This window comes from Alloyangia mangrovi (assembly GCF_002300555.2).
Taxonomy (GTDB): domain Bacteria; phylum Pseudomonadota; class Alphaproteobacteria; order Rhodobacterales; family Rhodobacteraceae; genus Salipiger; species Salipiger mangrovi.
In genome coordinates this window covers 1-55,476 of record NZ_NTHN02000026.1, presented here as the reverse complement: position 1 = coordinate 55,476, position 55,476 = coordinate 1, and the positions used below count along the sequence as shown (strand labels likewise).

General features: G+C 67.7%; 51 protein-coding genes and 4 pseudogenes (1 of these 55 only partly in view). 29 read left to right on the top strand and 26 right to left on the bottom strand.

Features of this window, described 5'->3' with window-relative positions; translation table 11 throughout:
* Together CLG85_RS14895 and CLG85_RS14890 are read right to left on the bottom strand one after the other, a co-directional pair.
* On the bottom strand, positions 1-741 hold the 5' portion of the coding sequence (locus tag CLG85_RS14895; RefSeq protein ID WP_224846274.1) for an ABC transporter permease. 204 nt of this gene lie to the left of the window's left edge; only the first 741 of its 945 coding nucleotides appear in the window; the start codon lies at positions 739-741; its stop codon lies beyond the left edge, outside the window.
* Between the two features lie 40 nt (positions 742-781).
* Positions 782-1,225 carry an NUDIX domain-containing protein gene (locus tag CLG85_RS14890; RefSeq protein WP_095884406.1) on the bottom strand — a complete coding sequence of 148 codons (444 nt, stop codon included), beginning with the start codon at positions 1,223-1,225 and terminating at the stop codon, positions 782-784.
* Between the two features lie 111 nt (positions 1,226-1,336).
* Between CLG85_RS14890 and CLG85_RS14885 the strand changes: the two genes are divergently transcribed.
* Positions 1,337-2,476, top strand: a complete 1,140-nt coding sequence (locus CLG85_RS14885; protein ID WP_260349477.1) for an alpha-D-ribose 1-methylphosphonate 5-triphosphate diphosphatase — start codon at positions 1,337-1,339, stop codon at positions 2,474-2,476.
* 28 nt (positions 2,477-2,504) lie between these two features.
* Here CLG85_RS14885 and CLG85_RS14880 read toward each other — a convergent pair whose 3' ends face one another.
* Together CLG85_RS14880 and purE are read right to left on the bottom strand one after the other, a co-directional pair.
* A complete protein-coding gene (locus CLG85_RS14880; RefSeq protein ID WP_095882329.1) occupies positions 2,505-3,578 on the bottom strand; it encodes a 5-(carboxyamino)imidazole ribonucleotide synthase in 1,074 nt (357 codons plus the stop codon).
* Positions 3,579-3,724: 146 nt separating this feature from the next.
* Positions 3,725-4,216: a 5-(carboxyamino)imidazole ribonucleotide mutase gene (purE, locus tag CLG85_RS14875; protein WP_095882330.1), complete on the bottom strand. Its 492-nt coding sequence runs from the start codon at positions 4,214-4,216 to the stop codon at positions 3,725-3,727.
* Positions 4,217-4,426: 210 nt separating this feature from the next.
* On the opposite strand from purE, the gene CLG85_RS14870 reads away from it, so the two are divergent.
* The gene (locus tag CLG85_RS14870) at positions 4,427-5,356 is read left to right on the top strand and encodes an L-lactate dehydrogenase (RefSeq protein WP_095882331.1); all 930 of its coding nucleotides are present in this window, start codon (positions 4,427-4,429) and stop codon (positions 5,354-5,356) included.
* 51 nt (positions 5,357-5,407) lie between these two features.
* Here CLG85_RS14870 and CLG85_RS14865 read toward each other — a convergent pair whose 3' ends face one another.
* The 3 genes from CLG85_RS14865 to CLG85_RS14855 all read right to left on the bottom strand — a co-directional run bounded on the left by CLG85_RS14865 (position 5,408) and on the right by CLG85_RS14855 (position 8,482).
* Entirely contained in the window at positions 5,408-5,908 is a 501-nt protein-coding gene (locus tag CLG85_RS14865; RefSeq protein ID WP_095882332.1) for a type III secretion system chaperone family protein, read from the bottom strand.
* A gap of 442 nt (positions 5,909-6,350) precedes the next feature.
* Entirely contained in the window at positions 6,351-6,884 is a 534-nt protein-coding gene (locus CLG85_RS14860; protein ID WP_095882333.1) for a DUF3859 domain-containing protein, read from the bottom strand.
* On the bottom strand, positions 6,884-8,482 hold the full coding sequence (locus CLG85_RS14855; RefSeq protein WP_095882334.1) for a phosphoenolpyruvate carboxykinase: 1,599 nt from the start codon (positions 8,480-8,482) through the stop codon (positions 6,884-6,886). Before CLG85_RS14855 ends, CLG85_RS14860 begins: the two co-directional genes overlap by 1 nt.
* A 381-nt stretch (positions 8,483-8,863) precedes the next feature.
* Between CLG85_RS14855 and CLG85_RS14850 the strand changes: the two genes are divergently transcribed.
* The 8 genes and pseudogenes from CLG85_RS14850 to CLG85_RS14815 all read left to right on the top strand — a co-directional run bounded on the left by CLG85_RS14850 (position 8,864) and on the right by CLG85_RS14815 (position 14,295).
* A complete protein-coding gene (locus CLG85_RS14850) occupies positions 8,864-9,565 on the top strand; it encodes a response regulator transcription factor (protein WP_092426129.1) in 702 nt (233 codons plus the stop codon).
* Positions 9,566-9,568: 3 nt separating this feature from the next.
* Positions 9,569-11,284 carry a sensor histidine kinase gene (locus CLG85_RS14845; RefSeq protein ID WP_095882335.1) on the top strand — a complete coding sequence of 572 codons (1,716 nt, stop codon included), beginning with the start codon at positions 9,569-9,571 and terminating at the stop codon, positions 11,282-11,284.
* Between the two features lie 4 nt (positions 11,285-11,288).
* Positions 11,289-11,396, top strand: a pseudogene (locus CLG85_RS14840) (serine kinase); the annotation flags it as partial.
* A gap of 103 nt (positions 11,397-11,499) precedes the next feature.
* Positions 11,500-11,730 carry a hypothetical protein gene (locus CLG85_RS14835; RefSeq protein ID WP_260349491.1) on the top strand — a complete coding sequence of 77 codons (231 nt, stop codon included), beginning with the start codon at positions 11,500-11,502 and terminating at the stop codon, positions 11,728-11,730.
* A complete protein-coding gene (rapZ, locus tag CLG85_RS14830; RefSeq protein ID WP_095882337.1) occupies positions 11,723-12,646 on the top strand; it encodes an RNase adapter RapZ in 924 nt (307 codons plus the stop codon). The genes CLG85_RS14835 and rapZ overlap by 8 nt, the downstream gene beginning before the upstream one ends.
* A complete protein-coding gene (locus CLG85_RS14825; RefSeq protein WP_095882338.1) occupies positions 12,643-13,041 on the top strand; it encodes a PTS sugar transporter subunit IIA in 399 nt (132 codons plus the stop codon). Before rapZ ends, CLG85_RS14825 begins: the two co-directional genes overlap by 4 nt.
* A gap of 47 nt (positions 13,042-13,088) precedes the next feature.
* Entirely contained in the window at positions 13,089-13,370 is a 282-nt protein-coding gene (locus CLG85_RS14820; RefSeq protein WP_095882339.1) for an HPr family phosphocarrier protein, read from the top strand.
* A 16-nt stretch (positions 13,371-13,386) separates the two neighbouring features.
* Positions 13,387-14,295, top strand: a complete 909-nt coding sequence (locus CLG85_RS14815; RefSeq protein WP_375796927.1) for a lysophospholipid acyltransferase family protein — start codon at positions 13,387-13,389, stop codon at positions 14,293-14,295.
* An 82-nt stretch (positions 14,296-14,377) separates the two neighbouring features.
* Here the strand turns inward: CLG85_RS14815 and CLG85_RS14810 are convergent, their stop codons facing one another.
* Positions 14,378-15,253 (bottom strand): 3-hydroxybutyryl-CoA dehydrogenase, encoded by an 876-nt coding sequence (locus tag CLG85_RS14810; RefSeq protein WP_095883513.1) that lies wholly within the window; start codon positions 15,251-15,253, stop codon positions 14,378-14,380.
* Between the two features lie 161 nt (positions 15,254-15,414).
* On the opposite strand from CLG85_RS14810, the gene CLG85_RS14805 reads away from it, so the two are divergent.
* Positions 15,415-16,305, top strand: coding sequence for a DUF6473 family protein (locus CLG85_RS14805; RefSeq protein ID WP_095883512.1), 891 nt, complete (start codon positions 15,415-15,417; stop codon positions 16,303-16,305).
* A 69-nt stretch (positions 16,306-16,374) separates the two neighbouring features.
* Here the strand turns inward: CLG85_RS14805 and CLG85_RS14800 are convergent, their stop codons facing one another.
* Positions 16,375-17,061 carry a phasin family protein gene (locus CLG85_RS14800; RefSeq protein ID WP_260349474.1) on the bottom strand — a complete coding sequence of 229 codons (687 nt, stop codon included), beginning with the start codon at positions 17,059-17,061 and terminating at the stop codon, positions 16,375-16,377.
* A gap of 223 nt (positions 17,062-17,284) precedes the next feature.
* Complete coding sequence (locus tag CLG85_RS14795; RefSeq protein WP_095883510.1) at positions 17,285-17,902, bottom strand: glutathione S-transferase family protein; 618 nt, start codon at positions 17,900-17,902, stop codon at positions 17,285-17,287.
* 212 nt (positions 17,903-18,114) lie between these two features.
* Between CLG85_RS14795 and CLG85_RS14790 the strand changes: the two genes are divergently transcribed.
* Positions 18,115-19,245 (top strand): SRPBCC family protein, encoded by a 1,131-nt coding sequence (locus CLG85_RS14790; protein WP_095883509.1) that lies wholly within the window; start codon positions 18,115-18,117, stop codon positions 19,243-19,245.
* Positions 19,246-19,329: 84 nt separating this feature from the next.
* On the opposite strand, the gene CLG85_RS14785 is transcribed toward CLG85_RS14790, so the two are convergent.
* Both CLG85_RS14785 and CLG85_RS14780 read right to left on the bottom strand, forming a co-directional pair.
* On the bottom strand, positions 19,330-19,644 hold the full coding sequence (locus CLG85_RS14785) for a DUF1244 domain-containing protein (RefSeq protein WP_095883508.1): 315 nt from the start codon (positions 19,642-19,644) through the stop codon (positions 19,330-19,332).
* A gap of 13 nt (positions 19,645-19,657) precedes the next feature.
* Positions 19,658-20,395, bottom strand: coding sequence for an N-formylglutamate amidohydrolase (locus tag CLG85_RS14780; protein WP_095883514.1), 738 nt, complete (start codon positions 20,393-20,395; stop codon positions 19,658-19,660).
* A 230-nt stretch (positions 20,396-20,625) separates the two neighbouring features.
* Here CLG85_RS14780 and pyk point away from each other — a divergent pair, with 230 nt between their 5' ends.
* The 5 genes from pyk to CLG85_RS14755 all read left to right on the top strand — a co-directional run bounded on the left by pyk (position 20,626) and on the right by CLG85_RS14755 (position 24,515).
* Positions 20,626-22,071 (top strand): pyruvate kinase, encoded by a 1,446-nt coding sequence (pyk, locus tag CLG85_RS14775; RefSeq protein WP_095883507.1) that lies wholly within the window; start codon positions 20,626-20,628, stop codon positions 22,069-22,071.
* Between the two features lie 180 nt (positions 22,072-22,251).
* On the top strand, positions 22,252-22,452 hold the full coding sequence (gene rpmI / locus CLG85_RS14770) for a 50S ribosomal protein L35 (protein ID WP_092426082.1): 201 nt from the start codon (positions 22,252-22,254) through the stop codon (positions 22,450-22,452).
* A 17-nt stretch (positions 22,453-22,469) separates the two neighbouring features.
* Positions 22,470-22,835, top strand: a complete 366-nt coding sequence (gene rplT, locus CLG85_RS14765) for a 50S ribosomal protein L20 (protein WP_066102884.1) — start codon at positions 22,470-22,472, stop codon at positions 22,833-22,835.
* Positions 22,836-23,046: 211 nt separating this feature from the next.
* The gene (gene pheS / locus CLG85_RS14760; RefSeq protein ID WP_095883506.1) at positions 23,047-24,117 is read left to right on the top strand and encodes a phenylalanine--tRNA ligase subunit alpha; all 1,071 of its coding nucleotides are present in this window, start codon (positions 23,047-23,049) and stop codon (positions 24,115-24,117) included.
* A 110-nt stretch (positions 24,118-24,227) separates the two neighbouring features.
* The gene (locus CLG85_RS14755) at positions 24,228-24,515 is read left to right on the top strand and encodes a YrhK family protein (RefSeq protein WP_095883505.1); all 288 of its coding nucleotides are present in this window, start codon (positions 24,228-24,230) and stop codon (positions 24,513-24,515) included.
* Positions 24,516-24,519: 4 nt separating this feature from the next.
* Here the strand turns inward: CLG85_RS14755 and holA are convergent, their stop codons facing one another.
* Genes holA through leuS form a run of 3 tightly spaced genes read right to left on the bottom strand, consistent with a single transcriptional unit; the run spans position 24,520 to position 28,613 of the window.
* Positions 24,520-25,548: a DNA polymerase III subunit delta gene (gene holA / locus CLG85_RS14750; RefSeq protein ID WP_260349472.1), complete on the bottom strand. Its 1,029-nt coding sequence runs from the start codon at positions 25,546-25,548 to the stop codon at positions 24,520-24,522.
* A gap of 10 nt (positions 25,549-25,558) precedes the next feature.
* Complete coding sequence (gene lptE / locus CLG85_RS14745) at positions 25,559-26,056, bottom strand: LPS assembly lipoprotein LptE (RefSeq protein ID WP_095882766.1); 498 nt, start codon at positions 26,054-26,056, stop codon at positions 25,559-25,561.
* Entirely contained in the window at positions 26,043-28,613 is a 2,571-nt protein-coding gene (gene leuS / locus CLG85_RS14740) for a leucine--tRNA ligase (protein WP_095882765.1), read from the bottom strand. The genes lptE and leuS overlap by 14 nt, the downstream gene beginning before the upstream one ends.
* A gap of 208 nt (positions 28,614-28,821) precedes the next feature.
* Between leuS and CLG85_RS14735 the strand changes: the two genes are divergently transcribed.
* A complete protein-coding gene (locus tag CLG85_RS14735) occupies positions 28,822-30,081 on the top strand; it encodes a glycosyltransferase family 4 protein (protein ID WP_095882764.1) in 1,260 nt (419 codons plus the stop codon).
* A gap of 90 nt (positions 30,082-30,171) precedes the next feature.
* Here CLG85_RS14735 and CLG85_RS14730 read toward each other — a convergent pair whose 3' ends face one another.
* The gene (locus tag CLG85_RS14730) at positions 30,172-30,552 is read right to left on the bottom strand and encodes a DUF3576 domain-containing protein (protein ID WP_224846316.1); all 381 of its coding nucleotides are present in this window, start codon (positions 30,550-30,552) and stop codon (positions 30,172-30,174) included.
* A 419-nt stretch (positions 30,553-30,971) separates the two neighbouring features.
* Between CLG85_RS14730 and CLG85_RS14725 the strand changes: the two genes are divergently transcribed.
* The 7 genes and pseudogenes from CLG85_RS14725 (at position 30,972) to CLG85_RS14695 (ending at position 38,320) form a co-directional block, all read left to right on the top strand.
* Positions 30,972-31,955, top strand: a complete 984-nt coding sequence (locus CLG85_RS14725) for a porin (RefSeq protein ID WP_095882762.1) — start codon at positions 30,972-30,974, stop codon at positions 31,953-31,955.
* A 132-nt stretch (positions 31,956-32,087) separates the two neighbouring features.
* Entirely contained in the window at positions 32,088-33,560 is a 1,473-nt protein-coding gene (locus CLG85_RS14720; RefSeq protein WP_260349471.1) for a tetratricopeptide repeat-containing sulfotransferase family protein, read from the top strand.
* Complete coding sequence (locus CLG85_RS14715) at positions 33,551-34,204, top strand: YggS family pyridoxal phosphate-dependent enzyme (RefSeq protein WP_224846227.1); 654 nt, start codon at positions 33,551-33,553, stop codon at positions 34,202-34,204. The genes CLG85_RS14720 and CLG85_RS14715 overlap by 10 nt, the downstream gene beginning before the upstream one ends.
* A gap of 191 nt (positions 34,205-34,395) precedes the next feature.
* Positions 34,396-35,865, top strand: a complete 1,470-nt coding sequence (gene pdxR / locus CLG85_RS14710; RefSeq protein ID WP_095882609.1) for a MocR-like pyridoxine biosynthesis transcription factor PdxR — start codon at positions 34,396-34,398, stop codon at positions 35,863-35,865.
* An 11-nt stretch (positions 35,866-35,876) separates the two neighbouring features.
* Positions 35,877-36,809, top strand: a complete 933-nt coding sequence (locus CLG85_RS14705) for a bifunctional riboflavin kinase/FAD synthetase (protein WP_095882610.1) — start codon at positions 35,877-35,879, stop codon at positions 36,807-36,809.
* Positions 36,806-37,277: pseudogene (locus tag CLG85_RS14700) on the top strand (YcgN family cysteine cluster protein). Before CLG85_RS14705 ends, CLG85_RS14700 begins: the two are co-directional and overlap by 4 nt.
* On the top strand, positions 37,277-38,320 hold the full coding sequence (locus CLG85_RS14695; RefSeq protein WP_095882612.1) for a threonine aldolase family protein: 1,044 nt from the start codon (positions 37,277-37,279) through the stop codon (positions 38,318-38,320). Before CLG85_RS14700 ends, CLG85_RS14695 begins: the two are co-directional and overlap by 1 nt.
* A 60-nt stretch (positions 38,321-38,380) precedes the next feature.
* On the opposite strand, the gene hspQ is transcribed toward CLG85_RS14695, so the two are convergent.
* Positions 38,381-38,707, bottom strand: a complete 327-nt coding sequence (gene hspQ / locus CLG85_RS14690) for a heat shock protein HspQ (RefSeq protein ID WP_095882615.1) — start codon at positions 38,705-38,707, stop codon at positions 38,381-38,383.
* 223 nt (positions 38,708-38,930) lie between these two features.
* Here hspQ and CLG85_RS14685 point away from each other — a divergent pair.
* Positions 38,931-39,528 (top strand): annotated as a pseudogene (locus CLG85_RS14685) (transglycosylase SLT domain-containing protein).
* Between the two features lie 84 nt (positions 39,529-39,612).
* Here the strand turns inward: CLG85_RS14685 and CLG85_RS14680 are convergent.
* From CLG85_RS14680 to dapE, 4 genes and pseudogenes are all read right to left on the bottom strand, one after another.
* Positions 39,613-40,194, bottom strand: a complete 582-nt coding sequence (locus CLG85_RS14680; protein WP_095882614.1) for a LolA family protein — start codon at positions 40,192-40,194, stop codon at positions 39,613-39,615.
* Positions 40,195-40,489: 295 nt separating this feature from the next.
* Positions 40,490-43,882 carry a DNA translocase FtsK gene (locus tag CLG85_RS14675; RefSeq protein ID WP_260349469.1) on the bottom strand — a complete coding sequence of 1,131 codons (3,393 nt, stop codon included), beginning with the start codon at positions 43,880-43,882 and terminating at the stop codon, positions 40,490-40,492.
* Positions 43,883-43,903: 21 nt separating this feature from the next.
* Positions 43,904-45,085: an aminotransferase class I/II-fold pyridoxal phosphate-dependent enzyme gene (locus CLG85_RS14670; protein WP_095883762.1), complete on the bottom strand. Its 1,182-nt coding sequence runs from the start codon at positions 45,083-45,085 to the stop codon at positions 43,904-43,906.
* A gap of 291 nt (positions 45,086-45,376) precedes the next feature.
* Positions 45,377-46,529: pseudogene (dapE, locus tag CLG85_RS14665) on the bottom strand (succinyl-diaminopimelate desuccinylase).
* Positions 46,530-46,830: 301 nt separating this feature from the next.
* Between dapE and rnr the strand changes: the two are divergent.
* Complete coding sequence (gene rnr, locus CLG85_RS14660; protein ID WP_095883739.1) at positions 46,831-49,158, top strand: ribonuclease R; 2,328 nt, start codon at positions 46,831-46,833, stop codon at positions 49,156-49,158.
* On the opposite strand, the gene CLG85_RS14655 is transcribed toward rnr, so the two are convergent.
* Positions 49,130-49,840: a glutathione S-transferase family protein gene (locus tag CLG85_RS14655; RefSeq protein WP_095883740.1), complete on the bottom strand. Its 711-nt coding sequence runs from the start codon at positions 49,838-49,840 to the stop codon at positions 49,130-49,132. The two genes, rnr and CLG85_RS14655, sit on opposite strands and share 29 nt — an antisense overlap.
* A gap of 103 nt (positions 49,841-49,943) precedes the next feature.
* On the opposite strand from CLG85_RS14655, the gene CLG85_RS14650 reads away from it, so the two are divergent.
* Complete coding sequence (locus CLG85_RS14650; protein ID WP_260349466.1) at positions 49,944-50,651, top strand: helix-turn-helix transcriptional regulator; 708 nt, start codon at positions 49,944-49,946, stop codon at positions 50,649-50,651.
* Positions 50,652-50,769: 118 nt separating this feature from the next.
* Entirely contained in the window at positions 50,770-52,050 is a 1,281-nt protein-coding gene (locus CLG85_RS14645) for a lytic murein transglycosylase (protein WP_260349465.1), read from the top strand.
* 1 nt (position 52,051) lies between these two features.
* Here the strand turns inward: CLG85_RS14645 and CLG85_RS14640 are convergent, their stop codons facing one another.
* From CLG85_RS14640 to CLG85_RS14625, 4 genes are all read right to left on the bottom strand, one after another.
* Positions 52,052-52,492 (bottom strand): hypothetical protein, encoded by a 441-nt coding sequence (locus CLG85_RS14640; protein WP_224846202.1) that lies wholly within the window; start codon positions 52,490-52,492, stop codon positions 52,052-52,054.
* Complete coding sequence (locus CLG85_RS14635; RefSeq protein WP_095882761.1) at positions 52,489-52,971, bottom strand: RNA pyrophosphohydrolase; 483 nt, start codon at positions 52,969-52,971, stop codon at positions 52,489-52,491. The genes CLG85_RS14640 and CLG85_RS14635 overlap by 4 nt, the downstream gene beginning before the upstream one ends.
* A 169-nt stretch (positions 52,972-53,140) precedes the next feature.
* Complete coding sequence (locus tag CLG85_RS14630) at positions 53,141-54,505, bottom strand: S41 family peptidase (RefSeq protein WP_224846200.1); 1,365 nt, start codon at positions 54,503-54,505, stop codon at positions 53,141-53,143.
* A 7-nt stretch (positions 54,506-54,512) separates the two neighbouring features.
* The coding region (locus CLG85_RS14625) for a murein hydrolase activator EnvC family protein (protein ID WP_260349461.1) at positions 54,513-55,476 on the bottom strand (964 nt) is incomplete at its 5' end.

The window sequence follows — 55,476 nt, the reverse complement described above, 5'->3', positions numbered from 1 at the left end:
GGAGAACTGCAGCCCGAGGATGGTCAGCACCGGGATGAGTGCATTGCGAAGCCCGTGCCGCCAGAGCGCCTGCCGCCGCGAGAGCCCCTTGGCGCGCGCGGTGCGGATGAAATCCTCCGACAGGATGTCGATCAGCGAGCTGCGCATGACCCGGGCGAGGATCGCGGCCTGCGGCAGGGCCAGCGCCACCGCCGGAAGGGTGAGCGATTTCAGCGCCATGAGCGGGCTTTCCCAGCCAGGAAAGCCGCCGGCGCTGAACCAGCGCAGCTTCAGCGCGAAGAGCAGCACCAGCAGCATGGCGAACCAGAAGTTCGGGATGGCGATGCCGAGCTGCGTCGCCCCGATCACCGCCGCATCGCCTGCCTTGCCGCGGCGGGCGGCGGCGTAGATCCCTGCGGGCAGCGCGATCAGAGTCGAGAGCCCCAGCGCGTAGAGCGCCAGCGGCAGCGAGACGGTGATGCGGTCGGCCACCATTTGCGCCACCGGCGTGCGGTAGGTGTAGGAGGTGCCGAAATCACCCGACAGCATGCCGCCGAGCCAGCTCAGGTAGCGCTGCCACTTCGGCAGGTCGAGACCGAGCTCGTTGCGCAGCGCTGCCACCGTGTCGGGCTGCGCATTCAGCCCGAGCATGTAGCTGGCCGGATCGCCGGGGGCGACCTCGACCACCAGGAAGATGACCAGCGACGCCACCAGCAGGGAAAGCGCCAGCGAGGTCAGACGTTTGAGCGCGTAGCCTAGCATGGCGCCACGTTATGCGCAGGTCGGGGCGCGGTCCAGACGCTCAATGCTGGATCGGCTCGAGCGGGTCGTAGCCGAAGCCCCTGCCCCAGGCCACATGCGGCAGGCTGTCCGGCTTGAAGCGCAGCCCCTCCATCTCGGCGCGGGTGACGAAGCGGCGCTCGGTCACCACGCCCTCAGGGTCATGCCAGGCGGAGTCGATCTGCCCCGAGACGAGGCGGCAGCGGAAGAAGATCTCGACCTGGTGGAAGCCGCTGCCCGGATCGTGGAACTCGTTGACCAGGCAGGGCGGGCCGACCCTGACCTCGAGCCCGGTCTCCTCGCGCAGCTCGCGGGCGAGGTTGTCGGGCAACGAGGCCCCGGGCTCGACACCGCCGCCCGGCGCGCACCAGAGGTCGCTCTTGCCGCCAGGCCAGGCGTTGACCAGCAGCAGCCGGTCCTCGTGCAGCAGCACGGCGCGGGCAGCGAGGCGGGGAGATTTCGACATGGGTGACCCTTCGGGCGTGTCCTTTTGCCCCTTTCATAGGGCCGGGCGGGCGCGTATCTCAAGCGCCGACCCCGCCCTGCCCCTTCAGCGCCCGAAGAAAGGCCTCCACCCGTGCTCGACCTGACCCTTCTCAACGCCCCCGTCCTGCGCCCCGAGGGCTGGAGCGACGCGCCGCTTTCCATTGGTGGCGGCCTCCTCGGTGGCAGCGCGGGCAAGGTGGTGGACCTCTCGGGCTTCGAGATCCTGCCGGGCATCGTCGACGCCCATGGCGACGGCTTCGAGCGGCACATGGCCCCGCGCCGGGGCGCGCTGCGCGAGCGTGCGTCCGGGGTTCAGGCCTGCGCCGCCGAACTGGCGGCCTGCGGCATCACCACGGCGGCGCTGGCCCAGTTCTGGTCCTGGGAAGGCGGCATGCGCGGGCCGGAGTTCGCCGAAGAGGTCTTTGCCGCCGTCACCGAGGTCGCGCCCACGGTGCCCATCGACCTTCGCCTGCAGCTCCGGCTGGAGACGCATTTCCTGGACGGCTTCGCCGGGGCCGAAGAGGCGATTGCGCGCTGGGGTATCTCCTACGCGGTGTTCAACGACCACCTGCCGCACCGGCGCCTCGCCGAGGGGCGCAAGCCGCCCCGCCTCACCGGGCAGGCGCTGAAGAGCGGCCGCAGCCCCGAGGCGCATCTGGCGCTGATGATGGGGCTGCATGATCGCGGGGACGAGGTGCCGGCGGCGCTTGACGGGCTCTGCGCCCGGCTGGCGGCGCGCGGCGTGACCATGGGCAGCCATGACGACCGCACCGCCGAGGGCCGTGCCGAATGGCGGGCACGCGGCGTGCGCGTGTCGGAATTCCCCGAGACGGTCGCGGCGGCGCAGGCGGCGCGCGACGCCGGTGAGTTCATTGTGCTCGGCGCGCCCAACGTGGTGCGCGGCGCGAGCCACGCGGGCAATGTCTCGGCGCTGGAGCTCGTGGGGATGGGGCTCTGCGACGCGCTGGCCTCGGATTACCACTACCCTGCCCCGGCGCGCGCGGCTTGGCGCTGCGTGGAGCTTGGGATGCTCGACGAGATCGCGGCGTGGAAACTGGTCTCGGAAGGCCCGGCGCGGCTGCTGGGGCTTAGCGACCGGGGCCGCATCGAGGACGGGCTGCGCGCCGATCTGGTGATCCGCGAACAAGCGACCCGGCGCATCGTGGCGACGATTGCCGGGGGACGCGTGGCCTACATGAGCGGGGATGTGGCCGGGCGCTTCATCGCCTGAAGCGCCCCGGCCGATTTCTGTCTGGAGATCAGCCGCCGCGCACGATGCGGTTGACGTGGCCCATCTTGCGGCCCGCCTTGGCCTCGGCCTTGCCGTAGAGGTGCAGCGCGGTGTCGGCCTCGCGCAGCAGCTCGGGCACCCGGTCCATGTCGTCGCCGATCAGGTTCTCCATCTGCACGTCCGAATGCCGCGCGCCGTCGCCCAGCGGCAGCCCCGCCACGGCACGGATGTGCTGCTCGAACTGGTCGATGCTGCAGCCGTTCTGCGTCCAGTGGCCGGAGTTGTGCACCCGCGGTGCGATTTCGTTGACCACCAGCCCGTCGGGGCAGACGAAGAGCTCGACACCCATCACGCCGACGTAGTCGAGCGCGTTGAGGATACGGCCCGCCAGCAGGATCGCATCCTGCCGGTGCGCCGGGGTGAGGCGCGCGGGCACGGTGGTGGTGCGCAGGATGCCGTCGCGGTGGACGTTCTCGCCGGGATCGAAGCAGGCGACCTCGCCGTCCACGCCGCGCGCCGCGATCACCGAGACCTCGTGGCTGAACTCGACGAAACCTTCGAGGATCGCCGGGGCACCGTTCATCGCGTCGAACGCGTCGGCGGCGTCATCCTTCGACAGGATGCGGGCCTGACCCTTGCCGTCATAGCCGAAGCGGCGGGTCTTGAGGATGGCGGGCGCGCCGATCAGTTCGAGCGCGTTGTTCAGGTCCGCCTCGGTGTCGACGGCGGCAAAGGGCGCGGTGCGCAGACCGAGACCCGAGAGGAACTCCTTTTCGGTCATCCGGTCCTGGCTGACACGCAGAGCCTCGCGGCCCGGGCGGATCGGGCGCAGCGCCTGCAGCGTGTCGAGCGCCTCGGTGGGGATGTTCTCGAATTCGTAGGTCACCACGTCCACCGCTTCGGCAAACCGGGTCAGCGCCGCCTTGTCCTCGTAGGAGGCCGTGGTCACCGCGTGGGCGACATGGCCGGCGGGCGGCTCGGCACCCGGCTCGAAGATATGCGTGCGGTAGCCGAGGCGGCTGGCGGCCACCGAGAGCATCCGTCCCAGCTGTCCGCCGCCGAGAATGCCGATGGTTGCACCTTGGGGAAGAGCGTCAGACATGGGGGCCTCCGTTGCTGGGGTCGGGTTTGGCCGCTTTTCCTGCGGATTGGCGCGGCTTGCAACACCCCTTTGTGTGGCGCGGTGAAGGAGTGCGCCACCGAGGGCGCACCCGAGGCCTCTGCGCCCGCCGGAGGATCAGCCCCGGATCAGTCCCGGACCGGCTCGTCGGGGATCGAGTCCGACAGCGCCTGCCGCCAGTCGTCGAGCCGCTCGGCCAGCGCCGGCTCCTGCAGCGCGAGGATGCCCGCCGCCATCAGCCCGGCGTTGGCCGCGCCCGCCGCGCCGATCGCCATGGTCGCCACCGGAAAGCCGCGCGGCATCTGCAGGATCGAATAGAGGCTGTCGACGCCCGAGAGCGCCCGCGTCTGCACCGGCACGCCGATCACCGGCACCCGGGTCTTCGAGGCCATCATCCCCGGCAGGTGCGCCGCACCGCCCGCGCCCGCGATGATCACCTGCAGCCCGCGCCCGGCGGCTTCCTTGCCGTAGGTCCAAAGCCGGTCCGGTGTCCGGTGCGCCGAGACGATCTTGACCTCGTAGGCCACGCCCAGCTCGTCGAGCATCTGCGCCGCTTCCTGCATCGTGGGCCAGTCCGACTGGCTGCCCATGATGATGCCGACCTTCACCTGTTCCGTCATGTCCGGGCCTCTTTCGCCTGCTGGATCTGCCTTGTGGAGGCGGCACTATAGCCGCGTCGCCCCGGGTGTCCATGCCGTGCGGGCGTTTGCGCGCGGGCTGTGCTACGGGCGGAAAATCGCGTCTTTGCGGCGGCTTCCAGACCCTGCGCGTTTGGCCCCTCGCCCTACCCGTGCCATGGTACCGCCAACAGCGGCGGAAGGGAGAAGGCCATGAAGGTGGGAATCGTGGGTGCGGGCATGGTCGGCTCGGCGGCGGGCTATGCGCTGGCCTTGCGCGGCGGCGCGAACGAGATCGTCCTGGTGGACAAGAGCGCGGCGCTGGCCCGGGCCCAGGCCGAGGACATCGCCCACGCGGTGCCCTTCGCCCATCCCTGCCAGGTGCGCTCGGGTGGCTACGAGCGGCTCGAGGGCGCGGCGATCGTGATCCTTGCCGCAGGCGTGGCGCAGAAGCCCGGAGAGAGCCGCCTGAGCCTCCTGTCGCGCAACGCCGAGGTCTTCGCCCAGGTGATCGAGGGCGTGCAGAGAGCCGCCCCCAGCGCCATGCTGCTGGTTGCCTCGAACCCGGTCGACGTGATGACCGAGGTCGCGCTGCGCGCCTCGGGGCTGCCCGCCGGGCAGGTCATCGGCTCGGGCACCATCCTCGACACCGCGCGCTTCCGCTGGCTGCTGGGCGATCACCTCGGCATTGCCGCGCAATCGGTGCATGCCTACGTGCTCGGCGAGCACGGCGATTCAGAGGTGCTGGGCTGGAGCTCGGCCCGGGCCGGGGCGCTCACCGTGGGAGAGTTCGCCGAACAGGTCCATGCGCCGATCACCGGGGAGGTCCGCGCCCGCATCGACGAGGCGGTGCGCCGCGCCGCCTATCGCATCATCGAGGGCAAGGGGGCGACCTGGTACGGCATCGGCGCCGGGCTGGCGAGGATCGTGCAGGCGGTGCGCGACGATCAGCGGGCGGTGCTCTCGGTCTCGGTGGTTACGCCGCAGGTGCAGGGTGTCGCGGACGTGGCGCTCAGCCTGCCCCGCGTCGTCGGCGCAGGCGGGGTGCTGACGACGCTGGCCCCCGAACTCGATCCCTCCGAGGCGGCGGCGCTGCGCGCCTCGGCCGAGATGCTGAAGGAAACCGCGCTGGGTCTCCACTAGGGGGCGCAAGGGCCTCTCGCGGCCATCTCGCGCGCCCCTCGAAGGCGGCGGTCAGGCGCGGCCGTAGGCTTCCGCCATGGCGATCTGCAGGGCTTCCTCGGCACTCTTGCCGGCCCAGTTGATCAGCTGGAAGCAGGGGTAGTAGCGCTCGGAGGTCATCACCGCCGCGCCGATCATCGTGTCGATCTGCTCGGCGCTGGCCACCTGGCCTCCGGCGAGCACCAGCCCGTAACGGTAGACCATCAGCTTGGACTCCGCCCAGTAGCAGAAGGCGCCCGCCCAGCACTGATCGTTGACCGCGTTGAGACCGGCGTAGAGCTCGGGCAGCGAGTCCGTCGGCGGCTCCATCTCGAAGCTGCAGATCATCCGCAGCGTCTCGTCGTAGGGCGACCATGCGAGGGTGATCGAATAGGTGCGCCATTGCCCCTCGACCGCCATGGCAATCTGGTCTTCGCCGACGCGATCAAAATCCCAGTCGTTGGTCTCGGCAAGGGTCTCGACGATGTCGATGGGGTGCAGCTCTTCGCTCAGAAAGTCTTCGGACAGTGCCATGCGCCACCTCTTATGGTTGTAGCTTCGGGGCTTGGCAGTGCCCCGCTTGCTAGGTGCCTGCTCGTAGAGATGTTGGGGGTAAGCCCTCGTCTCTTACCATATATCGTGCCTGTGGCCTGCACCTCCTGTAAAGCGAAATGTTCGTGACGCACTCAATAAGTTGTGGAGCGATCTGTTATTTAATCAACATGCAGACTCACGGATTGTGGGCAACTCCGGGGAGTCCGGAGGGGGGCAGACTCAAGGTTCCGAGTCTTTTCAGCAGCCTGAGTCGCGCAGTGGACCTGTGGATGAAATCGGAGAAACGGGTGCGCAATCCGGGACAATTCCTGCCGGAAATCGGCTCCGGAATGCGACGCCTCAGAAGTGGAAACCCTCAAAACGCGACACCTTGCCCGCGAAATACCGCATAAGATGAATTGAGCGGGGCACGCCCCCAGCGTCAGGATACCGCCGCCGGGCCGTCACAGGCCGCAAGGACGGGCCGCGCGGCATCAGCTGGGACCACGGTGAAATGCTGCTCAAGCAGCCGCTCACCGCCCGCCTCCAGCGCCATGGTCCAGTCGCCCTCGACCATCTCGTAGGCGTACTCGAAGGTGAAGAGGCTCAGGCTTGGCGCGCCGGGCGAGGCGCCGGTGGTCCAGCTCTCGACCTCGATCCCCCGCGAGCCCATCGGCGGATGCGTGACGATGACCCGCAGCGCCATCGGCGCGGCAGTTTCTGAGAGGGTGAAGCGGATGCCGAAGCTGATCCCCAGCGCGGCGGGGACAACCTCGGTGGCGACATCGACGCGCCGCCCCGGCTCGATGAGGTTGATGATCCCCTGCTCGGTCTCCGGCGCCGGGCGGGCGCCATCGGGGGTCACCTGGCAGATCACGCCGCGCTCGATCAGCATCACCGGCGGCGCGGCAAAAGAAAGGCCGGACCCCGCCAAGGCGGGTCCGGCCAGCATCATGAGGATCGCGGCGAGGCGCATCAGCCGATCGCGGCGGCTTTCACGTCTTCGTCGATGTAGGGCACGTATTGCGCGAAGTTCTCGGCAAACATGTTCACCAGCTTTTGGGCCTGCGCGTCGAAGGCCTCCTTATCCGACCAGGTGCGGCGCGGGTCGAGCAGCAGCTCGGGCACGCCCTCGACCGAGACCGGCACCTCGAAGCCGAAGTTCGGGTCCTTGCGGAACTCGACCTTGGCCAGCGAGCCGTTCAGCGCCGAGTGCAGCAACGAGCGGGTCGCCTTGATCGGCATGCGGTGGCCGGTGCCATAGGCGCCGCCGGTCCAGCCGGTGTTGACCAACCAGCAGGTCGCGCCGTGCTTGGCGATCTTGTCGCGCAGCAGGTTGCCGTAGACTTCCGGGCGCAGCGGCATGAAGGGCGCGCCGAAGCAGGTCGAGAAGGTCGGCTGCGGCTCGGTCACGCCACGCTCGGTGCCCGCCACCTTCGAGGTGAAGCCCGACAGGAAGTGGTACATCGCCTGCGCCGGGGTCAGCCGCGCGATCGGCGGCAGGACACCGAAGGCGTCGCAGGTCAGCATGATGATGTTCTTCGGGTGGCCGCCGAGCGCGGTGGACGACGCGTTCGAGATGTACTCGAGCGGGTAGGCGCAGCGCATGTTGGCGGTCAGGCTGTCGTCCTCGAAGTCGAGCTCGAAGGTCTCCTCGTCGAAGACCATGTTCTCGATGACGGTGCCGAATTTCGAGGTGGTCGCGTAGATCTCGGGCTCTGCCTCGGCCGACAGGTTGATCGTCTTGGCATAGCAGCCGCCTTCGAAGTTGAAGGTGCCGCGGTCGGACCAGCCGTGCTCGTCATCACCGATCAGCACGCGCTCCGGATCGGCCGAGAGGGTGGTCTTGCCGGTTCCAGACAGGCCGAAGAACACGGCGGTGTCGACCGGGTTGCCCGGCGCGTGGTTGGCCGAGCAGTGCATCGCCATGATGCCCTTGAGCGGCAGCATGTAGTTCAGCAGCGTGAAGACCGACTTCTTGTTCTCGCCGGCATATTCGGTGCCGCCGATGAGGATGGTCTTCTTGTCAAAGTTCAGCGCGATGACGGTGTCGGTGCGGCAGTCGTGCTTGGCCGGGTCGGCCTTGAAGCTCGGGCAGTTGATGATGGTGAAATCGGCGAGGAACTCGTCGAGCTGCTCACGCTCGGGGCGGCGCAGCATGTGGCGGATGAACAGGCCATGCCACGCGAGCTCGGTCACCATGCGCACCTTGATCGAATGCGCCGGATCCGCGCCGCCGATGAGGTCCTGGACGTAGTAATCCTTGCCCTTCATGTGCTCGAGCATGTCGGCATGCAGCACGTCGAAGCCCTCGGGAGACATGGCCCGGTTGTTTTCCCACCAGATCTTGTCCTCGACCGAGGCGGTCTTGACCACGTGCTTGTCCTGCGGCGAGCGGCCGGTGAACTTGCCGGTGGTCACGTAGAAGGCGCCGCCCTTGCCCAGCGTGCCCTCGCCGCGCTTCAGCGCGGCCTCGATCAGCGCGGGCTCCATAAGATTGTAATAGACATTGCCCAGCCCTTCGATCCCCTGATCTTCAAGCCGGAATTGCGGGTTCACCCGTCCAAATGTCATCTGCCAAGCTCCTGTAGCCGCTTGTCTGGGCGGCGGTAGTCATTGGGGCGGCACAGTGGCTGCCGTCCACCGGCAGCGCCCGCCACCGGTATCAGAGCCTTTAACATGCTGGGATCGGCCAAGAACAGAAGTCATCCGGGACGTTAGCGCAATCAAAATGGCTTTAGCGTTAGCACCCGTTCAGGCTAGCGTTACCATCGGTCACGGTTTTTGCAACTTGCGCTGGTAAGGTGAGGCATTTTAGCCATTCCTTACCCATTCTGCGCTGCAATTAAGTCGCAGCTCTGTACTGATTCGCGGTATGGGATTGTTGAACAATCCGAAACTTCGCATACTCGGCGAAAAAGAAGGCATAACAGAGCAGTACAAGGATGAAGTGCTATGTCTAAAATCGCCCTGGTGGACGATGACAGGAACATCCTGACATCCGTGTCCATGACACTCGAGGCGGAAGGGTTCGAGGTTGAAACTTACAATGACGGGCAGTCTGCGCTGGATGCGTTCAGCAAGAAGATGCCCGACATGGCGGTTTTCGACATCAAGATGCCTCGCATGGACGGGATGGATCTGCTGCAACGGGTGCGTCAGAAATCCCGCATGCCGGTGATCTTCCTCACCTCCAAGGACGACGAGATCGACGAGGTTCTCGGCCTGCGCATGGGGGCGGACGATTACGTCAAGAAGCCGTTCAGCCAGCGCCTGCTGGTCGAGCGGATCCGCGCGCTCCTGCGCCGTCAGGAAGCCCAGGCTGGTGAAGTGGTTGGGGATACCGAAGACACCAAGCTGATGACCCGCGGTTCGCTCACCATGGACCCGCTGCGCCACGCGGTGAGCTGGAAGGGCAAGGATGTCTCGCTCACCGTTACCGAATTCCTGCTGCTGCAGGCGCTGGCCCAGCGGCCCGGCTTCGTGAAGTCGCGCGACCAGCTGATGGACGTGGCCTACGACGACCAGGTCTATGTCGACGACCGTACCATAGACAGCCACATCAAGCGCCTGCGCAAGAAGATGCGCACCGTGGACGAAGACTTCTCGGCCATCGAAACGCTCTACGGCATCGGGTATCGTTACAACGAAGAGTAAGCGATGGCCCTGGCCGAAAGGATCTCCATGCGCGACGCGGAGTCGGGCGACAGGCAGGATGCCGATGTTGTTCTCGGGGATGACTGGATCGCCCCGGACAGCACCGTCGAAAAGGAATTGCGGGACAGCCGTGCGCGGCGCTCGCTCTTTTCGCTGAATCGCTCCCCCCTCACGCGCAAGATCATCACGTTCAACCTCATCGCGTTGAACGTGCTGGCCGCGGGCATTCTCTGGCTCAATTCCTCGCGCGACACGCTGGCGCTGCAGCGCGCCGATGCGACGCTCGTCCAGGCCGAGCTGATCGCCGATGTCTTCGCGATGCAACTTCCCGAGGGCGCGCCGGTCAGCCTCGGCTCGTCCGACGGCATCGACGTCGCCGCCACGCTGGGGGCGCTCGAGCTGCGCCGCGGCACCGGCGTGATGATCTTCGACACCGGCAACTTCCTCGTCGGCGAGGCAGGCGGCCCGCCGCCCCTGCCCAGCGGCCCCAGCGGGCGCGAGACGATGATCTCGCATATGCTCGACCAGCTCTGGCAGGGCATCTCCGGCGTCTTCGCCTATTTCCAGCAAACCGAGGCTCTGGGCCTCGAGGACCGACTCCGCCAGCAGATCGAGGCGGGCGATCCCGCCACCCCGCGCGTCGAGGCCGGCGTCGGCGAAGAGGGTGAGACCGTCTTCACCGCCTTCGCGCCGATCCAACAGGGCAGCGACATCATCGGCAGCGTCGCCCTTGTCGCCGCCGCCCCCGAGATCGACCTCGCGGTCAGCGCCGAGCGCGAGCGGGTGCTGCAGATGTTCGTCATCGCCACGCTGGTCTCGATCGGCCTCAGCCTGGTGCTGGCCTCGACCATCGCCAACCCGATCTCCGACCTTGCCGATGCCGCCGAGATCGGCCGCGACCGCAACAAGTCGCAGGGCAATTCGCGCCGCATCCGCATCCCCGACCTCACCGCCCGCCCCGACGAGATCGGCCGCCTCTCGGGCGCGCTGCGCGGCATGGTGGCGGCGCTCTACGACCGCATCGACGCCAACGAGCAGTTCGCCGCGGACGTGGCGCATGAGATCAAGAACCCGCTCGCCAGCCTGCGCTCGGCCATCGGCTCGCTGCGCATCGTCAAGAAAGAAGAGCACCGCGACAAGCTGCTCAACGTGATCGAGCACGACGTGCGCCGTCTCGACCGGCTGGTCTCGGACATCTCCAACGCCTCGCGGCTCGACTCCGAGCTGGTCAAGGAAGAAGAACAGGAATTCAACCTGCTCGAGATGCTCGGCAACCTCGGCCAGTTCCTTGGCGAGGACGCGCGCAAGAAGGGCATCGAGTTCATCACCGACCTGCCCGAGAAGCCGATCCGCATCAACGGGCTCGAGCCGCGGCTCGCGCAGGTCTTCGTCAACCTCATCACCAACGCCATCTCCTTCTGCGAGGATGGCGATGCGATCAGGGTCTGGGCCCGCCGCCGCGACAACCGCGTGCTCGTGGTGGTCGAGGACACCGGCCCCGGCATCCCCGAAGAGGCGCTTCAGAAGATCTTCAAACGCTTCTACTCGCAGCGCCCCGAGAACGACTTCGGCAACAACTCCGGCCTCGGCCTCGCCATCTCCAAGCAGATCGTCGAGGCGCATGGCGGGGTGATCTGGGCCGAGAACATCCGCCCGACCGAGGCGGACATCACCTCCGAGCCGCTCGGCGCGCGCTTCGTCGTCGGCCTGCCGATCTGATCCCATGACCGTCCCCGATCCGCTGATCCTGCACGCCACCGCCGTGGCGGTGAACGGGCGCGCGCTGCTGATCCGCGGCGCATCGGGCGCGGGCAAATCCGGCCTCGCGCTCGAGATGATGGCGCGCGGGGCGCAGCTGGTCGCCGACGACCGCGTGGTGCTGACGCTGGCGGCAGGTGCCCTCTGGGCCAGCCCCCCCTGCCCTGCTCGCCGGGATGATCGAGGCGCGCTTCCTGGGGCTGCTGCGGGTCGACCACCTGCCCCGTGCCGAGGTCGTCGCCGTGCTCGATCTCGACACACCGGAAACCGAACGCCTGCCCCCGCATCGGGAAATCGTGCTGCAGACGCGAAATCTCCCATTGCTTCACAATGCCGCGCACCCCTATTTTCCCGCAGCGCTCGTTCAATATCTGAAAGGCGCAACAAGGGATCCGCGTGATGGATGACTCGCCCAAAGGACCCCAGCACGTCGTGCTGGTGACCGGCCCCTCGGGCGCCGGGCGCTCCACCGCGATCAACGCGCTGGAGGATTTCGGCTTCGAGGCGATCGACAATATCCCGCTGGGGCTGATCCCGCGGCTGCTCGAGGGCCCGGCGCTGGACCGCCCGCTGGCGCTCGGCGTCGACATCCGCAACCGTGATTTCACCGTCGGGGGGCTGCTCTCGCTGCAGGCGGCGCTGGCCGAGCAGCCGCAGATCAGCCCGCAGCTACTCTATCTCGACGCCGCGCCGACCGTGCTCGCCCGGCGGTATTCCGAGACCCGCCGCCGTCACCCGCTCGCCCCCGACAGCGCCTATACCGAGGGCATCACCCGCGAGTTGGCGCTGCTCGAACAGGCCCGCGCCGCCGCCGACATCCTCATAGACACCTCCGAGATGAGCCCGCACGAACTGCGCGCCCAGCTCGCAAGCTGGTTCGCCGGGGAGCAGGCGCAGCAACTCGCGGTTTCGGTCGAGAGCTTCTCCTACAAGCGCGGCCTGCCGCAGGGGCTCGACATGGTCTTCGATTGCCGCTTCCTCGACAACCCGCACTGGGTGCCCGATCTGCGCGCCCTCAGCGGGCTCGACGCACCGGTGCAGGCGCATGTGAAAGCCGACCCGCGCTTCGATCCATTCATGCTAAAGGTGATCGACCTCGCGCTCTTTCTCCTTCCGGCCTGCACGGATGAGGGCAAGGCGCATCTCTCTTTCGGATTTGGCTGCACCGGCGGGCAACATCGTTCCGTCACCGTGACGGAAACCGTCGCGCGTGCCCTTGCGGAGCAGGGCTGGCAGGTGTCAACTAGGCACCGGGAACTCGAACGCCGCGGCCAAGCCGCCAAGGGCGTGGCAACTGGACTGGACGAGAGGTCGCAGGCGTGATCGGCATCGTGATCGTGGCGCATGGTGGGCTGGCAAAGGAATACCTTTCGGCCGTGGAACACGTGGTTGGCGTGCAGCCCGGAATCATGGCCATCTCCATCGAGGCCGAGCATGACCGCGCCAAGAAGCAATCCGAGATCTGCGCTGCCGCCGACAGCGTCGATACCGGCGACGGCGTGGTGCTGGTCACCGACCTCTTCGGCGGCTCGCCCTCGAACCTCAGCCTGCTCGCCTGCCAGCCCGAGAACCGACGCATCCTCTACGGCATGAACCTGCCGATGCTGATCAAGCTCGCCAAGACTCGCCAGCTGTCGGTGCCGGACGCCGTGCGCGGCGCGCTCGAGGCCGGCCGCAAGTACATTGACAGCCAGAACGTCAGGCCCGATCCGGTCTAGGACCGCATCCCGAGCCCCGCGATGGCCCCGCAACCAAGAGTTTGAAGATGAGTGATACCTCTGTTCGCCGCGTGCTGAACATCGTCAACGAAAAGGGGCTGCATGCCCGTGCCTCCGCCAAGCTGGTCGAGGTCGTCGAGGGATTCGACGCCCATGCCGAGGTCTCCAAGGACGGCATGAGCGCCGGCGGCGACAGCATCATGGGGCTTTTGATGTTGGCAGCTTCCAAGGGAAGCTCTATTGAAGTCGAAACCTCGGGCCCCGACGCCAAGGCGCTCGCCGATGCGCTCGAGGCGCTTGTCGCCAACCGCTTCGGCGAGGACAACTGACGCGCGGACCGGTCGCATGACACAGCAGGGGAGGCACATGCTCGACAGCTATGACGCCCCGGCCAAGGGGGACACCGCGGCGCCGCAGCCGACCGCGGCTCCGCCAGCGCCCTATGACAAGCGCAAGCTCAGCTACGCCAATACCTTCACCAACCCCTGGAAGGCCAACACCATCCGCGCGCTGGAGTGGACGACCGGGAAGCTGCCGCTGATCCGCCTGGTGCGCCGCTTCGAGCGCGAAGGCGTGCCCGAGGGGCAGGATTTCTGGGCGCAGGCGTTGCGGATGATGCGCATCGAGCTGCAGACCCCCGCCGAACAGATCGCCCGCATCCCGCAGGACGGCCCGGTGATCGTCGTTGCCAACCACCCGCATGGGCTGGTCGACGGGATGATCCTCGCCGAGCTGATCGGCCGGGTGCGCACCGACTACCGCATCCTCACCCGCTCTCTGCTGACGGGGGTGCAGGAGATCGCCGAGTTCATGATCCCGGTGCCCTTCCCGCACGAGGAGACGGCGCGCGAGCAGAGCCTCGAGATGCGCGCCACGGCCATGGACCACCTCAAGCGTGGCGGGGTGATCGCGCTGTTTCCGTCTGGCGTGGTGGCCTCGTCCGGCTCGATGTTCGGCAATGCCATCGAGGCCGTGTGGAATCCCTTCACCGCCAAGATGATCCAGCGTTCGGGCGCCACCGTGGTGCCGATCTACTTCCCCGGCCAGAACAGCCGGGCCTACCAGATCGCCAACCGCCTCTCGCCGACGCTGCGCCAGGGGCTGCTGATCCACGAGGTGATCCACGCCTGCGGACGGCCGCAGGCACCGGTGGTCGGCGCCCCGATCAGCCCCGAGGAGGTGCGCGGCTGGAGCGGCAACCAGCGCGAGTTCGTCGCCTGGCTGCGGGACCGGACGCTGGCACTGAAGGGCTAGGACGCAGCAAGGGGGCGCTGCCCCCTCGGCGCTGCGCGCCTCACCCCCGGGATATTTCGACCTAGAAGAAAGGCGCCGCGGATCAGCGGGTCGGGACGGGCTCGTCGCCGCGGTAGTCGTAGAAGCCGCGCTTGGTCTTGCGGCCGAGCCAGCCGGCCTCGACGTATTTGGTGAGCAGCGGGCAGGGGCGGTACTTGGTGTCCGCCAGACCGTCGTGCAGCACGTTCATGATCGCGAGGCAGGTGTCGAGACCGATGAAATCGGCCAGCTCGAGCGGGCCCATCGGATGGTTGGCGCCGAGCTTCATCGCCATGTCGATCGAGCGCACGTTGCCGACACCCTCGTAGAGCGTGTAGACCGCCTCGTTGATCATCGGCACCAGGATGCGGTTGACGATGAAGGCCGGGAAATCCTCGGCCGAGGCGGCGGTCTTGCCGAGGTTCTCGACCACCTTGAGGCAGGCCTGGTAGGTCGGCTCGTCGGTGGCGATGCCGCGGATCAGCTCGACCAGCTGCATCACCGGCACCGGGTTCATGAAGTGGAAGCCGAGGAACTTCTCGGGCCGGTCGGTGCGCGAGGCGAGCCGGGTGATGGAAATCGAGGAGGTGTTCGAGGTCAGGATCGTGTGCGGCAGCAGGTGCGGCACCAGCCCCTCGAAGATCTTGGTCTTCACCGACTCCTGCTCGGTGGCGGCCTCGATCACCAGATCGGTGTGGGCGATCTCGACCTTGTCGAGCGTGGTGGAAATCTTCGCCAGCGCGGTATCGCGGGCCTCGCCCGAGATCTTCTCGCGGCTGACCTGGCGGTCGAGGTTGCGGGTGATCAGCTCGACCGCGGCGTCGAGCGCCTCCTGGCTGACGTCCGACAGGCGCACCTCGTAGCCCGCAAGCGCCATGACGTGGGCGATGCCATTGCCCATCTGACCCGCGCCGATGACACCGATGCTCTTGATTTCCATGCGCCCTATCCTGCTTTGATGCGCGGCAACCTTATGCCTCCGCGCCAGCCCGCCGCAAGCCGGGGTGCGGCAATTTTTGCCTGCATTTTCGCATTAGCGAATTGTTGGGGCGGGTGGCTGATCCTGACGCCGGGTGAATGGGAATCAGATTGGGGGACGTCATGTCCGTTGCCGGGTCCTTTCAGGGTGCGCTGGAATATTTTCCGTGTCGCTATGGCCGCTCGCGCCTGCTGTTCCGCGGCCCCAAGCGGGCGCTGGACGCGCCCTATGTCGCCTTTCTCGGCGGGGCCGAGACCTTCGGCCGTTTCGTCAAGGCGCCCTTCCCGGCATTGGTCGAGAGCGCGCTGGCAGAGCGGGCGGAGATATCGGAAAACGCGGGCGGAGAGGCCGAGGGGGCCACCGCCCTGCCCTGCGTCAACCTCGGCGTGGTCAATGCCGGGATCGATCTCTACCTCGGCGATCCGGCGGTGCTGAACCTTGCCGCCCGCGCCGAGCTCTGCGTCATCCAGGTGATGGGGGCGCAGAACATGTCGAACCGCTTCTACGGCGTGCACCCGCGGCGCAACGACCGCTTCCTGCGCGCCTCGGACCGGTTGCAGCAGCTTTTCCCCGAGGTGGATTTCACAGAGTTCCATTTCACCCTGCACATGCTGGGCCGGCTGCGCGAGATCTCGGAGGCGCGCTTTGCCGAGGTCACCGCCGAGCTGCGGCTCGCCTGGGTCGCCCGGATGAAGCACCTGCTGACGCTTCTGGGCGGGCGGGCCGTCCTGCTATGGGCCGCCGGTCACACGCCGCCCGACACTCATGTGAACGCGCTTTCGCCCGCCCCGCTCTTCATCGAGCGCGGTATGCTCGAAGCCCTCCGACCCCGCGCCGCCGCGCTGCTGGACCGCCCGCTCTCTGCCGCCAGCATGGGGGCCGGGACCGAGGGGATGGTCTTTGCCGATTTCGATGCCGGCGCCGCCGCCGAGGCACTGAGCCCCGCCGCACATGCCGAGATCGCCGAAGCCCTGCATCCGACGTTGACCCGGCTGCTCGCCCAGCGCGCCTGAACGGTGCGCCTGAACGACACGCCGGAGCCCGCCCCGCCCGCAGAACGGACGGGACGCGGCAGCTTCGGCTCAGCTCGGGAAGATCGAGAGCTTGCCGCCCAGCTCCGCGAGGCGGCCCCAATGGGCGCGGTAATCCTCGCTGGCCTTCTGGAAGAAGGCGCTCTGAATGTGGATCAGCTCGCCGGGCGTCTTGCAGTGCAGCATCCTGTGCTGCGTCGCCACGTCCTCGCGCACCCGCTCGGCGGTGAAGCTCTGCAGCTCGGCGCCGATGTCGAGCATGGTTTCGACAATCGCGGTGGTCGCATAGGGCTCGAGATCCCAGCTCATCCGCAAGTGGCGCTCGGCGAGGGGCTCGGTCGCGGCGGCCGGCACAGCCGGCTTTGCGGCCGGTTTCGACATGGCCGGTTTTGCCGGGGCGGGCTTCGCGGCGGCCTTGGCCGCGGGTTTGGTCACGGGCTCGCTCGATTCGGCAAGTTTCGCGACGCTGCGGCGCGGCGTGGACTGCGGCTTGGACGCGGGCTCTGCAGGGGCGGGTGCCGCAGCCTCCACTGGCGCGGGAGGGGGCGTTTGCGGGGCCTCGGGGGCAGGTGCCGGGGTGGCAGCCATGGCCTCAGGTGCCTCTTTTGTCACGGAAGTTGCGGTCTTGGCCGGGGTCACCTCGGCGGGCTTCACCGGCGTGCGGCGGCGCGAGCTGCTGCCCCGCGACGAGGTCGACTGGCTGCGCGTGGTGGTCTTGCGGGGGGTCGGCTTATCCATGTCTGGGCTCCTTCCAAGCAGGATAGAATTGCCCCACCCTTACCACAGGACAGGCACGAGCGGGACGTTGCACCCCCTGCTTACGGTCAATTTGTCACAGGTTGCTCTGCAATGCGGCATTGCTCCGCCGAAGGGCCTGCCGCCCCTGCCGAGGCGGCGCGACCGCAGGGGAGAGAGCGTGGCGGAGTTTTCCCCCTCAAGTTGAGACGCGGCGGTAACGTGGTCAGGCCGGGAACCAGCTGTCCCCGCGGGGACGCATCTGCGGCAGGGCCCGCATGCGGCCGATCCAGCCGGCCATCGCCTCGGAGGGCGCGACCCCGGCCTTGTCGAGCCATTGCACGTAGCCCCAGATGGCGCAGTCGCCGATCCCCGGGGCATCGCCGTGGAAGAAGCGCCCCTCGCCCAACAGCCGGTCGAAATTGGCGCGGTCGGTCTCGTAGCGCCCGGTGAGCCACTCCACGGTGCCGCCGGGAAAGCTGTCCCCGTGGGGACGGCGCGCCTCGACGAGCTGCGGCAGGCACATGCCGATGCGGTTCGCCTCCCACATCAGCAGTTCGGCACCGCGGCGCGTCCCGGCGGGGCTTGCGCCGCCCAGCACCTGCCAGCGGCGGGCGATCTCGAGCAGGATGGCGCCGGACTGGGTCATCGCCGCGCCATCAATGACCAGCGCGGGCACCTGCGCCAGCGGGCTGGCGGCGAGGAAGGCGGCGGGGCGCGTCTCTGGCGCGGCCCAGATGTCGACGAAGACGGTCTCATGCGCGATCCCGGCCAGCGCGAGGGCCAGGGCCACCTTGCAGGCGTGGCCGCTGTCGGGGTGTCCGTAGAGGGTGATCGTCGTCATGAGGTTTGTCCCGTGCTTGTCTGCGCCCAGTGATCGCCGTCCCCGCGGGGACGGTCAAACGCAGTTTCGTGCGCCTCCCGATCACGACCCGTGATGCCCGCGCCGACAGAGGCACAGCGGTTTGACTTGACGGGCGCGCGTTTTGCGGGCTCGCTGCGCGCCGTCCATTAACGGTTTCTGAACGGCTCCCTGGAGCCGCACTGGAGCACAGAATGACCCTGCACGATCCCGCCGCCGAACTGCGCGCCAATGTCGCCGTCCCCTTCGAGAGGGCGCAGGCCATGCCGGTCTCGGTTTACACGTCCGAGGATTTCCTCGGGCTCGAGCAGGCGCATGTCTTCGCCGCGAGCTGGCTCTGCGCCGGGCGGGTCGATGCGCTGAAGGCGCCGGGGGACTACCTGACGATGGAGATCGCCGGAGAGCCGGTCGTCGTGCTGCGCGACCGGGAGGGGGCGCTGCGGGCGCTCTCCAACGTCTGCCGCCATCGCATGTCGGTGCTGCTCGAGGGGCGCGGCAACGTCCGCACCATCACCTGCCCCTACCACGCCTGGAGCTACAATCTCGACGGGTCGCTGCGCGGCGCTCCGGCGATGGAGCTGAACGCCAGCTTCTGCAAGGAGAGCACCCGCCTGCCGCAGGTCCGTTGCGTCGACTGGAAGGGCTGGATCATGGTCACCCTCGATCCCGATCTGCCCGAGCCCGGCGAGACGCTGCGCGAGGTCGATGAGCTTGTCGGCTACCTGCAGATGGAAGACTACGTCGAGACCTTCCGCGAGGAGCACCGCTGGGACACCAACTGGAAGATCCTCGCCGAGAACTTCATGGAGAGCTATCACCTGCCCATGTGCCACGGCGGCACCATCGGCGGCGCGGTGGACCTGAAGAAGATGACCTGCCCCGAGGGGTTCGAGGGGTTCAACTACCACCACATTCTGAAGGACGACTCGATCGCCCTGTCGATCGCCCATCCCGGCAACACCGCGCTGCAGGGCGAGGAGCGCTACCGGACCTGGCTGCTGGCGGTCTACCCGTCGCTGCTGATCACCCTGACGCCGGGCTATTTCTGGTACCTGTGCCTGACGCCCGATGGCCCGGGCCACGTGAAGATCCTCTTCGGCGGCGGGCTGCACCCGGATTTCATCGCCGACCCCGAGGCGGCCTCGCATTTCACCAGGCTGAAGGCGTTGCTCGACTCGGTGAACGACGAGGACCGGGGCTGTACCGAACGGGTCTGGAAGGGGATGCAATCGCGCTTTGCCGCGCCGGGGGCGCTGTCGCACCTCGAGCGGCCGAACTACGAGTTCGCCCGGTGGATTGCCGGCAAGATCCCCGAGGGGCGCTGAGGCGGAGAGGGCGGGACCGGGGGTTTCACACCCCCGGACCCCCGTGGGATATTTGGACCTAGAAGACGCGGCGGGGCTGGTGCCTTACGTATTGTCGGTGACGTTTTCCGTGAAGGCCTTCTCGAAGGCGGCCTGCTTGTCGGGGCTCGCTTCGGTCTGGTTCTGCGCGCGCCAGTCGTCATAGGGCATGCCGTAGAAGATCTCGCGGGCCTCGGATTTGCTCATCTCGAGGCCGCGTTCGGTGGCGGCTTCCTCGTACCAGCGCGACAGGCAGTTGCGGCAGAAGCCGGCGAGGTTCATCAGGTCGATGTTCTGAACGTCGGGGCGGTCTTCCATCAGGTGCTGGCGCAGCCGGCGGAAGGCGGCGGCCTCGAGCTCGATGCGGGTCTGGTCGTCCATGGTCTCTCTCCTCTTACTCGGGGGCGCGGGCGAGCGCGGTCTTCAGCAGCGGCGCGAGGCGGCGGCCCCAGTCTTCCTGCGCCTCGGGCTCGGCGATGAGGTCGTTGCGCAGCTCGATCAGCGTGTTGTGACGGGCGTGTTTCAGCGCATGGCGGTGCACGGCGTCACCGGGCAGATGCCCGGGATAGGGCTCGTTGCGTCCCACCACCAGATCGGGTTGCCGCGCCAGCAAGTCAAGCAGCGCGTCCGAGAGCCGGGCGTCCCAGGCGTGCAGGATGCCGAGGTGCCAGGGCCGCGGCAGGCGCCCGCGCAGCTGCGGGGTGAAGGAATGCACCGAAACCAGCGCCAGCTCGGGGCGGGTGTCGAGCAGCCCGGCGACGGCGGCGTGATAGGGTCGCCAGTAGGCCTCGATCCGGCGCTGGCGCTCGGCCGCATCCGCGTGGCGGTTGCCGGGGATGATCGAGCCGTCGTAGAGCCGCATCAGCAGCGTCGGGTCGTCTTCGCCGCGGTTGGGATCGATGACCAGGCGCGAGAAGTCGGACCAGACCAGCGGGCTGTCGAGCGCCTCGGCCAGGGCGCGGGCGGTCCCCAACGCGCCTATATCGTAGGCAATGTGCCGGGCCATGTCCTCGGGCGGCAGACCGAGGCTTCCCCCGAGCTCCGCCGGCACGCTATTGGTCGCATGATCGCAGGTGACGAGAAAGCGGCCTTTGCGCGTGGCGCCCTCGATGTGGAATGGCGTATGGGTCATGATAGCTTCGCAGTCTGCGGCCATGTCTTGGTAGGACCTGTCGTGATAGGACCTCTCTAGATCAGTTGCGCCGGGAAGGGAATTCCGCAATAAAAGGCGCGACTGTTAGCGATAACCTAACCGTGACGAGGGTGGTTGGTTTAACTTTGAACCACTATTCTGAATGAGAATACGCTGCTCCGCAGCAAGGCGGCCCGACGCGGCCGCGGCAGGAGGTCGAGGAGTCCCAGATGAGACGTTTGCGCAAAGTGAAGATCGTGGCCACGCTCGGGCCGGCCAGCAATACCTACGAGATGATCCGCACGCTGCACGAGGCCGGGGCGGACGTGTTCCGCCTGAACATGAGCCACGGCAGCCACGAGGACATCACCAAGCTGCACCGCGCCATCCGGCAGGTCGAGAAGGACCTCGACAGCCCGATCGCCATCCTCGCCGACCTACAGGGGCCGAAGCTGCGCGTCGGCGAATTCGCCAATGGCTCGGAAGAGCTGGAATGGGGCGAGACCTTCCGCTTCGATCTCGACGAGGCGCCGGGCACCGACAAGCGCGTGTGCCTGCCCCACCCCGAGATCTTCCAGGCGCTCGGCGTCGGCGCGCACCTGCTGGTCAACGACGGCAAGATCCGCATGCGGGTCGAGGAATGCGGCGAGGACTTCGCCAATTGCGTGATCGAGGCGGGCGGCACCATCTCGAACCGCAAGGGCGTGAACGTGCCGGACGTGGTGCTGCCGCTGGCGGCGCTGTCCGAGAAGGACCGGGCCGACCTCGAGTTCGCCGCGGCACTCGGTGTCGACTGGCTGGCGCTGAGCTTCGTGCAGCGTCCCGAGGACGTGGAGGAGGCGCGCAAGCTCTGCGACGGCCGCGCCGCGATCCTGTCGAAGATCGAGAAGCCCTCGGCGGTGAAGGCCTTTGACGAGATCCTTGCGGTTTCGGACGGCATCATGGTGGCCCGCGGCGATCTCGGGGTGGAACTGCCGGTGCAGGCGGTGCCGCCGATCCAGAAGCGGCTGATCCGCAAATGCCGCGCCGCCGGCAAGCCGGTGATCGTGGCGACCCAGATGCTCGAATCGATGATCGAGAGCCCGATGCCGACCCGCGCCGAGGTCTCGGACGTGGCGACGGCGATCTACGAGGGCGCCGACGCGGTCATGCTGTCGGCCGAATCCGCCGCTGGGCAATACCCGGTCGAGGCGGTGACGACGATGAATAACGTCGCCATCAGCGTCGAGAAGGATCCCACCTTCACCGAGGTCATGGAGAACTCGCGCAACATCCAGCGCGCCACAGTGGCCGACGGCATCGTCGCCGCGGCGCGGGAGATCGCCGAGACCGCCAACGTCAAGGCGATCTGCTGCTTCACCTCCTCGGGCACCACTGCGGCGCTGGTCGCGCGCGAACGGCCGCGGGTGCCGATCATCGCCATGACCTCGCTGCGCGGCACGGCGCGGCGGCTGTCGCTGACCTGGGGCACCAATTGCGTGATGACCGGCGAGCTCGAGCGCTTCAAGCAGGCGGTGGTCAACGCCGCGCGTGCGGCGCGGGCGCAGGGCTACGCCGGCACCGAGGACCATATCATCGTGACCGCCGGCGTGCCCTTCAACATGTCGGGCACCACCAACATCCTGCGCGTCGCCCCCTGCGACGAGCGGCTGATCTACTCGACCGATCCCGAGTGATCCGTCCCCGGGGCGGGACCCGTGCCGCAGGCCCGCGCGGGTCCTGGTCCCGGCCCTTCCGGAGGCGATTCCGGCTTGCAAATGACATGGGCCCCGCCTATAGGGGCGCCTCTAACCGCGCGGCCGGCCCATTGCGGCATGCCGAGTCGCGCCTGTACGCACTTCGTTAAGGAGACGAAAATGCCCAAGATGAAGACGAAGTCGAGCGCCAAGAAGCGCTTCAAGGTCACCGCGACCGGCAAGATCGTCGCTGGTCAGGCAGGCAAGCGCCACGGCATGATCAAGCGCACCACGAAATTCATCCGCGACGCGCGCGGCACGACCACGCTGTCGGCTCCCGACGCGAAAATCGTCAAGGGCTACATGCCCTACGACCGCTGATATAGGAGAGCTGAACAATGGCACGAGTCAAAGGTGGTGTCGTCACCCACGCCCGTCACAAGAAGGTCATCAAGGCAGCCAAAGGTTACTACGGCCGCCGCAAGAACACCTTCAAGGTTGCAGCCCAGGCCGTCGACAAGGCCAACCAGTACGCGACCCGCGACCGCAAGAACCGCAAGCGCAACTTCCGCGCCCTGTGGATCCAGCGGATCAACGCGGCCGTGCGCGCACATGACGAGGCTCTGACCTACTCGAAGTTCATCAACGGCCTGAACCTGGCTGGCATCGAAGTCGACCGTAAAGTGCTGGCGGATCTCGCCGTGCACGAGCCGGAAGCCTTCAACGCCATCGTCGACCAGGCGAAGGGCGCGCTGGCTGCCTGATCGGCGCCAACGGCTGACTTCTCGAAACGCCGCTCCTCCGGGGGCGGCGTTTTCCGTTTTACGCGCGCCGATGGGGCTCTGCCCCCGCTGCCTGCGGCAGCTCCCCCGGGATATTTGCGCCTAGAAGAACTAGCGGCGCGGCGCAGGCTTGCGCGCCGGAGCCGCAGCCGGTAGTGGACGGACCCGAAGAGATGCTCGGAAGAGGCCCGGAATGGACGACCTGCGCGACAAGTATATCGACCTGATTGGCAAGGCGGCGGATGAATCCGCGCTTGAGGATCTGCGGGTGCAGGCCGTGGGCAAGAAGGGCGAGATCAGCCTGCAGATGCGCGAGCTCGGCAAGATGAGCCCCGAGGAGCGTCAGCTCATGGGGCCGAAGCTTAACGCGCTGAAGGACGAGATCAACGCCGCCCTCGGCGCCAAGAAGGCGGCGCTGGCGGATGCGGCGCTGAACGAGCGGTTGCAGGCGGAATGGCTCGACGTGACCCTGCCCGGCCGAGGCCGCCGCATGGGCAGCATCCACCCCGTCAGCCAGGTCTGGGAAGAGTGCACCGCGATCTTCGCCGACATGGGCTTCGCCGTCGCCGAGGGCCCACAGGTCGAGACCGACTGGTACAACTTCGACGCGCTGAACATCCCCGGCCACCACCCGGCCCGCGCCGAGATGGACACCTTCTACATGCACCGTGCCGAGGGGGACGAGCGCCCGCCGCATGTGCTGCGCACCCATACCTCGCCGGTGCAGATCCGCTCGATGGAAGCCGGTGGCGCGCCCACCCGGATCATCTGCCCGGGCCGCGTCTACCGCGCCGATTACGACCAGACCCACACGCCGATGTTCCACCAGGTCGAGGGCCTCGCCATCGACAAGGACATCTCGATGGCGAACCTCAAGTGGGTGCTGGAGGAGTTCTTCTCGGCCTATTTCGGCCGTTCGGTGAAGACCCGCTTCCGCGCCTCGCACTTCCCGTTCACCGAACCCTCGGCCGAGGTGGACATCCAGTGCCAGTGGAAGGACGGCTCGGTCACCGTGGGCGAGGGCGACGACTGGCTGGAAGTGCTCGGCTCGGGCATGGTGCACCCCAAGGTGCTGCAGGCCGGCGGGATCGACCCGAACGAGTGGCAGGGTTTCGCCTTCGGCATGGGCATCGACCGGATCGCCATGCTGAAATACGGCATCCCCGACCTCCGCGCCTTCTTCGATTCGGACCTGCGCTGGCTGCGCCACTACGGCTTTGCCTCGCTGGACATGCCGACGCTGCATGGTGGCCTGTCGCGCTAAGCGCGAAGAGGGCGAGCTGTCGCGTTTGGTGCGACGGTGCAAGAGTTTTGGGGCCCGGTGCATCAGCGCCGGGCCTTTTCCTTTTCGGACCATGCGCCATCTTCTGCGACATGAAGCTCTTCGATCACCGCAACCGCGAGCGCAACGCGGACACGCGGCGCGTCTACGCGCTGTTCGAAATTGCCCATACGGCGGTGGATTTCGGCGCTGCCCTCTGTTTCACCCTCGGCTCGGTGCTGTTCTTCTGGAAGCGGTACGAAACCGAAGCCATCTGGCTCTTCACCATCGGCTCGGTGCTTTTCATGGTGAAGCCCTCGCTGCGGCTGGCGCGCGAAATCAAGCTCTGGCGGATGGGTAAACTCGACCGACTCGCCGAGCGCGAGCAGTGCGACGGTTGAGCGCCTAGCGCCGCGAGGCGAGCCAGGCGAGGCGCACGAAGTTGCGCTCGACCAGCGCCATGGCGGGCGCGCGGGCGCCGGCGGAGCGGATCGAGAGGTCGGTCTCCATCAGCATCCCCAGCGCATCCTCGAGCCGGTCGGCGTTCCAATTCGAGGCCTGGCGCAGCATGCGGTCGCGGCGCGGGCCGAAGAGCGGCGGGCGCAGGCGCTGCACCCCGGCCTGCGGGCCGCCCTGGGCCGAGGCCAGCGCGTAGAGCACGCGGAAGTGGCGCATGGCCATGATCAGCAAGGTCACCGGCGCGACCCCCTGCCCTTCGAGCCGCTGCATCAGCGGGCCGATCTCGGGCGAGCGGCCCTCGGCCACGACGTTGAGGATGTCGTCAAGCTCGGCCTCGATCGAGGCGGGGGCGCAGAGCGCCACCTCCTCGGGGGTGAGCGGCGCGGGATCTTCGAGCTTGTAGAGCCCGAGCTTTTCGAGAACCTGCCGGAAGTCGCCCGGCTCGAGCGCGCGGGCGAGATGTTCGAGCGCGTCGAAGGCGGCGCGGTCGACCTGGGTGAGCCCGGCCTTGGAAAGAGCCGCCTCGATCTCGTCGCGGCCCGGCGGGTCGGAGTAGATGCCGATGGCCAGCGCCGCGGGGGCGGCCTCGAAGAGCTTGCGCAGGGCGGATTTTGCGGTGAGTTGCCCGGCGGTGACGATGATCTGCGCATCGCCCGGGCGCCAGTCGGTCAGCGCCGCGCCCATGGTCTTGGCGAGCCCGTCGGTGGCCTCCTCGACGAAGACGACGCGCGGGCCGGGGAAGAAACCCTGCGCCTTGACCGCATCGAGCAGCAGCGCGGGATCCTTGCGCAGGTCGGCGCCGCCCATGCGGGTGAGGCGCATCTCGGCCTCGGCCTCGGGGCCGACAAGGGCGGTGATGACCTCCTGCCGCCGGTGCGCCACGCGCATGGCATCCTCGCCGTAGAGGAGCACGCCCGAGCCGGTCGGATCCGGCTTGCGGAAGAAGGCCTGTGCGTCGCGCCCGCCGAGTTTCACGAGGCCCCCGTCACTGCGGCAGGTCCGCCGCGACGAGCAGCAGCCGGTCGATCACCCGGTCGGCAAGCATGAGCATCAGCCGTTCCTCGGCGTCGCGCTCGGCGGCCTGGGTGGCGGCGGTCGAGCCGGTGGTGGAATAGCCGGTGAAGGAGGAGGTGTTGCCCGTGGTCAGCGCCTCGTTGGTCACCGCGTCGCGCAGCGTGAAGGTCGCGGTGCCGATCACCCGGATGCGCGTGGTGTTGCCGTCGGCGAGCGAGCCGTGGCCCGAGGTCTCGGTCTTCAGCGAGGTGTCGAGCCGATAGGGCGCGCCCGGCGCGGCGCGGCCGAGGCGTTCCTCGATCCGGCGGATGTAGAGATAGGCGTCGGGCGAGTCGGGATCGGCAAAGGCGATCTGCCCGAGCAGCTTCTGCCCGCCGCCCTGCGGCCCGTAGGCGGGGGTGAAGCCGCAGCCCGCGAGCGCCAGGGCGCCGCAGGCTGCAAGCAGGGTTCTTCGATCAGGCGACCACATTGACGATCCGGCCAGGCACAACGATGAGCTTCTTCGGGGCGGCCCCTTCGAGGGTCCGCACCACAGCTTCATGCGCGAGGACGAGTTTTTCAATCTCTTCCTTGGCCATGTCCTTGGGAACGGTGAGTTCTCCGCGGCGCTTGCCGTTGACCTGGATCGGCAGGGTGACGCTGTCCTCGACCAGCATCGCCTCGTCGGCCTTGGGCCATGCGGCATTGGCGATGAGCCCCTCGCCGCCGAGCAGCTGCCAGATTTCCTCCGACAGGTGCGGGGTCATCGGCGACATCAGCTGCGCGAGGACCTTGGCCGCTTCCTTCTTGGCAGCAGCGCCCGCCTGCGATTTGCCGAGCACGCCGGTGAAGGCGTAGAGCTTGGCGATGGCCGCATTGAAGCCGAAGCTCTCGACGCCCATGGTCACGTCGTGGATCGCCTTGTGCATCTCGCGCAGCAGTGCGGCATCCTCGGCCCCGGCGGGCGCATCGGAGGCGGCGATCTCGGCGGCGATGCGGTAGACGCGGGCGAGGTGCTTCGAGGCCGCCTCGGCGCCCGAGGCGGTCCATTCCACGTCACGTTCGGGCGGGCTGTCCGACAGGACGAACCAGCGCGCTGTGTCAGCCCCGTACTGGCCGATGATCGCCACCGGGTCGACGACGTTATTCTTCGACTTCGACATCTTGGCCGAGGGGATGATCTCGACCTCGGTGCCATCCTCGAGGAAGCCCTTGCCGTCCTTCAGCTCGACCGCCTCGGGGTAGTGGTAGACCGGGCGGCCCTCGGCGTTCTTGGTCTGGTAGATCGCGTGGGTCACCATGCCCTGCGTGAAGAGCGCGTTGAACGGCTCCTTGGACTTCTCGGGCAGGTGGCCGGTGATGTTCATCGCACGGGCGAAGAAGCGCGAGTAGAGCAGGTGCAGGATCGCGTGCTCGATGCCGCCGATGTACTGGTCGACGTTCATCCAGTACTCGGCCTCGGCCATGTCGATGGGCGTCTCGGCGCGCGGCGAGGTGAAGCGGGCGAAGTACCAGCTCGAGTCGACGAAAGTGTCCATCGTGTCGGTCTCGCGCCGCGCCGGGGCGCCGCAGGACGGGCAGGAACAGTCGCGCCACGAGGGGTGACGGTCGAGCGGGTTGCCCGGCACCGAGAAGTCGATCGCCTTGCCGTCCTCGTCGTAGGGCAGGCTGATCGGCAGGTTTTCCTTCTTCTCGGGCACCACGCCGCAGGCCTCGCAATGGACCACGGGAATCGGGCAGCCCCAGTAGCGCTGGCGCGACAGGCCCCAGTCGCGCAGGCGGTACTTGGTGACGCCTTCGCCGATGCCGTTCTTCTCGCAGAAGTCGACGGCGGCGTTGACGCCCTCTTCGCCGGTCTGCACTTCGGTCCCGGCGACGAGGCGAGTGTAGCGCACCTTCTCGGTCTTGGCGGGAACGAAGGGCTCCTTGAGGATGTCGATCTCGCCTTCGAGCGGCACGAAGGTTTCCACGATCGGCAGGCCGTACTTGCTGCAGAAGTCGTGGTCGCGCTGGTCGTGGCCGGGGCAGCCGAAGATCGCGCCGGTGCCGTAATCCATGAGGATGAAGTTGGCGATGTAGACCGGCAGCTCCCAAGTCGGGTCGAACGGGTGACGCACCTTGAGGCCGGTGTCGAAGCCACGCTTCTCGGCTTTTTCCAGCTCCTCTTCCGAGGTGCCCATGCGGCGGCACTCGGCGACGAAGGCGGCAAGCTCGGCGTTGTCCTTTTCCAGCTCTTTCGCGAGCGGGTGGTCGGGCGAGATGCCGACGAAGGAGGCACCATGCAGCGTGTCGGGGCGAGTGGTGTAGCACTCGATCTTCTCGAAACCGGCGGGGGCGTTGAGCGTGTCGAAGGAGAACTGAAGGCCGCGCGAACGGCCGATCCAGTTCGCCTGCATCAGCTTCACCTTGGCGGGCCAGTCATCGAGCGTGTCGAGCGCGTCGAGCAGCTCGCCCGAGAAATCGGAGATCTTGAAGAACCACTGGGTGAGTTCCTTGCGCTCGACCAGCGCGCCCGAGCGCCAGCCGCGGCCGTTCTCGACCTGCTCGTTGGCCAGCACGGTCATGTCGACCGGGTCCCAGTTCACCACGGCGTTCTTGCGGTAGACGAGGCCCTTGTCGAGCATGTCGAGGAAGAGCGCCTGCTGCTGGCCGTAATATTCCGGATCGCAGGTGGCGAACATGCGCGACCAGTCGAGCCCGAAGCCGAGCGGCTTCATCTGCGCGACCATCGTGTCGATGTTGGAATAGGTCCAGTCCTTGGGGTGCCCGCCCGAGGCCATGGCGGCGTTCTCGGCCGGCATGCCGAAGGCGTCGAAGCCCATCGGGTGCAGCACGTTGAAGCCGTTCTGCTTCTTGTAGCGGGCAATCACGTCGCCCATCGTGTAGTTCCGAACGTGGCCGATGTGGATACGGCCCGAGGGATAGGGGAACATCTCGAGCACGTAGTATTTCGGCTTGTCGGCCGAGCGGGTGGCCTTGAAGGTCAGGGCGTCTTCCCAGGCGGCCTGCCATTTCGGCTCGATCGTGGCGGGGTCGTAGCGCGACATAATCTCTTGTCCCTCGGAGCGGATGGGTCTTGGCGGGTGATAGGGCAGGCCCCGCCGGACGTCCAGTGCCCGGTCTCGGAGAGGGGTGGATGCGGGCGACATTTCCGCAACCTCGGCACCGCAATATGACAGTGTCGTGCATTACTGCATTGGCCGAGGCCGGCCGGCATGAAACATTGCTTAGATAGTCAAAGCCGAATGTAGTCCGATGAAAGTCCTTTGTATCCACCAGAATTTCCCTGGGCAGTACAAGCATCTTGCCCCCGAACTCGTCCGCCTCGGCCATGAGGTCACCGCGCTGACGCCCAAGGTCAAGGAGCCGACAACCTGGAACGGGGTGACGGTGCTGCCCTACCAGATCCGCGGCAGCAGCACCCAGGGCATCCACCCCTATCTCACCGATTTCGAGACCAAGATTCTTCGCGGCGTGAGCTGCTGCAATGCGGCGCTCGCGCTGAAGACGCAGGGCTACACGCCCGACGTGATTCTGGCGCACCACGGCTGGGGCGAGAGCCTGTTCCTGAAGGATGTCTGGCCCGAGGCCCGGCTCGGGCTCTACTGCGAACTCTACCACCGCACCTCGTCCGACTTCCTGAGCTTCGATCCGGAGTTCGCCAAGGATCCGTCGCTGCGCGACGTGCAGCGGATCCGCATGAAGAACCTCAACAACCGCATGCACGAAGAGGTCATGGACGCCGGGATCAGCCCGACGCAGTTCCAGGCGGGCACCTTCCCCGCGGCCTGGCAGGACCGGCTCACGGTGGCGCATGACGGCATCGACACCGACCTCGTGGCGCCGAATCCCGGCGCGCGGCTGACGCTGGACAGCGGCGAGGTGCTGAGCCGCGACGACGAGGTGATCACCTTCATCAACCGCAATCTCGAGCCCTACCGCGGCTATCACATCTTCATGCGTGCCGTGCCCGAGATCCTGCGCCGCCGGCCCAACGCCAGGATCGTCCTGATCGGCGGCGACGAGGTGAGCTATGGCGCCAAGGCCCCGGACGGGAAGAGCTGGAAGCAGATCTTCGTCGACGAGGTGCGCGGCCAAATCCCGGATGCCGACTGGGCCCGGGTCCATTTCCTCGGCCGGGTGCCCTATGGTCGGTACCTGTCGATGCTTCAGGTGAGCCGGGCGCATGTCTACCTGACCTACCCCTTCGTGCTGAGCTGGTCGCTGCTCGAGGCGATGAGCGCGGGATGCGCCATCCTTGCCAGCGACACCGCGCCGGTGCGCGAGGCATTGACCGAGGATGAAACCGGCTGGATGGTCGACTTCTTCGACCGCGGCGCGCTGGTCGACCGGCTCTGCGCCCTGCTTGACGATCCCGGCGCCCGTGCCCGGCTCGGCACCGCCGCCCGCGCGCATGTGCAGGGGACCTACGACCTGCGCCGCCACTGCCTGCCGAAGCACGTCGACTGGGTGACCCGTCTCGCCACGCAGGCACCGCGCCCGGCGCGGGACTGAACCGTCGCGCCCGGAAACGACGAAGGCCCGAACAAACGTCCGGGCCTTTTCATCCTGGTGACCGCAGGGGCCAGCCTATCCGCAGCGGGATCAGATCTTGCTGTCGACCGCCCGCAGCTGCCGCGCGCGGGTCAGGATCGCATCCTCGACCGCATGCACCGCCGAGGCGCTGGCGGGGCCGGAGCGGGTCTGCAGCGAGACGTTCAGCGAGCGGGCGTCCAGCGCCGGGTCCGACACGAGGATCGTGGCGCGATAGGCGGTGCCGCCGCCCGGGGGCGTGCCGAATCCGGTGGTGATCACCCCGGTGAAGGGATCGACACTTTCCACCGGCAGGAAATCCAGCACCTGCAGCGAGGCAGTCCAGATGTACTTGTTCACCGCGCCGATCTGGCCAGCGTCCGGCCTTGCCTTGAAAATGTCCCAGATGGTCGAGTCGGGCGCGCCGCGGCCATCGTAGACGTCAGCTTCCATGAGCGCGTCGGCAGACTGGGTCTGCACCGGCTGGCGGGTCTCGTTCTGACTGCAGGCAGCCAGACCCGCCGCAACCGCGATCAGGGCGCAGGCTTTTGCAAACCGCTTATATTCCATGAAACCAAAGCTCCTGCCCGTCTGCTTCTTTGCTCCTGCATACTCGCCGGGACCGCGTATCACAAGTCGTCAATCCGGCGCTTTGCCTGCACGCCGGACGCCGCCGACAGGACCTGCCGGAGCTCACGGCGGCGGCGTGAAGACCTCGTGATATCTTTGTGGCAATTGGGCATCACTGGTTCGCTTCGTGGGCGCCTGACCCAGCGACGGGTTGCCAGAACGACCGGCCCGAGCGCATAGAAGTGGCCATCAAGGCCGGGCTACCCGGATTGGTACGTGCCTTAGAACACATGAGGGAAACAATGAAAAAGATTCTGTTTGCTTCCACCGCGCTGGTTGCAACCGCAGGCATCGCCTCGGCAGAAGTCACCCTGTCCGGTTACGCCGAAATGGGTATCTACAACCCCGGCGAAACCCGTAACGACCCGGGCAACGACGAAGTTCAGTTCTTCACTGACATCGACCTGACCTTCACCATGTCCGGCGAAGCCGACAACGGCCTGGTCTTCGGTGCGAACATCGACCTCGACGAAGCTCAGAAGCCGTTCACCAACCCCTGGCAGCAGGGCGGTGAGGCACTGTTCGTTTCGTACGGCGGCGCAACCTTCACCATGGGCGACACCGACTCGGCATACGACAAGATCGTTCCCGAGATGAACCTCGGCGGCGCAGGCTCGATCGCTGACGACGAAACCGTCCACGCCGGCTTCAACGACGGCGCAGAGTTCGACGGTGGCGTGAACGGCTCCGACGGCCAGATCGCTCGCTTCGACTACGCTTTCGAAGGCCTGACCTTCTCGGCATCGGCTGAACAAGTGAACGACGGCGCAGAGCCCGACACTTCGGTTGCTGGCATCGTCGACTCCGGCGACACCATCTGGTCGGTCGGCGCAGGCTACAAAGCTGACCTCAGCGGCATCAACCTGAACGCAGGCGTTGCTTACCTGACCCTCGAAGATTTCGCTGACGCATGGGGCCTCGGCGTGACTGCTGGCTTCGCAGGCGGCTTCGAAGTCGGCGCGACCTACAGCGACATCAACAACGAAGTCGGCGAAGACTTCGAGCACTGGGGCGTTGGCTTCGGTTACTCGATGAACGCTCTGTCGATGGGCGTGAACTACGGCAAGTACGACTACGAAGCCGGCGACGACGCTTCGGGCTACGGCGTTGCCGTGAACTACGACCTCGGCGGCGGTCTCGTTGCTCAGGCCGGCTACGGCTACAGCGAACTGCGCAACGGCGACGACGACGACTCGTTCTCGCTGGGTCTGGCAATGTCCTTCTAATCTCACCTGAGATTAGACTGATCAGGGAAGAGCGGGCTCCGGCCCGCTCTTTTCTTTTGCGCCCTCAACGGGCAGAACGGTCCCGCAAGATCACCGCCGGGCACGGGTCCGGACGAACGACGAGGGTTCCCCATGCTGCCACTTTCGGCCGCGCGCAAGGCCAGCCTGATGGACAAGGTCCGCCCCGCCCTCTCCAAGGGTCGTCTCGGCGAGGCCCGCGCCGCGCTGGAGCAGGTGCTTCCCTCCGAGCCGAACCGCGCCGATCTCGCCTTCCAGCTCTCGCAGATCTGCTACGAGCAGGGCGACCGCGAGGCCTGCCTGCGCTACCTCGACCGCGCCGTGGAGCTCGCCCCCAACCAGCCGCAGGTCACCGCCACCGCCATCGCGCGCTACCGCGCGCTGGACCGGCCCGACGCGGCGCTCGCCGCGCTCGACCGGCAGATCGCGGCAGAGCCTAAGGCGATCAAGCCGCGCGCCGACAAGGCGCATTACCTGCAGCTCCTCGGCCGCTTCGACGAGGCGGAAAAGCTGTTCCGCGCGCTGATCAAACGCCACCCGAACGAGCCCGAGCTCTACCGCATCTTCCTGGCCTCCAAGAAGCTGGCCGCGGGCGATCCCTTGCTGCGTGCCATGGAAAGGCTCTGGGCCCGACGCGATCTTTCGGACCGGCAGCGCATGCACCTCGGTTTCGCGCTGGCCAAGGTGATGGAGGAGACCGGGCAGAAGGCGAAGGTCTTCCCCTACCTCACCCGCGCCAACGCCCTGCAGCGCAAGGCCGCGCCCTTCGACAGCGCCGCGCAGGCGCGCGAGTTCGCCGCCGTGCGCCGCGCACAGGAGGGGCTCGCGCCCGCCCCGCCCCCTGAAGAGCCCCCCGCCCTGCGCCCGATCTTCGTCACCGGCATGCCGCGTTCGGGCACCACGCTGGTCGAGCGCATCCTCGGTGCCCACCCCGGGGTCACGGCGGGCGGCGAGCTCGGCCACGCGCTGAAGCTCGCCTATGGCCATTTCGGCGCCGGCGAGCAGATGCGCCCCATCGCCCAGGAGCCGCCCGAGCGGGTGGCCGCCTTTGCCGCGCAGTACATGCGCCTTGCCGCCCGCGACACCGGGCGCAGCCTGGGGGCAATCACCGACAAGTCGATCCTCTGCCACCTGATCTTCGGGCTGCTGGACCACGCGCTTCCCGGCGCGAAGATCATCGTGGTGCACCGCGATCCGCGCGACATCGCCCTGTCGATCTACAAGAACCACTTCGTGCCGGGCACCCACCGCTACGCCAACGACCTGGCCGAGATCGCCACCGCCATCAAGCGCTTCCGCGCCAATGTCGCGCATTGGAAAGAGGCCCTGCCCGGCCGCCTTCACGAGATCCGCTACGAGGCGCTGGTCGAGGATCCCGAGCCACAGGCCCGCGCCCTGGTTGCGGCGGCGGGGCTCGATTGGGATCCGGCCTGCCTCGACACGCAGGCGGCGCAGGGCGCGGTGAAGACGCTCAGCGTCAGCCAGGCGCGGCAGCCGATCTATCGCGGCTCGGCGCAGGCCTGGAAGAAATTCGAAACCGAACTGGCGCCTTTCATCGAGGCCTGGGGAGAGGAACCATGGGACTGAACGACATCAAGGCGCGCATCGCCAAGGCCGAGAAGAAAGCGGGCCGCGCGCCCGGCTCGGCGCAGCTGATCGCGGTCAGCAAGGTGCAGCCGAACGAGCGCGTCGAGGCGGTGCTGGAGGAAGGCCACCGGCTCTTCGGCGAGAACAAGGTGCAGGAGGCCGCAGGCAAGTGGCCCGCCTTCCAGGAGCGTTTCCCCGACGCCAGGGTGCATCTCATCGGCCCGCTGCAGAGCAACAAGGCGCGGCAGGCGATGCAGCTCTTCTCGGCCATCCATTCGCTCGACCGGCCCAAGCTCGCCACCACGCTGGCCCGGCTGGCACAGGAGCTGGGCGCCTGCCCCGATCTCTTCGTGCAGGTGAATACCGGCGAGGAAGAGCAGAAGGCCGGCATCCTGCCCGCCGAGGCCGACGCCTTCATCAAGGAGGTGCGCGCCCTCGACCTGCCGCTCAAGGGGCTAATGTGCATCCCTCCCGTCGACGAGACCCCCAGCCTGCATTTCGCGCTGCTGGCGAAGATCGCCGAGCGCAACGGGCTGGAAGGGCTCTCCATGGGCATGAGCTCGGACTTCGAACAGGCCATCGCCTTCGGCGCCACCCATGTGCGCGTCGGCTCGGCGATCTTCGGCGAGCGCGACTACGGCTGAGCCCCACCCGGATGCCGCGCGCGCGGCTGCGTCCGGCCTGCCTCCGGCGGGGATATTTGGACCTAGAAGACCCCGGGCGCGCCCCGCTGCCCCTTCTTCTAGGTGAAAATATCCCGGGGGGTGAGGCGCGGAGCGCCGAGGGGGGCAGCGCCCCCCCTTTCCCTCTTTCACGCACAGGGTAGAGTGCGCCGATGGCGATCCCGGTCGAGACCTTCTTCCTGCGCCCCGGCGATCAGGGCACGCTGCAGGCGCGGATCCAGCAGATGGTGGCCGAGGGCGTGCTCTCGGGCCGGTTCCGGCGCGGCGAGAAGATGCCCTCGACCCGGCGGCTGGCGGCGCATCTCGGGGTCAGCAGGATCACCGTCTCGCTGGCCTATACCGAGCTGCAAGCCTCGGACTACCTGACCTCGCGCGACCGCTCTGGCTATTACATTTCCGAGGGCGCGCCGGAGCCGCCGGACTTTCCCGAGACGCCGCGCGCCGAGCGGGTCGACTGGCAGCGCGCCATGGGCCGGCGCTTCGCGGCGGGGGCAGTGCCAGTGCGGCCCGCGGATTGGGCCAGCTACCGCTTCCCGTTCATCTACGGGCAGGCCGACCCAAAGCTCTTCGACCATGCCAACTGGCGGCTCTGCGCGGTTCAGGCCCTTGGGGCGCGGGACTTCGGGGCGCTGACACAGGACTATTACGACCGCGACGACCCGCAGCTCGTGGAATTCCTCGCCCGCCAGACCTTGCCCCGGCGCGGCATACAGGCGCGGCCCGAGGAGATCCTGATCACCCTCGGCGCGCAGAACGCGCTCTGGCTGGCGAGCCAGATCCTGCTCTCGCCGGGCCGGCGCGCCGTGGTGGAGGATCCCTGCTACCCGGCATTGCGCGTGCTGCTCGGCCAGACCGGCTGCGCGCTTTCTGCCGTCGCCGTCGATGCGCAGGGGCTGCCGCCCGAGGCGGTGCCGGAGGGCACCGACGTGATCTTCACCACCCCCAGCCACCAGTGCCCCAGCGGCGCCACGCTGCCGCTGGCGCGGCGGCAGGCACTTCTGGAGCGCGCCCGGTCGCTGGAAGCGGTGATCGTCGAGGATGACTACGAGTTCGAGATGGCCTATCTGCAGCCGCCCACCCCGGCGCTGAAGAGCCTCGATGGCGACGGGCGGGTGGTCTATGTCGGCAGCTTCTCGAAGTCGCTCTTTCCGGGGCTGCGGCTCGGTTACCTCGTCGGCGCCGAGCCCTTCATCCGCGAGGCGCGCGCCCTGCGCGCCTCTGTGCTGCGCCACCCGCCGGGGCACATCCAGCGCACCGCTGCCCATTTTCTGAGCCTTGGCCACTACGACAGCCTGGTGCGGCGAATCGGCCGTGCGCTTGGGCAGCGGCGGCAGGTGATGGAGGCCGAGATCGGCCGCAACGGGCTCGAGGTCGCGGGGGTCGCCGCCCACGGCGGCTCGTCCTTCTGGATGCGCGCGCCCGAGGATGTCGATACCGCCGAGCTTTCCGCCGCGTTGCAGCAGGACAGCGTGCTGATCGAGCCCGGCGCCCCCTTCTTCCAACGCCCGGACAGGCCGCGGAATTTCTACCGGCTCGGCTACAGTTCGATCCCCTCGGAGCGCATCGCGGAAGGGCTTGAACGCATCGCACAGGCGCTTGCACGTCCCCGCAGTCGGGGCTAGGGCTTTGCCCCATGCGGACCATCCGGGATTACCAGTCAACCGAGCCTCGCGACCGGGGCGCCAGCGTCGCCATCGGCAATTTCGATGGCGTGCACATCGGTCATCGCGCGGTGATCGAGCTGGCCCGGGAAAAGGCGGCCGGTGCCCCCTTCGGCGTGCTGACCTTCGAGCCGCATCCGCGTGAATTCTTCGCCCCCGATGCCCCACCCTTCCGGCTGATGTCGGCCAAGGCCCGCGCGTCGCGGCTCGAGAAGCTGGGCGTCGAGCGGCTCTACGAGCTGCCCTTCGACGCCGCGCTCGCCGCGCTCAGCCCTGCGCAGTTCGCCCGCGAGGTGCTGGCGGACGGGCTTGGCCTCAGCCACGTGGTCGTCGGCGCGGACTTCTGTTTCGGCAAGGGCCGCGAGGGCCGGGTCGCGGACCTGCAGCGCTTCGGCGCAGAGATGGGCTTCGGCGTCACCGTGGCCGAGCTCCTCGGCACCGCGGGCGGCGAGATCAGCTCCACCGCAATCCGCCGGGCACTGTCGGAGGGCGATCCGCGCGCGGCAAAGGCCCAGCTCGGTCATTGGCACCGGATCGAGGGCGAGGTGGTCGGCGGCCACCAGCTCGGCCGCACTCTCGGCTATCCGACCGCCAACATGAGCATCGACGGGCTGCATCCGCCGCGCTACGGCGTTTACGCCGTCCTTGTCGACGTGCTGACCGGCCCGCACAGGGGCAGCTACCACGGCGTTGCCTCGCTCGGCGTGCGCCCGATGTTTGGCGAGAACAGCGCCAACCTCGAAACCTTCCTGTTCGATTTCTCCGGCGATCTCTACGGTGCCGTGCTGTCGGTCGGCCTGGTCGAATTCCTCCGCCCCGAGATGAAATTCGACGGGCTCGAGGCTCTGGTCGCCCAGATGGACTGCGACAGTGCCGAGGCCCGCCGCGTTCTGGACGCGCTATGACCGACCCTATCGACCGCAAGGGGCTCACCCCCCCGCTTCTGGGAAAAGAAGCCGCTCTCCAAGCTCAACGACAAGGAGTGGGAGGCGCTCTGCGACGGCTGCGGCAAGTGTTGCCTCAACAAGCTCGAGGACGAGGAGACCGGCGAGGTCGCGCTGACCTGCGTGTCCTGCCGTCTGCTCGACGACCAGTCCTGCCTCTGCTCCAATTACGAGATCCGGCACCAGTTCGTACCGGAATGCATCGTCCTGCGGCCCGACAACATCGACGAACACGCCTATTGGATGCCCGAAACCTGCGCCTATCGCCTGCTCTGGCAGGGCAAGCCGCTCTATGACTGGCACCCGCTGATCTCGGGTGATCCCGAGAGCGTGCATGCCGCTGGCGTGTCGATGCGTGGCCGCACAGTGCCCGAGTTCGAGGTCGGCGAGGACGACTGGGAAGACTACATCATCGAGGAGCCCACCTGATGTTCTTTGCCTCCGACAATTCCGGCCCCGTCCCTCCGCAGGTGCTCGAGGCGATGACCCGCGCCAATGAGGGCCACACCTCGGGCTACGGATCGGACGCGCTGTCGCTTCAAGTTGCCGATCGCATCCGCGACCTTTTCGAAGCCCCCGAAGCGGCGGTCTACCTGGTGCCCACCGGCACCGCGGCGAACTCGCTGGCGCTGGCAACACTCTGCCCGCCCTATGCCACGGTCTTCTGCTCGCCCGTCGCGCATATCCACGAGGACGAGTGCAACGCGCCCGAGTTCTACTCCGGCGGCGCCAAGCTGACGCTGGTCAAGGGCGGCGACCGCATGACCCCCGAGGCGCTGCGCGCGGCCATCGAGGGCGAGGAGACCCGCGGCGTGCACGGCCCCAAACGCGGCCCGGTCTCGATCACCCAGCTGACCGAGAAGGGCAACTACTACACGCTCGAAGAGCTGCGCGCGCTGACCGCCGTGGCCCGCGAGTATGGTCTGCCCGTGCACCTCGACGGCGCACGCTTTGCCAATGCCGCGGTGAAGCTCGGCGCCACCCCGGCCGAGATGAGCTGGAAGTCCGGCGTCGACATCTGCGTCTTCGGCGGCACCAAGAACGGGCTGATGGGCGTCGAGGCGGTGGTGATCTTCGATCCCGAGCAGGCGCAGGAGTTCGAATACCGCCGCAAGCGCGGCGCGCATCTCTTCTCCAAGCACCGCTACCTCGCGGCACAGATGGACGCCTACCTCGAGGGCGACCTCTGGAAGGAGTTGGCGGAAAAAGCCAACGCGCGCTGCGACCAGCTGCTGCAAGGCCTGAAGGGTTTGGGGCTGACGGTGCACAATGACACCCATGCCAACATGATCTTCTTCGAGATGCCGCGCGCGGCCCACCGCAGGGTGCTGGAGGCCGGGGCGGTCTACTATCCCTCGGGCGATCTCGAGGGCGACGATGCCGAGTTGCTCACCGGCCGACTGGTCTGCGACTGGTCGCTGCAGCCCTCGGACGTCAGCGCCTTCCTCGACCTGCTGCGCGACGCCGCCTGATCCGGGCACGACCCAGATTTCCTTGAAGAAAACCGCAAGAGCCTTCGAAGCTCTTGCCCCTCAGTTCATCTGGAAGTGCAGCTCGTAGCTGCCATCGACAAAAGCACCGAAGAGATCGGGGATGTCGGGATGCTCCACCGGCTCGCCCGAGTAGTCGGCGATCAGGTTCTGCTCGGACACATAGGCCACGTAGAAGCTCTGATCGTTCTCGGCCAGAAGGTGGTAGAAGGGCTGCTCACGGCGCGGGCGCGAGTCCTCGGGAATGGCCTCGTACCACTCCTCGGTGTTGCTGAACTCGGGGTCGACATCGAAGACCACGCCGCGGAACGGGTGCTTGCGATGGCGGACAACCTGGCCCAGATGATATTTCGCGCGCGCTGTGTGCATGTTCACCTCTGAGAACAATTTTTGACATTTTTGCGGCAACATGTCCAACGCCTTGCCGGGCGTCGGTGGAAACACACTGTGGACCCCGGGCCGACAGTTTGGCGGAGATCCGCCGGACCCCATTGAAGGAATTGTGATTCCAACGCGGGTGGCTTTGCGGTAAAATCCCTGTCAACAAAAGGCAAAAAAGACTTCCAGAAGAGCAGAAAAAAGCGAGAGGCAGATGAGCAGATGGCTTCGCGCGGCGACGCTGGTCTTGTTGGCCGCGTCCTGCGGTGGTGGCGGTGCAGGCCGCGCCCCGAATGACCTAGAAGATGCATGCGCCATTATCCGTGAGCGCCCCCAGTATATCCGCGCCTTCCGCGACGCGGAGCGCAAATGGGGGGGTGCCCGTTCACGTGCAAATGGCGACGATCTACCAGGAAAGCAAGTTCATCTCGGATGCGCGGACGCCGTTCCGCTATGCACTCGGGGTGATTCCCTACGGTCGGCAGAGCTCGGCCTATGGCTACAGCCAGGCGCTGGACGGCACCTGGGACGAATACCTCAAAGAGACCGGCCGCTGGCGCGCCGACCGCGACGACATCCGCGACGCGACGGATTTCATGGGCTGGTACATGGCCGGTAGCCGCGATCGGTTGGGAATCAGTCTGCGCGACGCACGCAACCAATACCTTGCCTACCACGAGGGCCGCGGCGGCTTCTCGCGCGGGACCTACAATAGCAAGTCCTGGCTGCTGCGCGTGGCCGAGGACGTGGGCAACCGCGCCGTGGTTTACGAGGTGCAACTGGCCAATTGCCGCCAGGCGCGCCGCTGGTAATCCAGCGCCAACGAAACGCGAAAGGCCGGGCATCGCGCCCGGCCTTCTGCGTCTTGGCGCGGATGAGGGCTCCGGGTGGCAGGATCACTTCACCCGGTTCACGTCGAAGACCGAGTTCGGCAGCTCGGCATTGCTGAGCGCGCCGAGCACCACCGTGGTCTTGGCACCGTTGCCATCGGTGATCACCCATTGCCGCAGTTGCACCGGGTTCGAGGTGAACTTCATCTGGATCGTCCCGCGGTCCGGATGCTGCGGGTCCTGCGCAGTCACCGTGGTGGCGGTGCCGTCGTAACCGTGCCCGGTCACCATGCCGGCGCGGCCCAGATTGACGTTGCGGTCGAGGATGATCGACAGCGGCGTCTGGCTCAGCGGGTAGGTCTCGGGCTGGCCGCCCAGCTTCTTGTCGAAGACATAGACCGCCCCCGCCCAGGCCAGTACCAGCGCCTGGTCCGGGGGATTGTACTCGAAGCGCACCTTGCCCGGGCGCTTGATCGAGATCGTGCCGGTGGAGATCGAGCCGTCGCCGTTGATCTGGGTGAACTGGCCCTTCGCGGACTGGATCGAGTTCAGGTACTGGGACACCTCGCCCAGCGAAAGCTTCTGCGCCGCCGCCGGCAGCGTGGTGAGCACCAGCGCCGTGAGCGCGGCGATGAGAGTGCGGATCATTCGTCAGGTCCTTCTGGCCGTGGTCTGCCCATCTGTCGCACACCGCGCCGCGGCTATGCGATATCAGGCAGGCGTTGAAGCCTATCTAGGGCTTGCAGGCGGGCGATCAAAGCCCCCGCGTTCGCGCGGCGGCGCTGCTCCGCGCAAGAAGAGGGGGCTCCGCCCCCGCCCTGCGGGCTCCCCCGGGATATTTGCACCTAGAAGAAAAGCCCGGGAGCGCGCACTCCCGGGCTTTTCTTCTCTTCTCAAATACGCCTGTCGCTCCGGGGCCACGGGCGTGGCGCCGGGGCGGCGCTCACTGCTCGGGCACGAGGATCTCGCGCTTGCCGACGTGGTTGGCCGCCGAGACGACGCCCTCGTCCTCCATCTGCTCCACCAGGCGCGCGGCCTTGTTGTAGCCGATGCCGAGCTTGCGCTGGATGTAGGAGGTCGAGCACTTGCGGTCCTTGACGACGATGGCCACCGCCTGGTCGTAGAGCGCATCCTCACCGTCGGTGTTGCCGCCGGTGTTGAGCCCCAGTACAGCGTCAATGTTCTCGGCCTTCTCGTCGTCCGGTCCCTGCACCACGCCGTTGACGTATTCCGGCGGGCCGAAGGCCTTGAGGTGGTTCACCACCTCCTCGACCTCTTCATCGCTCACAAAGGGACCGTGGCAGCGGGTGATCCGTGCGCCGCCAGCCATGTAGAGCATGTCGCCCATGCCCAGAAGCTGCTCGGCGCCCATCTCGCCAAGGATGGTGCGGCTGTCGATCTTCGAGGTCACCTGGAAGGAGATGCGGGTCGGGAAGTTGGCCTTGATGGTGCCGGTGATCACGTCCACCGAGGGGCGCTGCGTGGCCATGATCAGGTGGATGCCGGAGGCACGGGCCATCTGCGCAAGGCGCTGGATGCAGGCCTCGATCTCCTTGCCCGCGACCATCATCAGGTCGGCCATCTCATCGACGATGACGACGATATAGGGCATCTTGCGCGGCTCGAACTCCTCGGTCTCGAACACCGGCTCGCCGGTCTCGTCGTCGAAGCCGGTCTGGACGGTGCGCTTGAACATCTCGCCTTTCTTCAGCGCCTCCGCGACGCGGCCATTGTAGCCGTCGATGTTGCGCACGCCCATCTTCGACATCTTGCGGTAGCGGTCCTCCATCTCGCCGACGACCCACTTGAGGGCCACGACGGCCTTCTTGGGGTCGGTGACAACGGGGGAGAGCAGGTGCGGGATCCCGTCGTAGACGCTGAGTTCCAGCATCTTCGGGTCGATCATCACCAGCCGCAGGTCCTCGGGGGTCAGCTTGTAGAGCAGCGACAGGATCATCGTGTTGATCGCCACCGACTTGCCCGAGCCGGTGGTGCCGGCGATCAGCAGGTGGGGCATCTTGGCGAGGTTGGCGACCACGGGATCGCCGCCGATGTCCTTGCCGAGCGCCAGCGGCAGGCGCTGGGTGCCGTTGTCGTAGTCGCGGCTCGAGAGGATCTCGCGGAAGGAGACCATCTCGCGCTTGTCGTTGGGCAGCTCGATCCCGATCACCGAGCGGCCCGGCACGGTCGAGACGCGTGCGGACAGAGCCGACATCGAGCGGGCAATATCGTCGGCAAGGCCGATGACGCGGCTCGCCTTGAGGCCGGGCGCGGGCTCGAGCTCGTACATGGTGACCACGGGGCCGGGGCGGACCGAAACGATCTCGCCCTTCACGCCGTAGTCGTCGAGCACCGATTCCAGCATCCGCGCGTTCTCTTCCAGCGCCTCGTCGGAAAGCACGTGGCGCTCGATGTTCTCGGCGCTGGCCAACAGATGCAGCGGCGGCAGTTCGTAGTCGATGGTGTTCTCGGCGAAATGCAGCGCCGGCTGCGCCTCGGCCTGGGCGCGGCGCGAGGGCTGCATCGGCTTTGGCTCGGGTTTCTGCACCACCTTGCGGGGCTGGGCGACGGGAATCTCCGGGCGCGACGCGGCATCGCTGGACCAGCTCTGCACGTAATTATCCTCGTCGTCGTCCTCGATGCCATACGCGTCGGACCCAGCCTCCGCGTAGTCGTCACCGTAGCCGTCGTCGTAACCATCGGAGGTGAAATCGTCCGAATAGTCCTCCTCGCCGTGGTCGTCCTCGGCGAGCGGCTGTGCGCGGTAGCGGTCCTCGGCGCGGGGCTGGGCCGCCGGAGCGGGCTTCGCGCTGTAGGCCGCGGGGACCTCGTCGCCGTAATCGTCGAAGTCGCGGTAGTCGTCGAACCCCTGCACGCCGGCGCGCGGTGCGTCATAGGGATCCTCGGCGTGGGTGAAGGGCGCGGGACCCGAGGTCCGGGCGTAGCCCTCGACGTGCTCGGGCGCGGGCGGCACCGCGCGAGAGGCGTTGAGCGGCGGCTCGGGCGGCAGGTCCTGCGCCGCCTGCGCGGCAGTCAGCGGCGGCTCGGCGCGCAAGAGCTGCGTCGGCTTGTAGATCAGCGGCGCCGGGCCACGGCCGCGGCCCTTGGTCAGCGGCTTGCTGGGATCCTCGGTGCGGCTCGAGCTGCCGAAGGAGGGCATAGCGGGGCGCCGGCGGCTCTTCACCGCGTGGGCGATCTTGGCGCGGATCCGATCCTCGCCGTTGTCGGGTTCGATCGGCAAGAGCTCGACCTCGTCGTCATAATAGGGTTCGGGATCCGGCTCGGCGCGGCGGGTGATGCGGGCCAGAAGGCCTGGCTTTTTCACCGCCTCGGGCGCCGGGCGCGGGCTGGGTGTGGGGGCTGGCGCGGGTGCGGCGGCCTGCTCCCAGGCCTGCATCTGCGCGTAGGCATAGGCGTCGTCCTCGTCGAGCAGCTCGGGCTCTTCGGGCTCCAGCTCCAGCGGCGGCGGGGCAGCGCGGCGCACCCGCGAGACCGGGCGCGACGCCTGCACCGGCGGCTCGGGGTCGTAGTCGTGCGGATCATAGTCCTGCCCGTAGTCCTGCGCCTGCTCGGTGTCGCCGTAGCGGGTGGCGGCCCAGGCCTCGGCCTCGGCGGCCTCCTCGGCGCGGCGGGCACGGCGATCGGAATGGGCGGACTGCGCCTTGTGGGCGGCGGCCATGGCGCCGCCGGCGCCGCGGCCCAGCAGGTTCAGCAGCGAGGCGTAGGACATGATCAGCCCGACCAGCAGGAAGCGCGCGATGTTCTGCAGCTCGGGCTTGGTGAAGCCCAGCACGAAGGCGCCAAGCGCCAGCAGCCCGCCGCCCAGCAGCACGGTCAGCAGCTTCAGCCCGAAGCCCGCGCTCAGCGGCAGGATGCCGAGCGCCGTACCCATCATCATGTCGCCGAAGAGCCCTCCGAGGCCGAAGCTGTGGGTCCATTCCGGCCCGGTGGTGAGCCCGGCGGCATAGACCGAGGCCAGCGCGATCCAGATCGGCGCGAAGACGACGCGCGACAGCGCCCGGTCATCGCCGCGGTGCAGGGCGAAGCGCACGCCCCAGACCAGCAGCACCAGCGCGATGCCCCAGCTTCCAAGGCCGACGATCATGAACAGCGGCGCAGCGATCGAGGCGCCGAGCCGGCCGAGCCAGTTCTGCACCGGCGCATCGGTGGCCGAGAGCCACGACGGATCGTCCGGCGTGTAGGAGCCGATCATCGCCGCCGCAAGCAGGCCGAGAACGATCAGGGCGATGCCGCCGAGCTCCCTGCCCCGCTTCTCGATCGCGGCCTGCATGTTGCTGTCGAAGAGCGGGTCACGCCCCTTCACCTGATATGCCATCGCTCGCCTCGTCGTTTCTTATTATAGCCCGTACAGGCAGTCCCGGATCCGGGTCAGCCCGCGTTCGGTTTCCTCGCGGGAGGCCACCAGCGCCACGCGCAGGAAGCCCTTGCCGGGGTTCCCCTCTTCCGTGTCGCGCGACAGGTAGGCGCCCGGAAGCACGCGCACGCCGGTCTCTTTCCAGAGCTTCAGCGCCGCTTCCTCGCCGTCCTCGACCGGCAGCCAGAGGAAGAACCCGGCCTGCGGCGGCATGTAGCCCGGCACGTTGCCGAAGATGCGGTCCGCCAGTTCGAACTTCTCGAAATAGAGGGCGCGGTTCTGTTCCACATGCGCCTCGTCTGCCCAGACCCGCTCGGACACGCGCTGCACGGGAAGCGGCAGCGGTGCGCCGGCAAAGGACCGGTGCTGCTTGATCCGGCGCAGGCTCTCGGGCCCGCCCGCGACGAAGCCCGAGCGCAGACCGGGCAGGTTCGAGCGCTTCGACAGCGAGTGGAAGATCACCACCCGCTCGGGATCGGCGTCCATCTCGGTGGCAACCTGCAGCGCGCCTACCGGGGCCACGCCGCGGTAGATCTCGGAGTAGCACTCGTCTGCGAGGATCTGGAAATCATGCTTCTCGCCAAGCGCGATCAGCCTCTCCCAATAGGCGCGGTCCGCCACGGCGCCCTGCGGGTTGGCAGGCGAGCAGAAATAGACCAACGCGGTGCGCGCCAGCACGTCCTCGGGCAGGCCCGCGATATCGGGCAGGTGGCCGGTAGCCTCGGTGGCGTTCACATAGACCGGCTCGGCGCCCACCGAGAGCGCGGCCACCGCGTAGACCTGGTAGAAGGGGTTGGGCATCACAACCAGTGGCTGCCGACCGTTCTTGGTCTCGGGGCAGAGTGCCATGGCGGCGTTGTAGAGCCCCTCGCGGGTGCCATTGACCGTGGTCACCTGGGTATCGGGATCGACGGTCACGCCGTAGCGGCGGGTAATCCAGGCGGCGATATTGGCGCGCAGCTCCGGCGTGCCCTCGTTGGGCGGGTATTTGCCGAACTCCCGGACCGACTCTGCCAGCACCTCGCCGACGAACGCCGGGAAGGCGTGCTTCGGCTCGCCGATGGTCATGTGGATGACCTCGCCGCCGGGCTCGAAGGAATCGAGCAACGCCCGCAGGCGCGGGAACGCGTAAGCCGGAAGGTTCGAGAACCGTTCGGGGAACATGCCAGTACTGCCTCTGTAAGTCGGGATCGTGAGCGCCCCGTTTGCGGCAGAGGATACGCAAGGCGGCGTGCTTCGTCTACCGCAACTCCACGCGGCGCGAAGGCCGTGGCAGGAATGTCGCAACGCGGTAAAATTTTCGCCCCTCGGCGGGTCCGCAGGGAATTCCAATGTCTCCCCGGCGACTTAGCGCGGCCCTGCCGTGGCGGAGGGCCAGACGCAGAAGGGGCGAATCACGCCCCTCCCCGTGCCGGGCGAAGGGGCTGGACAGGGTCCCTGCCAGCCCCTCGCGCCTCAGGCGAAATAGTCGCGCAGCATCCGGGTGTAGATCGCCTTGAGCTGTCCGATCTGCGCCACCTCGACGTTCTCGTCCACCTGGTGCAGCGTCTTGCCGACGAGCCCGAACTCGACCACCGGGCAATGGTGCCGCACGAAGCGCGCGTCCGAGGTGCCCCCCCGTGGTCGACAGCTCCGGGGTGCGGCCGGTCTCGGCCTCGACCGACTTTGCCACCAGCTCCGACAGCGGGCCCGGCGGGGTCAGGAATGCCTCGCCCGAAATCTTGATCCTGAGTTCGGTGCGGGTGCCGAACTCGGCATCGACCTTGGCGGTCTCCTCGCGCAGCCAGTCCGAGAGCGAGGCGCCGGTGTGGGTGTCGTTGAAGCGGATGTTGAGCGTGGCGCGGGTCTGCGCCGGCACCACGTTGGTCGCCGGGTTGCCGGTGTCGATGGTCACCACCGCCAGCGTCGAGGGGTCGAAATGGTCGGTCCCCTCGTCGAGCACATGGCTCGACAGCCGGTCCATCAGCCGTGCCATGGCTGGCATCGGGTTCAGCGCACGGTGGAGGTAGGCCGAATGCCCCTGCTTGCCGATCATGGTGAAATGCGCGTTCATCGAGCCGCGGCGGCCGATCTTCATCATGTCGCCCATCTCTTCAGGGCAGGTCGGCTCGCCGACGATGCAGATCGACATCTTCTCGCCCTCCGCATCCATGTAGTCGAGCAGAGCCGTGGTGCCGTCCACCGCGTCGCCCTCCTCGTCGCCGGTGATGGTCAGCACGATGGCACCCTCGGGCGGGGTCTCCTTCACGAAGTCGATGGCGGCGGCGGCAAAGGCGGCGACACCGGACTTCATGTCGGTGGCACCGCGACCGTAGAGGATGCCGTCCTTCACCTCGGCACCGAAGGGATCGACGGTCCAGGCGGCGAGATCGCCCACCGGCACCACGTCGGTATGGCCGTTGAAGCCGAAGCTCTTCGCATGTCCCTTCTCACCCCATCGGGCGAAGAGGTTGGCCACCCCGCCCCGGTCGACCCGCGTGCAGGCAAAGCCCGCCGCTTCCAGAAGGCCCTGCAGCAGCACCAGCGCGCCGCCCTCCTCGGGGGTGACCGACGGGCAACGGATGAGGTCGGCGGTCAGCTGGACGGGATCGGTGGACTGGATGGTCATGAGCGCAACTCCGGAGTGGTTTGCCCTTGGCTACAGCGCGGCGCGCGCGCGTGCAAATGCGATGGCAGCGCGCGCCGTAGGGCGGAGCCGCGCGAATGAAAAAGAGGGGGCTCCGCCCCCGTCGCCTGCGGCGTCTCCCCCGGGATATTTGGGCCTAGAAGAAAGCCGGGGCGCTCTTCCCCGGGACTTCTTCTCTTTTCAAATACGCATATCCCTCCGGGGCCACGGGCGCGGCGGCGGGCAGCACCGGGGCATAGAGAATCGCGATGACGCTGGCGGCGGCGCGTGGTACGGCTGCGGCATGAGCAAATTGCCTTCGAAAGCCGAGATCCTCGACTGGATCATGGCGCACCCGACCCAGACCGCGAAACGTGACATTGCCAAGGCCTTTGGCATCAAGGGCGCTGCGCGGATCGACCTCAAGCGCATCCTCAAGGAGCTCGAGGCCGAGGGGCATCTCGAGAAGCGCCACAAGACCTACCGCGACCCGGACCGGCTGCCGCCGGTGTCGGTGCTGCAGGTCAAGGCGCCGGACGAGAACGGCGATCTCTTCGCGCAGCCGCTGGAATGGCACGGCGAGGGCGTCGAGCCGATTGTGTTGCTGGTGCTTCGCACCAGCGACCCGGCGCTCGGCGAGGGTGACCGCATCCTTGCCAAGCTGCAGGTGGTGCATGAGGCCGACCACAACTACGAGGCGCGGCTCATTCGCAAGATCGGCGTCAGCCCGCGCAAGATCGTCGGCATCTTCCGCAAGGGGCCCGAGGGCGGTCGGATCGTGCCGATCGACAAGGGCGCCGACATGGAATGGCTGGTCGCCCCCGACGCCATCGGTGGCGCCAAGGACGGCGAGCTGGTCGAGGCCGAGCAGGCCGGGCCGCGCGCCTCGCGCATGGGGCTGCCGAAGGCGCGCATCGTGATGCGGCTCGGCGATCCCTCGGAGCCGAAAGCGGTCTCGCTCATCGCCATCCACCAGCACGGCATCCCCGACGACTTCCCGCCCAAGGTGCTGGAAGAAGCTGACCGGATGAAGCCCGCCGGCCTCAAGGGCCGCGAGGACCTGCGCGAGCTGCCGCTGGTGACCATCGACCCCTCGGACGCGCGCGACCATGACGACGCCTGCTTCGCCGAGCCCGATACCGATCCGAAGAACCCCGGCGGCCACGTGATCTGGGTCGCCATCGCCGACGTGGCGCATTACGTGCTGCCGGGCTCGCAGCTTGACCGCGAGGCCAAGAAGCGCGGCAACTCGAGCTATTTCCCCGACCGCGTCGTGCCGATGCTGCCGGACCGGCTGTCGGGTGACCTCTGCTCGCTGCACGAGGGCGTGCCGCGTGCCTGTATCGCCGTGCGCATGGTGATCGACTCCGAAGGCAACAAGATCTCGCACAAGTTCGTGCGCGGCTTGATGCGCTCGCCCGCCTCGCTGAACTACGCCGAGGTGCAGCAGGCGATGGACGGGCAGCCCAACGACAAGACCGGGCCGCTCCTGGATGACGTGATCCGCCCGCTCTACAACGCCTATTACGCGCTGCGTGCTGCCCGCGAGCGGCGCCAGCCGCTGGATCTCGAGCTTCCCGAGCGCAAGATCGTGCTGGCCGAGGACGGCACCGTGGCTTCGGTGAACTTCGTCGACCGGCTCGACGCGCACAAGCTGATCGAGGAGTGCATGATCCTCGCCAACGTGGCGGCCGCCGAGACGCTGATCGCCAAGCGCACGCCGCTGCTCTTCCGCGTGCACGAGGAGCCGCCGCCCGAGAAGCTCGACGCGCTGCGCGAGACGGCGCTGGCCTCGGGGCTGAGCCTTGCCAAGGGGCAGGTGCTGAAGACCTCGCATCTCAACAAGCTGCTGCATGACGCGGCGGGGCGCGAGGATGCCGAGCTCATCAACCTCGCCACGCTGCGTTCGATGACGCAGGCCTACTACAACCCCGAGAACTTCGGGCACTTCGGCCTGGCGCTGCGCAACTACGCACATTTCACCTCGCCGATCCGGCGCTACTCGGACCTCATCGTGCACCGCGGGCTGATCAAGGCGCACGGCTGGGGCGACGACGGGCTGAGCCAGGAGGACATCGAGCGGCTGCAGCAGACCGCCGAGCACATCTCGGACACCGAGCGGCGCTCGATGATGGCCGAGCGCGACACCACCGACCGCTATCTCGCGGCCTACCTGTCGGAGCGCGTCGGCGCGGAATTCGGCGGGCGGATCAGCGGCATCGCCAAGTTCGGGGTCTTCGTGAAGCTCGACGAGAGCGGCGCCGACGGGCTGGTGCCGATCCGCAACCTCGGCAACGAGTTTTTCCACTTCGACCGCGACGCGGGCACGCTGATGGGCGCCGACACCGGCACGCTGATCACGCTCGGCCAGCGCGTGCGGGTCAAGCTGGTGGACGTCACGCCGGTGACCGGCGGCATCGGGCTCGAGCTGCTGGAGCTTGCCGGCGAGGCGGTCGAGGCACCGCGCCACCGCAAGCCCGCGGGCTATGGGCGTTTCAAGAAGACGCCGGGCGGCCCGAAGGGGAAGGGACCGAAAGGCAAGGGGCCCGCACGCCGCAAGGACGTGCAGGCCCGGGCCAAGGACGCCAAGACCGCCCGCAAGGTCAGCCGGACACGTAAGACAGAGCGTTGAGCGGCGCGTAAAGCGTCGCGCGTCCGCGCGCGACGTAATCCATCAGCGGCTGCCGCGCGCGCAGCGCCCGGCGCAGCGCGGTGTCGCCCGGTAGCCGGTCGATCATGCTGAGGACCGGCAGCGCCGAGGCATCCGCCGCCGAAGGCTGTTCGCCGAACAGCCACGGCCCCTCGCCCAGCACCGCGATCAGCGCGTCCATGTCCATCTCGGCCAGCGCGCAGCGGTCTTCTTCCGAGTAGCGCGCGACTCCGTGCCAGGTCATGCCCTGGCGCTGCCCCTCCTGCACCTTTGCCTCTAGCCCGTCGGGCATGCCCTTGAACACATGCGGGAAGAACTGCGGCCAGACGCGGGCGTCGAGCCAGCGGTCATGCGCCACCTGCCAGCGCAGGCTCTCTTCCACCATGCGCATCACCGAATGGGCCATGCCGCGCGCGGCGGCATCGAAGCCGGGGAAGAAGTCGGCCCCCTGCGCCTCGAGCCACTGCTGGATGAGCGCGCTGTCGGGCACCACGCCCTGGGACGTCTCGAGCACCGGCAACTTGCCATAGGGGCCCTCGGGCATGGGCACGAAGCGCGGCTGCCAGTCGAGGCCGGACATTTCCAGCAGGATCATTGCCTTGACGCAGAATGGGCTGTTCGAGGGCTCGCCGAGAGTGGGCGGGAAGGAAATCAGGGTCAACATGGGAAGGGTCCTTTGGGGACTGGGGGAAAGGAAGCGCCGGCCCGTCGGACCCTAGCCGCGGCTCTTGCCGGAAACTGTCAGCAGGGTGCAGGATGATCGTGCCATGTCCCGTACCGAACGCCTCTTCCAGCTCATGCAGGCGATGCGCCGCCTGCCCTCGCCCGTCACAGCCGCCACGCTGGCGCAGGAGACGGGGGTCTCCGAACGCACGCTCTACCGCGACATCGGCTCGCTGCGCGGGCTCGGCGCGGTGATCGATGGCGAGGCGGGCTACGGTTTCACCCTGATCGAGGATCCGCACCTGCCGCCGCTGTCCTTCGACGAGGACGAGCTCGAGGCGCTGGTGCTGGGGCTGCGCGAGGTCGAGGCGCTGGCCGATCCCGCGCTGGCGCATGCGGCGCGCAACGCGCTGGCCAAGCTCCGCGCCCGCCTGCCCGAGCGGCAGGCCCACCAACTGCGCCACGCGGTGCTGACCGCACATCGGTTCTCGCCCCCTGCCCCGCCGACCATCGACGCGGCGCTGCTGCGCTGCGCCTGCCGCGAGGAACGGCACATCCGGTTTGACTACCGCGACGCGCAGGGGGCAGCGACGCAGCGCGAGGTGAAGCCGCTGTCGCTGCTGCTGCTCGACAACTCGCACTGCCTGATCGCCTGGTGCCTGCTGCGCGCCGATTACCGCACCTTCCGACTTGACCGGATGGCCGAGATGGAGGTGCTGGAGAGCTCCTTCCGGCCCGAGCGTGTACCGCTGCTGCGCGGCTTCATGGCGCGAATGGAGGCCGAGAGGGGCAGCTGCGCGATCCAGATGTGAGCACGCCGTCCGCAATCTCTTGCCGATTGCGTGAAATGTGATCGCCGCACCTCCTTCGCAAATCGTCCCGCGCGCGGTAGCCTTTCGGCATAAAAACACGAGCAGTAGGTGACCCCAGATGAAACGGAGCCTTTCCGGCCTCGCGCTGTGCCTGATGGCCACGCAGGCGTCGGCAGACCGCCTAGACGACTTCACCGCCCCGGTGATCTCGCAGCGTCCGGCGCTGCGCCCCCTCGCCTTTGTCGCGGCGGAGCCCGCGCAGGTGGTCCCGGCCACCGAGGTGCAGCAGGAGTTCGCGCGCTGGCTCACCGGCTTCCGCGAGCGTGCCCGCGCCGAGGGGATCAGAGAGGATACGCTGGGCGCCGCGCTGCGCAACGTCGCGCTCGATGCCGACGCGCTGCACAAGATCAACAACCAGGCCGAGTTCACCAAGACGCTCTGGGCCTACCTCGGCTCGGCCGTTTCGGACACGCGCATCGAGAACGGCCGGGCGGCGCTGGCCGCCAACGACCAGCTGCTGCGCCAGATCGAGGCGCGCTACGGCGTCGACCGGCAGGTGGTGCTGGCGATCTGGGGCATGGAAAGCGCCTATGGCACGCATCGAGGCACGCATCCTGTGATCCCGGCGCTGGCGACGCTGGCCTTTGGCTCTCGGCGGGGCTCTTTCTTCGAAGGCCAGCTGATCGACGCGCTGCACATCATCCAAAACGGCGACACCAGCCCCGAGCACATGACCGGCAGCTGGGCCGGGGCGATGGGTCACACGCAGTTCATCCCCTCCTCCTATCGTGCGCTGGCGGTGGACTGGACCGGTGACGGCAAGCGCGACATCTGGTCGGACAACCCCGCCGACGCGCTGGCCTCGACGGCGCATTACCTCGCCGAGAACGGCTGGATCCATGGCCAGCCCTGGGGCGTAGAGGTGCAGCTGCCGCGCGGTTTCGACTACGATCTGGCGGACAGCACGACCCGTATGCCCTCGGACTGGGCGAAGCTCGGCGTGGTCGGCATGGACGGCCACCCGGTGCAGGATTTCGGCTCGGCCAAGCTGCTGCTCCCGGCGGGGTACAAGGGCGCGGCCTTCCTGACCTTCAAGAACTTCAAGGTGATCTCGCGCTACAACGCCGCCGATGCCTATGTGATCGGGGTCGGGCACCTTGCGGACCGGATCATGGGCGGGGCGCCGATCCGCTCAGGCTGGCCGGACGACGAGCGCGCCCTGACCAGCGAAGAGCGCAAGGAGCTGCAGGTGCGGCTGAAGCAAGCTGGCTTCGATCCCTCGGGGGCCGACGGGCGCATCGGGCCGAACACGATCAAGGCGCTGCGCGAATACCAGCGCGCAGTCGGTGCAGTGCCGGACGGCTACGCCTCGCTCGAGCTGCTGCACCGGCTGCGGTAACTCAGCGGCAGCCCGCGCCGCAGCTCTTCACCAGCGCCTTCACCTGGCGGGCGCTCGGACCGGGCCAGCGGTTGGCATTGCAGGGGTCGGCGATCAGCACCAGCCGGCCCTCTTCGCGCTTAAGCAGCGCCGCCATGGGGCCGGTCCGAGCGTCGCCGCACCACGGCCCATAGCAGGAGACGCGCAGGGTGATGCGCTGGTCGAAGGGGCGATTGAAGCCCCCCTGCCCCAGCGCCCAGCCCCAGAAACGCGCCGGAACCTCGCCGGCGCTGCGCGGCACCGGGCCGGTCTCGAGCATGCCATTCACCGCGATCCATTCGGTCTGCTCGGCCCTGGCGGCACGCACGTCGCGCGCGACATCCGGCGGCAGGCATTTCAGCGCGAAGGCCGGACTGGCAACCCCGAGCAAAAGAACAAGAAACAGGAACGCGGTACGGATCACAGATTATCCCGGAAGGCGGCGATGACCTGCTCGTAGACCGGGCGCTTGAAGGGCACGATCTGGCCGAGCACCTCGTCCGCCGGCAGCCAGCACCATTCCGAGAACTCGGGATGCTCAGTCTGGATGTTCACCTGCGCATCCTCGCCATGGAAGCGCAGCAGGAACCACTTCTGCTCCTGCCCCTTGTAGCGGCCCTTCCAGATGCGCGGCACGATGTCATGCGGCAGGTCGTAGGAGAGCCAGCCCTCGGTCTCGGCCTCGACGGTGACCAAGGAGGGGCTGACGCCGATCTCTTCCTCGAGTTCGCGCAGCGCGGCCTCCTGCGGTGCCTCGCCCTTGTCGATCCCGCCCTGCGGCATCTGCCAGGCGGGCACCTCACTGTCGAGGCGCTGGCCGACGAAGACGTGCCCCGCGGCGTTGACGAGCATCACGCCGACGTTGCGGCGATAGGGCAGCGCGGCGATCTCTTCGGGGGTCATGGTCTTCATCGGAGGCTCCTTGCTTGTGGCCGCACGCTAGCGCCGGTGCGGGCAATTTGGAAGGGACGACCCGCGCGGCCCCAAGGCGACGCCCCCGCACACAACAGCACAGAACGGAAAAGGCGCGCCCCACGGGACGCGCCTCTCTATTCCCGGAAACCCGGACACCTTACTTGTCGGTCGCCTGCGCCTGCTGCATCAGCGCCTGCTCGTCACCGAGCACGCTGAGGCCCTTCAGGATGTCGATCGCATAGGCCAGCTGGTAGTCGTCCTGGCGCAGCTTGGCAGCCTCCTCGGCCTTGGCGCGATCCTCTTCGATCTGGCGGATTTCGTCCTCGGTCAGGCTGTCGTTGTCGAGCGCGCCGCGCAGGTCAGCCTCGGAGCGGCCGAAGCCGGGCACCGCGTTCTCTTCGTTCTCCGGCTCGGGCGGACGCTGCTCGACGACGATGTCGGGCGAGACGCCGAGCGCCTGGATCGAGCGGCCCGAAGGCGTGTAATAGCGCGCAGTGGTCAGGCGCATCGCGCCGTCGCCCCGCAGCGGCATGACCGTCTGGACCGAGCCCTTGCCGAAGCTCTTGGTGCCCACGACCACGGCGCGGCGGTGATCCTTCAGCGCACCCGCGACGATTTCCGAAGCGGAAGCAGAGCCCCCGTTGATCAGCACCACGATCGGCTTGCCGTCCGAGAGATCCCCCTCGGTGGCATTGTAGCGCTCGCCGTCGGCGGCGTTGCGGCCCCGGGTCGAGACGATCTCGCCCTTGTCGAGGAAGGCGTCGGCAACCTTGATCGCCTGGGTCAGCAGCCCGCCCGGGTTGTTGCGCAGGTCGAGAACGATGCCGTTGATCTTGTCGATGCCACCCGCAGCCTCGACCTCCTTGGCCAGCCCCTCGGAGAGATTGGGGAATGTCTGGTCGTTGAAGGTGGTCACGCGCAGCACCACGCTGTCACCCTCGCGGCGCGTGCGTACGGCGGTGAGGGTGATCGTGTCGCGGATGATCGAGATGTCGAAGGGCTCGTCTTCGCCCTCGCGCACCACGGTGATGACAATCTCCGAGCCGACCGGCCCGCGCATCTTGTCCACCGCCTCGTCGAGGTTCAGCCCGAGCACCGACTCGCCGTCGACATGGGTGATGAAATCCCCGGCCTGCACGCCGGCCTCGGCCGCGGGGGTGCCGTCCATCGGCGAGACGACCTTCACGAAGCCGTCTTCCTGGGTGACCTCGATGCCGAGCCCGCCGAACTCGCCGCGGGTCTGCACGCGCATGTCGGCGGCATCGTCGGGCGGCAGGTAGCTCGAATGCGGGTCGAGCGAGGTCAGCATCCCGTTGATCGCGGCCTCGATCAGCTTCTTGTCATCCACTTCCGACACGTATTGCGCACGGATGCGCTCGAAGATGTCGCCGAAGAGGTCGAGCTGCTCGTAGACGCTGGTGTTCTTCTCGGCTTCCTGGGCCAGCAGCGGGCCGACGAACTGCGTCGTTGCCACCACGCCTGCCACGGTGCCGCCCAGTGCGGCCATCAGAAACTTGTTCATCCTCAGATCATCCCTTGTCGCTGGCGAACCATTCTAGCGGGTCCACGGGCGCGTCGCCCTCTCTTACCTCTATATACAGGGTTTCCGTGCGTCCAGCGCCGGAACCTTCACGTGACGGTGACGCCCCGTCGCGCGCTGCATCTCCCATCAGTCCGACGGGTGCGCCCTCGGAGAGGATTTCCCCCGTCGCCGCATAAGTTTCGTCGAGCCCCGCCAGCACGATGAGCAGATCCGGCTGCGGTTCGAGTATGGTCACGAGGCCGTAATCGAGCAGCGGGCCGGAGTAGCGCACGGTGGCGGCGGTAGGAGTCGTCACGATGGCCTGCGGCAGCGTGGCGATCACGATGCCGGGGCGCGAGACCCCGGCGGCATCCGCCTCGCCCGCCGCGCGCAGCACCTGCCCGCGCACCGGCAGCGGCAGGCTGCCGCGCCGCGCATCGACCGGCGGGAGGGTGTTCGGCGCCTCGCCCTGCGAGATATTCGACAGGCCCGAGGCAAACCCCTCCAACGTCTCGGTCGCAGAGATGAGGATCGCGGTGCGCACCGGATCCTCGGTAAAGCGCATCGGCAGGTCGGTCCGGTCGGCAACCGCCTGGCTGAGCTCGGTGCGCGCCGCCTGCACGCCCGCCAACCCCTCGCGCAGGGTCCGCGCGGCGCTTTCCTGCAGGGTCCGAAGCTGCGCCACCTCGTCGAGATCGGAGCGCAGATCGCGGGCCTCCTGCGCCAGCCCCGGTGTCACCGCTGCCAGCAGCATGCCCGCCCGGGCCGAGCCCACCGGCCCCGCCGGATGCAGCAGCGCCTCGGGGGCCGCCGTGCTGCCGAGGCTCGACAGCACGCCCAGAAGCTGCGCCACCTCGCCCTCCTGCGCGGCAAGGCGGCGGCTCAGCTCGGTCTCGCGCACCGCGGCTTCGCGCAGCCCGTCGCGCAGGGGCGGCGAGCCGTCCTCGTAGGCTCGACGGTGCGGGTCAGCG

Bases quoted from the DNA above. Each gene is read 5' to 3' on its own strand.
- CLG85_RS14890 (WP_095884406.1), bottom strand. From the start codon at position 1,225: ATGTCGAAATCTCCCCGCCTCGCTGCCCGCGCCGTGCTGCTGCACGAG.
- CLG85_RS14880 (WP_095882329.1), bottom strand. From the start codon at position 3,578: ATGTCTGACGCTCTTCCCCAAGGTGCAACCATCGGCATTCTCGGCGGC.
- purE (WP_095882330.1), bottom strand. From the start codon at position 4,216: ATGACGGAACAGGTGAAGGTCGGCATCATCATGGGCAGCCAGTCGGAC.
- CLG85_RS14870 (WP_095882331.1), top strand. From the start codon at position 4,427: ATGAAGGTGGGAATCGTGGGTGCGGGCATGGTCGGCTCGGCGGCGGGC.
- CLG85_RS14865 (WP_095882332.1), bottom strand. From the start codon at position 5,908: ATGGCACTGTCCGAAGACTTTCTGAGCGAAGAGCTGCACCCCATCGAC.
- CLG85_RS14860 (WP_095882333.1), bottom strand. From the start codon at position 6,884: ATGCGCCTCGCCGCGATCCTCATGATGCTGGCCGGACCCGCCTTGGCG.
- CLG85_RS14855 (WP_095882334.1), bottom strand. From the start codon at position 8,482: ATGACATTTGGACGGGTGAACCCGCAATTCCGGCTTGAAGATCAGGGG.
- CLG85_RS14850 (WP_092426129.1), top strand. From the start codon at position 8,864: ATGTCTAAAATCGCCCTGGTGGACGATGACAGGAACATCCTGACATCC.
- CLG85_RS14845 (WP_095882335.1), top strand. From the start codon at position 9,569: ATGGCCCTGGCCGAAAGGATCTCCATGCGCGACGCGGAGTCGGGCGAC.
- CLG85_RS14835 (WP_260349491.1), top strand. From the start codon at position 11,500: ATGATCGAGGCGCGCTTCCTGGGGCTGCTGCGGGTCGACCACCTGCCC.
- rapZ (WP_095882337.1), top strand. From the start codon at position 11,723: ATGGATGACTCGCCCAAAGGACCCCAGCACGTCGTGCTGGTGACCGGC.
- CLG85_RS14820 (WP_095882339.1), top strand. From the start codon at position 13,089: ATGAGTGATACCTCTGTTCGCCGCGTGCTGAACATCGTCAACGAAAAG.
- CLG85_RS14815 (WP_375796927.1), top strand. From the start codon at position 13,387: ATGACACAGCAGGGGAGGCACATGCTCGACAGCTATGACGCCCCGGCC.
- CLG85_RS14810 (WP_095883513.1), bottom strand. From the start codon at position 15,253: ATGGAAATCAAGAGCATCGGTGTCATCGGCGCGGGTCAGATGGGCAAT.
- CLG85_RS14805 (WP_095883512.1), top strand. From the start codon at position 15,415: ATGTCCGTTGCCGGGTCCTTTCAGGGTGCGCTGGAATATTTTCCGTGT.
- CLG85_RS14800 (WP_260349474.1), bottom strand. From the start codon at position 17,061: ATGGATAAGCCGACCCCCCGCAAGACCACCACGCGCAGCCAGTCGACC.
- CLG85_RS14795 (WP_095883510.1), bottom strand. From the start codon at position 17,902: ATGACGACGATCACCCTCTACGGACACCCCGACAGCGGCCACGCCTGC.
- CLG85_RS14790 (WP_095883509.1), top strand. From the start codon at position 18,115: ATGACCCTGCACGATCCCGCCGCCGAACTGCGCGCCAATGTCGCCGTC.
- CLG85_RS14785 (WP_095883508.1), bottom strand. From the start codon at position 19,644: ATGGACGACCAGACCCGCATCGAGCTCGAGGCCGCCGCCTTCCGCCGG.
- CLG85_RS14780 (WP_095883514.1), bottom strand. From the start codon at position 20,395: ATGACCCATACGCCATTCCACATCGAGGGCGCCACGCGCAAAGGCCGC.
- pyk (WP_095883507.1), top strand. From the start codon at position 20,626: ATGAGACGTTTGCGCAAAGTGAAGATCGTGGCCACGCTCGGGCCGGCC.
- rpmI (WP_092426082.1), top strand. From the start codon at position 22,252: ATGCCCAAGATGAAGACGAAGTCGAGCGCCAAGAAGCGCTTCAAGGTC.
- rplT (WP_066102884.1), top strand. From the start codon at position 22,470: ATGGCACGAGTCAAAGGTGGTGTCGTCACCCACGCCCGTCACAAGAAG.
- pheS (WP_095883506.1), top strand. From the start codon at position 23,047: ATGGACGACCTGCGCGACAAGTATATCGACCTGATTGGCAAGGCGGCG.
- CLG85_RS14755 (WP_095883505.1), top strand. From the start codon at position 24,228: ATGAAGCTCTTCGATCACCGCAACCGCGAGCGCAACGCGGACACGCGG.
- lptE (WP_095882766.1), bottom strand. From the start codon at position 26,056: ATGTGGTCGCCTGATCGAAGAACCCTGCTTGCAGCCTGCGGCGCCCTG.
- leuS (WP_095882765.1), bottom strand. From the start codon at position 28,613: ATGTCGCGCTACGACCCCGCCACGATCGAGCCGAAATGGCAGGCCGCC.
- CLG85_RS14735 (WP_095882764.1), top strand. From the start codon at position 28,822: ATGAAAGTCCTTTGTATCCACCAGAATTTCCCTGGGCAGTACAAGCAT.
- CLG85_RS14730 (WP_224846316.1), bottom strand. From the start codon at position 30,552: ATGGAAGCTGACGTCTACGATGGCCGCGGCGCGCCCGACTCGACCATC.
- CLG85_RS14725 (WP_095882762.1), top strand. From the start codon at position 30,972: ATGAAAAAGATTCTGTTTGCTTCCACCGCGCTGGTTGCAACCGCAGGC.
- CLG85_RS14720 (WP_260349471.1), top strand. From the start codon at position 32,088: ATGCTGCCACTTTCGGCCGCGCGCAAGGCCAGCCTGATGGACAAGGTC.
- CLG85_RS14715 (WP_224846227.1), top strand. From the start codon at position 33,551: ATGGGACTGAACGACATCAAGGCGCGCATCGCCAAGGCCGAGAAGAAA.
- pdxR (WP_095882609.1), top strand. From the start codon at position 34,396: ATGGCGATCCCGGTCGAGACCTTCTTCCTGCGCCCCGGCGATCAGGGC.
- CLG85_RS14705 (WP_095882610.1), top strand. From the start codon at position 35,877: ATGCGGACCATCCGGGATTACCAGTCAACCGAGCCTCGCGACCGGGGC.
- CLG85_RS14695 (WP_095882612.1), top strand. From the start codon at position 37,277: ATGTTCTTTGCCTCCGACAATTCCGGCCCCGTCCCTCCGCAGGTGCTC.
- hspQ (WP_095882615.1), bottom strand. From the start codon at position 38,707: ATGCACACAGCGCGCGCGAAATATCATCTGGGCCAGGTTGTCCGCCAT.
- CLG85_RS14680 (WP_095882614.1), bottom strand. From the start codon at position 40,194: ATGATCCGCACTCTCATCGCCGCGCTCACGGCGCTGGTGCTCACCACG.
- CLG85_RS14675 (WP_260349469.1), bottom strand. From the start codon at position 43,882: ATGGCATATCAGGTGAAGGGGCGTGACCCGCTCTTCGACAGCAACATG.
- CLG85_RS14670 (WP_095883762.1), bottom strand. From the start codon at position 45,085: ATGTTCCCCGAACGGTTCTCGAACCTTCCGGCTTACGCGTTCCCGCGC.
- rnr (WP_095883739.1), top strand. From the start codon at position 46,831: ATGAGCAAATTGCCTTCGAAAGCCGAGATCCTCGACTGGATCATGGCG.
- CLG85_RS14655 (WP_095883740.1), bottom strand. From the start codon at position 49,840: ATGTTGACCCTGATTTCCTTCCCGCCCACTCTCGGCGAGCCCTCGAAC.
- CLG85_RS14650 (WP_260349466.1), top strand. From the start codon at position 49,944: ATGTCCCGTACCGAACGCCTCTTCCAGCTCATGCAGGCGATGCGCCGC.
- CLG85_RS14645 (WP_260349465.1), top strand. From the start codon at position 50,770: ATGAAACGGAGCCTTTCCGGCCTCGCGCTGTGCCTGATGGCCACGCAG.
- CLG85_RS14635 (WP_095882761.1), bottom strand. From the start codon at position 52,971: ATGACCCCCGAAGAGATCGCCGCGCTGCCCTATCGCCGCAACGTCGGC.
- CLG85_RS14630 (WP_224846200.1), bottom strand. From the start codon at position 54,505: ATGAACAAGTTTCTGATGGCCGCACTGGGCGGCACCGTGGCAGGCGTG.